This window comes from Peptoniphilus sp. KCTC 25270 (assembly GCF_021012875.1).
Lineage (GTDB): Bacteria > Bacillota > Clostridia > Tissierellales > Peptoniphilaceae > JAJMZJ01.
The window spans coordinates 634,386-692,056 of record NZ_JAJMZJ010000001.1; the positions used below are offsets into that span (position 1 = coordinate 634,386).

62 protein-coding genes and 1 pseudogene (3 of these 63 running past the window's edge) are annotated in these 57,671 nt (G+C 36.9%); 4 read left to right on the forward strand and 59 right to left on the reverse strand.

From position 1 onward, the window contains the following. Positions 1-9 carry the 5' portion of an ATPase gene (locus LQU94_RS03085; protein WP_230635163.1) on the reverse strand. The gene continues 435 nt to the left of window position 1, outside the view, so 9 of the gene's 444 nt are visible here — the first part of the coding sequence; its start codon is at positions 7-9; its stop codon lies off the left edge, out of view. Next, positions 1-490 carry the 5' portion of a pantetheine-phosphate adenylyltransferase gene (gene coaD / locus LQU94_RS03090; RefSeq protein ID WP_230635165.1) on the reverse strand. It extends 14 nt beyond the left edge of the window, so only the first 490 of its 504 coding nucleotides appear in the window; the start codon lies at positions 488-490; the stop codon falls past the left edge of the window. The genes LQU94_RS03085 and coaD overlap by 23 nt, the downstream gene beginning before the upstream one ends. Then, a complete protein-coding gene (gene rsmD / locus LQU94_RS03095; RefSeq protein ID WP_230635167.1) occupies positions 487-1,050 on the reverse strand; it encodes a 16S rRNA (guanine(966)-N(2))-methyltransferase RsmD in 564 nt (187 codons plus the stop codon). Before rsmD ends, coaD begins: the two co-directional genes overlap by 4 nt. 53 nt (positions 1,051-1,103) lie before the next feature. Further along, the gene (gene recG / locus LQU94_RS03100; protein WP_230635169.1) at positions 1,104-3,173 is read right to left on the reverse strand and encodes an ATP-dependent DNA helicase RecG; all 2,070 of its coding nucleotides are present in this window, start codon (positions 3,171-3,173) and stop codon (positions 1,104-1,106) included. 3 nt (positions 3,174-3,176) lie between these two features. Next, on the reverse strand, positions 3,177-4,823 hold the full coding sequence (locus tag LQU94_RS03105; RefSeq protein WP_230635170.1) for a DAK2 domain-containing protein: 1,647 nt from the start codon (positions 4,821-4,823) through the stop codon (positions 3,177-3,179). 13 nt (positions 4,824-4,836) lie between these two features. Then, positions 4,837-5,178 carry an Asp23/Gls24 family envelope stress response protein gene (locus LQU94_RS03110; protein WP_370631503.1) on the reverse strand — a complete coding sequence of 114 codons (342 nt, stop codon included), beginning with the start codon at positions 5,176-5,178 and terminating at the stop codon, positions 4,837-4,839. Between the two features lie 172 nt (positions 5,179-5,350). Here LQU94_RS03110 and rpmB point away from each other — a divergent pair, with 172 nt between their 5' ends. Together rpmB and LQU94_RS03120 are read left to right on the forward strand one after the other, a co-directional pair. After that, entirely contained in the window at positions 5,351-5,542 is a 192-nt protein-coding gene (rpmB, locus tag LQU94_RS03115) for a 50S ribosomal protein L28 (protein WP_230635174.1), read from the forward strand. 75 nt (positions 5,543-5,617) lie between these two features. Further along, complete coding sequence (locus tag LQU94_RS03120; RefSeq protein WP_230635176.1) at positions 5,618-6,568, forward strand: NAD(P)-dependent oxidoreductase; 951 nt, start codon at positions 5,618-5,620, stop codon at positions 6,566-6,568. Between the two features lie 38 nt (positions 6,569-6,606). On the opposite strand, the gene LQU94_RS03125 is transcribed toward LQU94_RS03120, so the two are convergent. From LQU94_RS03125 to LQU94_RS03195, 15 genes are read right to left on the reverse strand one after another with little or no spacing between them, the layout of a single operon-like run. Further along, positions 6,607-7,239, reverse strand: coding sequence for a thiamine diphosphokinase (locus LQU94_RS03125; RefSeq protein WP_230635178.1), 633 nt, complete (start codon positions 7,237-7,239; stop codon positions 6,607-6,609). Continuing rightward, positions 7,239-7,886, reverse strand: coding sequence for a ribulose-phosphate 3-epimerase (gene rpe, locus LQU94_RS03130; protein ID WP_230635180.1), 648 nt, complete (start codon positions 7,884-7,886; stop codon positions 7,239-7,241). The genes LQU94_RS03125 and rpe overlap by 1 nt, the downstream gene beginning before the upstream one ends. Next, positions 7,877-8,761, reverse strand: coding sequence for a ribosome small subunit-dependent GTPase A (gene rsgA / locus LQU94_RS03135; protein WP_230635182.1), 885 nt, complete (start codon positions 8,759-8,761; stop codon positions 7,877-7,879). Before rsgA ends, rpe begins: the two co-directional genes overlap by 10 nt. Next, a complete protein-coding gene (gene pknB / locus LQU94_RS03140; protein WP_230635184.1) occupies positions 8,761-10,701 on the reverse strand; it encodes a Stk1 family PASTA domain-containing Ser/Thr kinase in 1,941 nt (646 codons plus the stop codon). The genes rsgA and pknB overlap by 1 nt, the downstream gene beginning before the upstream one ends. Before the next feature lie 8 nt (positions 10,702-10,709). Then, entirely contained in the window at positions 10,710-11,423 is a 714-nt protein-coding gene (locus tag LQU94_RS03145) for a Stp1/IreP family PP2C-type Ser/Thr phosphatase (protein ID WP_230635186.1), read from the reverse strand. Then, a complete protein-coding gene (rlmN, locus tag LQU94_RS03150) occupies positions 11,420-12,454 on the reverse strand; it encodes a 23S rRNA (adenine(2503)-C(2))-methyltransferase RlmN (protein ID WP_230635188.1) in 1,035 nt (344 codons plus the stop codon). Before rlmN ends, LQU94_RS03145 begins: the two co-directional genes overlap by 4 nt. Position 12,455: 1 nt before the next feature. Then, entirely contained in the window at positions 12,456-13,727 is a 1,272-nt protein-coding gene (rsmB, locus tag LQU94_RS03155) for a 16S rRNA (cytosine(967)-C(5))-methyltransferase RsmB (RefSeq protein ID WP_230635190.1), read from the reverse strand. Next, the gene (locus LQU94_RS03160; RefSeq protein WP_370631501.1) at positions 13,727-14,428 is read right to left on the reverse strand and encodes a zinc metallopeptidase; all 702 of its coding nucleotides are present in this window, start codon (positions 14,426-14,428) and stop codon (positions 13,727-13,729) included. Before LQU94_RS03160 ends, rsmB begins: the two co-directional genes overlap by 1 nt. Positions 14,429-14,430: 2 nt before the next feature. Beyond that, complete coding sequence (gene fmt, locus LQU94_RS03165) at positions 14,431-15,360, reverse strand: methionyl-tRNA formyltransferase (protein ID WP_230635192.1); 930 nt, start codon at positions 15,358-15,360, stop codon at positions 14,431-14,433. Between the two features lie 5 nt (positions 15,361-15,365). Beyond that, on the reverse strand, positions 15,366-15,836 hold the full coding sequence (def, locus tag LQU94_RS03170) for a peptide deformylase (protein WP_230635194.1): 471 nt from the start codon (positions 15,834-15,836) through the stop codon (positions 15,366-15,368). A 9-nt stretch (positions 15,837-15,845) separates the two neighbouring features. Next, on the reverse strand, positions 15,846-18,185 hold the full coding sequence (gene priA / locus LQU94_RS03175) for a primosomal protein N' (protein WP_230635196.1): 2,340 nt from the start codon (positions 18,183-18,185) through the stop codon (positions 15,846-15,848). A gap of 36 nt (positions 18,186-18,221) precedes the next feature. Then, on the reverse strand, positions 18,222-19,418 hold the full coding sequence (gene coaBC / locus LQU94_RS03180; protein WP_230635198.1) for a bifunctional phosphopantothenoylcysteine decarboxylase/phosphopantothenate--cysteine ligase CoaBC: 1,197 nt from the start codon (positions 19,416-19,418) through the stop codon (positions 18,222-18,224). A 1-nt stretch (position 19,419) separates the two neighbouring features. Continuing rightward, on the reverse strand, positions 19,420-19,719 hold the full coding sequence (gene rpoZ / locus LQU94_RS03185) for a DNA-directed RNA polymerase subunit omega (RefSeq protein ID WP_230635200.1): 300 nt from the start codon (positions 19,717-19,719) through the stop codon (positions 19,420-19,422). After that, a complete protein-coding gene (gene gmk, locus LQU94_RS03190; protein WP_230696361.1) occupies positions 19,716-20,333 on the reverse strand; it encodes a guanylate kinase in 618 nt (205 codons plus the stop codon). Before gmk ends, rpoZ begins: the two co-directional genes overlap by 4 nt. Before the next feature lie 60 nt (positions 20,334-20,393). Beyond that, positions 20,394-21,263, reverse strand: coding sequence for a YicC/YloC family endoribonuclease (locus tag LQU94_RS03195; protein ID WP_230635202.1), 870 nt, complete (start codon positions 21,261-21,263; stop codon positions 20,394-20,396). Positions 21,264-21,340: 77 nt separating this feature from the next. On the opposite strand from LQU94_RS03195, the gene LQU94_RS03200 reads away from it, so the two are divergent. Further along, a complete protein-coding gene (locus LQU94_RS03200) occupies positions 21,341-23,119 on the forward strand; it encodes an NFACT family protein (protein WP_230635204.1) in 1,779 nt (592 codons plus the stop codon). 5 nt (positions 23,120-23,124) lie between these two features. Here LQU94_RS03200 and LQU94_RS03205 read toward each other — a convergent pair whose 3' ends face one another. Further along, positions 23,125-23,829: a hypothetical protein gene (locus LQU94_RS03205; protein WP_230635206.1), complete on the reverse strand. Its 705-nt coding sequence runs from the start codon at positions 23,827-23,829 to the stop codon at positions 23,125-23,127. Between the two features lie 13 nt (positions 23,830-23,842). Then, the gene (locus tag LQU94_RS03210; protein ID WP_230635208.1) at positions 23,843-24,355 is read right to left on the reverse strand and encodes a matrixin family metalloprotease; all 513 of its coding nucleotides are present in this window, start codon (positions 24,353-24,355) and stop codon (positions 23,843-23,845) included. A 212-nt stretch (positions 24,356-24,567) separates the two neighbouring features. Between LQU94_RS03210 and LQU94_RS03215 the strand changes: the two are divergent. Further along, a pseudogene (locus LQU94_RS03215) lies at positions 24,568-25,987 on the forward strand (IS3 family transposase). 112 nt (positions 25,988-26,099) lie between these two features. Here LQU94_RS03215 and LQU94_RS03220 read toward each other — a convergent pair. The 36 genes from LQU94_RS03220 to LQU94_RS03395 form a co-directional block, all read right to left on the reverse strand. Next, on the reverse strand, positions 26,100-26,405 hold the full coding sequence (locus tag LQU94_RS03220; protein WP_230635210.1) for a YerC/YecD family TrpR-related protein: 306 nt from the start codon (positions 26,403-26,405) through the stop codon (positions 26,100-26,102). Between the two features lie 11 nt (positions 26,406-26,416). After that, on the reverse strand, positions 26,417-28,084 hold the full coding sequence (locus LQU94_RS03225; RefSeq protein WP_230635212.1) for a formate--tetrahydrofolate ligase: 1,668 nt from the start codon (positions 28,082-28,084) through the stop codon (positions 26,417-26,419). After that, a complete protein-coding gene (gene purE, locus LQU94_RS03230) occupies positions 28,085-28,582 on the reverse strand; it encodes a 5-(carboxyamino)imidazole ribonucleotide mutase (protein ID WP_230635214.1) in 498 nt (165 codons plus the stop codon). It abuts the gene before it with no gap. Positions 28,583-28,698: 116 nt separating this feature from the next. Further along, a complete protein-coding gene (gene guaB, locus LQU94_RS03235) occupies positions 28,699-30,153 on the reverse strand; it encodes an IMP dehydrogenase (RefSeq protein WP_255702381.1) in 1,455 nt (484 codons plus the stop codon). 78 nt (positions 30,154-30,231) lie between these two features. Then, the gene (locus tag LQU94_RS03240) at positions 30,232-31,458 is read right to left on the reverse strand and encodes a YbbR-like domain-containing protein (protein ID WP_230635216.1); all 1,227 of its coding nucleotides are present in this window, start codon (positions 31,456-31,458) and stop codon (positions 30,232-30,234) included. After that, positions 31,455-32,282 carry a diadenylate cyclase CdaA gene (gene cdaA / locus LQU94_RS03245; protein ID WP_230635218.1) on the reverse strand — a complete coding sequence of 276 codons (828 nt, stop codon included), beginning with the start codon at positions 32,280-32,282 and terminating at the stop codon, positions 31,455-31,457. The genes LQU94_RS03240 and cdaA overlap by 4 nt, the downstream gene beginning before the upstream one ends. Then, a complete protein-coding gene (locus LQU94_RS03250) occupies positions 32,275-32,853 on the reverse strand; it encodes a DUF5317 family protein (protein ID WP_230635220.1) in 579 nt (192 codons plus the stop codon). Before LQU94_RS03250 ends, cdaA begins: the two co-directional genes overlap by 8 nt. Positions 32,854-32,901: 48 nt before the next feature. Next, positions 32,902-34,983: a bifunctional 4-hydroxy-3-methylbut-2-enyl diphosphate reductase/30S ribosomal protein S1 gene (locus LQU94_RS03255; RefSeq protein ID WP_230635222.1), complete on the reverse strand. Its 2,082-nt coding sequence runs from the start codon at positions 34,981-34,983 to the stop codon at positions 32,902-32,904. Beyond that, positions 34,967-35,548, reverse strand: coding sequence for a 1-acyl-sn-glycerol-3-phosphate acyltransferase (locus LQU94_RS03260; protein ID WP_230635224.1), 582 nt, complete (start codon positions 35,546-35,548; stop codon positions 34,967-34,969). Before LQU94_RS03260 ends, LQU94_RS03255 begins: the two co-directional genes overlap by 17 nt. Continuing rightward, positions 35,524-36,198: a (d)CMP kinase gene (cmk, locus tag LQU94_RS03265; protein WP_230635225.1), complete on the reverse strand. Its 675-nt coding sequence runs from the start codon at positions 36,196-36,198 to the stop codon at positions 35,524-35,526. Before cmk ends, LQU94_RS03260 begins: the two co-directional genes overlap by 25 nt. Next, positions 36,195-37,418, reverse strand: coding sequence for an NAD(P)/FAD-dependent oxidoreductase (locus tag LQU94_RS03270; RefSeq protein WP_230635226.1), 1,224 nt, complete (start codon positions 37,416-37,418; stop codon positions 36,195-36,197). Before LQU94_RS03270 ends, cmk begins: the two co-directional genes overlap by 4 nt. Further along, positions 37,415-37,975, reverse strand: a complete 561-nt coding sequence (locus tag LQU94_RS03275) for a class I SAM-dependent methyltransferase (RefSeq protein WP_230635227.1) — start codon at positions 37,973-37,975, stop codon at positions 37,415-37,417. Before LQU94_RS03275 ends, LQU94_RS03270 begins: the two co-directional genes overlap by 4 nt. Next, positions 37,972-38,682 (reverse strand): pseudouridine synthase, encoded by a 711-nt coding sequence (locus tag LQU94_RS03280; RefSeq protein ID WP_255702382.1) that lies wholly within the window; start codon positions 38,680-38,682, stop codon positions 37,972-37,974. The genes LQU94_RS03275 and LQU94_RS03280 overlap by 4 nt, the downstream gene beginning before the upstream one ends. Beyond that, entirely contained in the window at positions 38,682-39,215 is a 534-nt protein-coding gene (scpB, locus tag LQU94_RS03285) for an SMC-Scp complex subunit ScpB (protein ID WP_230635229.1), read from the reverse strand. The genes LQU94_RS03280 and scpB overlap by 1 nt, the downstream gene beginning before the upstream one ends. Next, positions 39,208-39,942 (reverse strand): ScpA family protein, encoded by a 735-nt coding sequence (locus LQU94_RS03290; protein ID WP_230635231.1) that lies wholly within the window; start codon positions 39,940-39,942, stop codon positions 39,208-39,210. Before LQU94_RS03290 ends, scpB begins: the two co-directional genes overlap by 8 nt. Next, positions 39,939-40,550, reverse strand: coding sequence for a site-2 protease family protein (locus tag LQU94_RS03295; protein WP_230635233.1), 612 nt, complete (start codon positions 40,548-40,550; stop codon positions 39,939-39,941). The genes LQU94_RS03290 and LQU94_RS03295 overlap by 4 nt, the downstream gene beginning before the upstream one ends. Continuing rightward, positions 40,543-41,853, reverse strand: a complete 1,311-nt coding sequence (locus LQU94_RS03300; protein WP_230635235.1) for a pyrimidine-nucleoside phosphorylase — start codon at positions 41,851-41,853, stop codon at positions 40,543-40,545. The genes LQU94_RS03295 and LQU94_RS03300 overlap by 8 nt, the downstream gene beginning before the upstream one ends. Then, the gene (locus LQU94_RS03305) at positions 41,840-42,655 is read right to left on the reverse strand and encodes a purine-nucleoside phosphorylase (RefSeq protein ID WP_230635237.1); all 816 of its coding nucleotides are present in this window, start codon (positions 42,653-42,655) and stop codon (positions 41,840-41,842) included. The genes LQU94_RS03300 and LQU94_RS03305 overlap by 14 nt, the downstream gene beginning before the upstream one ends. Before the next feature lies 1 nt (position 42,656). After that, the gene (locus LQU94_RS03310) at positions 42,657-43,190 is read right to left on the reverse strand and encodes an NUDIX hydrolase (protein WP_230635239.1); all 534 of its coding nucleotides are present in this window, start codon (positions 43,188-43,190) and stop codon (positions 42,657-42,659) included. Continuing rightward, the gene (recN, locus tag LQU94_RS03315) at positions 43,190-44,863 is read right to left on the reverse strand and encodes a DNA repair protein RecN (RefSeq protein ID WP_230635241.1); all 1,674 of its coding nucleotides are present in this window, start codon (positions 44,861-44,863) and stop codon (positions 43,190-43,192) included. Before recN ends, LQU94_RS03310 begins: the two co-directional genes overlap by 1 nt. A 1-nt stretch (position 44,864) precedes the next feature. Then, positions 44,865-45,659 (reverse strand): TlyA family RNA methyltransferase, encoded by a 795-nt coding sequence (locus LQU94_RS03320; RefSeq protein ID WP_230635243.1) that lies wholly within the window; start codon positions 45,657-45,659, stop codon positions 44,865-44,867. 3 nt (positions 45,660-45,662) lie between these two features. Next, entirely contained in the window at positions 45,663-46,481 is an 819-nt protein-coding gene (locus LQU94_RS03325; RefSeq protein WP_230635245.1) for a polyprenyl synthetase family protein, read from the reverse strand. Beyond that, positions 46,468-46,683: an exodeoxyribonuclease VII small subunit gene (gene xseB, locus LQU94_RS03330; protein WP_230635247.1), complete on the reverse strand. Its 216-nt coding sequence runs from the start codon at positions 46,681-46,683 to the stop codon at positions 46,468-46,470. The genes LQU94_RS03325 and xseB overlap by 14 nt, the downstream gene beginning before the upstream one ends. Continuing rightward, on the reverse strand, positions 46,680-48,011 hold the full coding sequence (gene xseA / locus LQU94_RS03335; protein WP_230635249.1) for an exodeoxyribonuclease VII large subunit: 1,332 nt from the start codon (positions 48,009-48,011) through the stop codon (positions 46,680-46,682). Before xseA ends, xseB begins: the two co-directional genes overlap by 4 nt. Further along, positions 47,998-48,498 carry a transcription antitermination factor NusB gene (gene nusB / locus LQU94_RS03340; protein WP_230635251.1) on the reverse strand — a complete coding sequence of 167 codons (501 nt, stop codon included), beginning with the start codon at positions 48,496-48,498 and terminating at the stop codon, positions 47,998-48,000. Before nusB ends, xseA begins: the two co-directional genes overlap by 14 nt. Positions 48,499-48,508: 10 nt before the next feature. Then, positions 48,509-48,895 carry an Asp23/Gls24 family envelope stress response protein gene (locus tag LQU94_RS03345; protein WP_230635253.1) on the reverse strand — a complete coding sequence of 129 codons (387 nt, stop codon included), beginning with the start codon at positions 48,893-48,895 and terminating at the stop codon, positions 48,509-48,511. Between the two features lie 93 nt (positions 48,896-48,988). After that, on the reverse strand, positions 48,989-49,354 hold the full coding sequence (locus LQU94_RS03350; RefSeq protein ID WP_230635255.1) for a CD1247 N-terminal domain-containing protein: 366 nt from the start codon (positions 49,352-49,354) through the stop codon (positions 48,989-48,991). A gap of 15 nt (positions 49,355-49,369) precedes the next feature. Next, the gene (efp, locus tag LQU94_RS03355) at positions 49,370-49,927 is read right to left on the reverse strand and encodes an elongation factor P (RefSeq protein WP_230635257.1); all 558 of its coding nucleotides are present in this window, start codon (positions 49,925-49,927) and stop codon (positions 49,370-49,372) included. Between the two features lie 67 nt (positions 49,928-49,994). Continuing rightward, complete coding sequence (locus LQU94_RS03360) at positions 49,995-50,930, reverse strand: polymer-forming cytoskeletal protein (RefSeq protein ID WP_230635259.1); 936 nt, start codon at positions 50,928-50,930, stop codon at positions 49,995-49,997. Further along, a complete protein-coding gene (locus LQU94_RS03365) occupies positions 50,927-51,448 on the reverse strand; it encodes a type II secretion system protein (RefSeq protein ID WP_230635261.1) in 522 nt (173 codons plus the stop codon). Before LQU94_RS03365 ends, LQU94_RS03360 begins: the two co-directional genes overlap by 4 nt. After that, the gene (locus LQU94_RS03370) at positions 51,387-51,707 is read right to left on the reverse strand and encodes a hypothetical protein (RefSeq protein WP_230635263.1); all 321 of its coding nucleotides are present in this window, start codon (positions 51,705-51,707) and stop codon (positions 51,387-51,389) included. The genes LQU94_RS03365 and LQU94_RS03370 overlap by 62 nt, the downstream gene beginning before the upstream one ends. Continuing rightward, positions 51,704-52,147, reverse strand: coding sequence for a Tfp pilus assembly protein FimT/FimU (locus LQU94_RS03375; RefSeq protein WP_230635265.1), 444 nt, complete (start codon positions 52,145-52,147; stop codon positions 51,704-51,706). The genes LQU94_RS03370 and LQU94_RS03375 overlap by 4 nt, the downstream gene beginning before the upstream one ends. Next, positions 52,137-53,597, reverse strand: coding sequence for a hypothetical protein (locus LQU94_RS03380; protein WP_230635267.1), 1,461 nt, complete (start codon positions 53,595-53,597; stop codon positions 52,137-52,139). Before LQU94_RS03380 ends, LQU94_RS03375 begins: the two co-directional genes overlap by 11 nt. Before the next feature lie 95 nt (positions 53,598-53,692). After that, positions 53,693-54,247: a GDSL-type esterase/lipase family protein gene (locus LQU94_RS03385; protein WP_230635268.1), complete on the reverse strand. Its 555-nt coding sequence runs from the start codon at positions 54,245-54,247 to the stop codon at positions 53,693-53,695. Beyond that, complete coding sequence (gene thrS, locus LQU94_RS03390; RefSeq protein WP_230635270.1) at positions 54,237-56,150, reverse strand: threonine--tRNA ligase; 1,914 nt, start codon at positions 56,148-56,150, stop codon at positions 54,237-54,239. Before thrS ends, LQU94_RS03385 begins: the two co-directional genes overlap by 11 nt. A gap of 258 nt (positions 56,151-56,408) precedes the next feature. Beyond that, positions 56,409-57,671, reverse strand: partial view of a catalase gene (locus tag LQU94_RS03395; protein ID WP_304622577.1) — the 3' portion only. It continues 426 nt past the right edge of the window; the window shows 1,263 of its 1,689 coding nt (coding positions 427-1,689); its start codon lies beyond the right edge, outside the window; its stop codon occupies positions 56,409-56,411.

Sequence of the window (57,671 nt, forward strand, 5' to 3'; positions counted from 1 at the left end):
TACATCCATCGTCATTTCCTCCCAATTTTTCTTTTAATGCTTCACCTACAATATCCGGAACAAACATCGTTGTATCTCCGTCAAATGTTGCTACCTCTTTTGCCAAAGTGGAACTTACAAAAAAATGTTGGCTTGAAGACAATAAGAATAAGGTTTCAAGTCCAGTTCCATATTCTCGATTTGCCATAGCTAACATATATTCACTTTCATAATCGGTGGCAGATCGCAATCCGCGAACAATCGTTTTGCAATTTCTCTTTTGAGCGTAGTCTACCAAAAGGCCTTCATAACTATCGATTTCAATGGATTCTTCCTCTTTTAGAACCTTTTCTAACAAGTCCATACGCTCTTCTACAGAAAACAAACCTTTTTTATTTTTATTTTTTAATACCACAACTATAACCTCGCCAAAGATTTCCTTGGCTCTATGTATGATATCCAAATGACCATGTGTTACTGGGTCAAAACTCCCAGCATAAATTACTTTCATGAACTCTCCTCGTTGTCTTGGTAAATCCAAATTCCTGTGGTTCCATAACTTTTTTCTTTCCATAAAGAATAGGCGGAACCAAAATCAAATTCATACTCCTTAGGGGCTTCTACAATAATTTTTCCCTCTTCTGCGAGTAAATTGTATTCTTGGATTTTTTCCATTGCTTTGTTATAAAATTCTATCTTTGCATAGGGTGGGTCCAAATAAATATAATCAAAGCGAATGTCTTTTCTTTTGGCTTCTTCTAAACATTTTTCAAAATCCATTTGAAGAATTTTGGTTTGTTCTTTTAATTTTACCATTTCTACATTCGCTCGGGTAGTTTCAATATTTTTCTTTGAAACATCATTGAACCATACCATTCCGGCTCCTCGGCTCAAAAATTCAATTCCTATTCCCCCTGAGCCTGAGAATAAATCGAGGACAAATACATCATAAAAAGGTCCATGCAATAAATTAAATACACTTTCTTTCACACGATCTTCTGTAGGTCTTATATCTTTATCCTTCGGAGAGATTAACTTTCTCCCTCTTGCTGATCCTGAAATAATTCGCACAACATCCTCCTAGAATAGAATTTTATCATAAAAAAAATAGATATACAATTGTTCTACTCACTTCCCTCTTGATTCCTTAGAGTTTTTTTATACTGCTCATACAATAAAGGAAGTTCTTTCTCGTTCAAATGGTTTCCTTCCACAACCGCTTTGGCCTCTAATAAAGCATATCTCATTATATTCTGATCCAATAGAGGATTCCCTACTCGAAAATTTGCCATCCCTGACTGTCTTGTTCCAAAAACATCTCCTCCGCCGCGAAGTTCTAAATCTTTTTGGGCGATATAGAATCCATCATTGGAACTTTGAATGACTCCCAAACGCTTCCATGCCATTTCATTTTCCGATTCACTATATAAAATACAATAGGATTTTACACTTCCTCTACCTACTCGTCCGCGCAACTGATGAAGGGTGGCCAAACCAAATCGATCGGCATTATACACAAATAGAACGTTGGCGTTTGGAACGTTAACTCCTACTTCAATTACCGTTGTAGAAACCAAAATTTGCGATTCATTTCTCTTAAATCGTCCCATAATCTCATCTTTGGCCCCGTTATCCATTCGTCCATGGAGAAGTTCCACATTCCAAGAGGAGAATCTTTCGGATAGTCGTTCATAGACTGAAACGGCTGAATCCAGTTCCAATTTGTCATTTTCATCAATTAAGGCACATACCACATAGGCTTGATGGCCTTTTTTTAATTGCTCTTCCATAAAATGAAAAGATTGTTCCAATCCTTCTTTATTAATGGCAAGGGTATCGATCGGTTGCCGTCCAGGTGGTAACCCTTCCACAGTGGATACATCCATATCTCCATAAATCGTTTGGCTTAGGGTTCGAGGAATCGGTGTGGCACTCATAACCAAATGATGGGAAATTTCATTTTTTTCTTGGAGTTTTTTTCGTTGATTGACGCCAAATCGATGCTGTTCGTCTGTTATAGTAATCCCTAATTGCGGAATCTCCACATTATCTTCAATCAAAGCGTGGGTCCCTACCAAAACATCTACCATTCCATTTTTTACATTTTCTAAAATTTCTCTTTTTCGCTTTTCTGTTGTTGATCCTGTTAGAAGTTCTCCACGGACACCGAGAGGTTCCAGGACTTCTATCACACTTTCCATATGTTGTCTCGCCAAAATTTCTGTAGGCGCCATAAGAACCCCTTGATATCCATTTTCTACCGCTCGTGCCAAAGCCAATAAAGATAGGATCGTCTTTCCACTTCCTACATCTCCCTGAATCAATCGGCCCATGGCTTTCCCACTTTGGAAATCTTTTTCGATTTCTGTCCAAACTTGTTTCTGTCCATTGGTTAATTCAAAGGATAAATTTTCTAAGATTTTTCCAATGAGTCCTTTATCGTTAAATATAGGAGCCTTTGACTTTCTCTCTTTTCGAATATTCCAAAGAGCCAGCTGAAAAACAAAAAATTCTTCAAACACCAAGCGATTCCTAGCCTCTATAACTTCTTCCATGGTTCTAGGGTGATGCATTTTTACGATGGCATCTTTCCGATTCATTAATCCATATCGTTCCTGTAAATATTTGGGCATGAATTCTATAAGCTCAATATCCTTGAGAGCTTGGTCCACTAAAGCAGCGATTTTTTGTTGTCGCAATCCTTCCACTGCTGGATAAATCGGTTCTATTTTTCCTGCATCTAAAGAAGAATGATAAAACTCTATTTTGGGAGAAGACATACTAAGCCTTCCGCGAAAATAATTGACTTTTCCATACAAACGAACTCGATTCCCTACTTTGTATTGTTTGGAAATGTAAGGTTGATTAAAAAAAGTTAGCTCTGCTTCTGCACTTTCATCTTCTACTAACAATTTTGACATCCAAAGATTTCCCTTTTTCCGGACAGGAGGACGAACCTCTATTACCGTTGCAATAAAGCTTCTTTTCTCATCCATAGGGGCTGATTTGAAGGTCTCAACTCTAGTTTCATCTTCGTAACGATGAGGAAAATGAAATAGCAAATCTTCTACAGTATGTATTTTTAATCGGTGGAGTTTCTCTGAAATTTTTGGACCTACCCCTTTTACTTTTGATATATTGTCAGAAAGTTTCATAGCCGCTCCTAAAAAAATAGATGGACGCGAAGCGTCCATCGTTTACTCTGCAGATAACAAATAGAAATAAATCGGCTGTTTCCCAACCACAATTTCTACATCAATATCGTCATAAAGTTCTTCTACTTCTTCCATCAGTTCTTCTACTTCTTCTTCTTTCGTATCCATTCCAGAATAGATGGTTAAAAGAGATGTGTCTTCATCGATTAATTTCTTAATGGTTTCTAAAGTTGTTTCTTTTAACTCTTTGCTCGAGAAAAGAATGTCTTTACCGGAAATTCCAATAAAATCATCTTTGTGGATTTTTACACCATTCATATCGGTATCTCGAACGGCATAGGTAACTTGAGCTGTTTTGATTTCTCCAATGGCTTCTACCATGGTTTCAAAATTTTCCTCTGGATCCAATTCTTCATTAAATACCAAACAAGCAGAAACTCCTTGTGGAATCGATTTGCTTTCAATTACCATTACATTGCACTCTGCAATGACTTTGGCTGCATTGGCTGCCATAATAATATTACTATTGTTTGGTAAAATAAATACATTTTCAGCATTGGTTTTGCGAACACCCTCTAATAAATCCTCTGTACTTGGATTCATCGTTTGGCCGCCTGTTACAACGTAATCCACCCCAAGGTTTTTGAATAGCTCTTCAATTCCTTCCCCAGAAGAAACCGCCACAAATCCATACTTTTTCATTGGATCTTCTGAAGAGATTTCTTCTTTTTGGGTAGATTCTACTTGTTCTTCTGTAAATAAAATTTCTTCATGCTGTAAACGCATATTATCAATTTTTATGTCTTTTAAGAATCCGTGCTCTAATCCAAATTGCAAAGCTTTACCGGGATCGTTGGTATGGACATGGACCTTAATCATTTTGTCATCTCCAACAACCAATAAACTATCTCCCAAAGGAGTTAGCTTCTCTTTGAGTGCCTCTACGCCATTTTTTTCCGTTGTAACAATAAATTCTGTACAATACCCAAAAGCAATAGTATCGGTAGAAATACTTTCTCTCTTTTGTACAAGATTTTTCTTTGCAGTCGGTTCTGAAGCATCTGCCTCTTCAAATTTCTTCCCTTCTAAGGCAAGAATCGCTCCTTCTAAAATTACACAGAGACCTTTTCCACCAGCATCCACCACGCCTGCTTCTTTTAATACAGGAAGTAAATTCGGCGTATTCTCTAAAGATTTATTGGCCGCTTCTAAAACTTCTTTTGCAAAAGGAATGATTTCCTTATGTTTTTTTGCAATCCGTAAGCCATAATCAGCCGCTTCTCTACCAACGGTTAAGATGGTTCCCTCTGTTGGTTTCATAACTGCAAGATAAGTCATTTCTGAAGCTTTTTTCAAGGCCAAAGCCAAAGCTTGAACATCGATGATTTCTAAATCCTTTACACTTTCAGAAAATCCTCTAAACAATTGGGATAAAATAACGCCACTATTTCCTCTCGCTCCCATTAAGGCACCGCGACTTGCAAGCATAGCCACATCTCCAGCGGTTTTAGGATTTCCTTCTTTCATCTGTTTAATGGCACTTTTAACCGTCATACTCATGTTGGTACCTGTGTCTCCATCAGGAACAGGGAACACGTTCAATTCATTGACTTCTTCTTTTTTATGCACAAGAAAATTGGCGGCGCTTTCAAAAGCGTCGATCAAGGTTTCCTTATTGATTTCTTTCATTCCATTTCCTCCGCTAGTCCATACGAATTCCTTCAACAAGAACTTCAATCGTATCGACTTCCAAACCTGTTAAAGACTCTACATTAAAACGTACTCGATCCATTACATTTTGAGCAACGGTTGAAATACGAATGCCATATTCAATAATTACATGCAATTGAATATTGATTCTTTCGTGTTCTGTATCAACATAAATACCTTTTGTTAGATTTTCAAATTTAAGCAATTCAAAAAAACCGTCAGCGGCATTTTTTGACGCCATTCCAACAATTCCATAGCTTTCCATCGCAGAAATTCCAGCAATGGTTGCAATTACATTATTATCTATAGTAATATTTCCTTTGTCTGATGACATATTTACTGGCAAGTTCGTCGCCTCCTTTGTTCCATAGGTGTTTCTATTATACCATATTTTTTCTATACAATAAAAGAAAAGCCATGAATTATATACAGGAATCTATTTGCAATCTGCTTCAATTTATGGTAAAATACCTTGTATTGTAAATCGGCGGCAAGGAGGTGCTAAGATGTCGAAGAAATGTGAAATTTGCGGTAAAGAAAAGAAATTTGGAAACACAATATCTTTCTCTCATAAAAGAGGTAACAGAAGTTGGTCTCCAAACATCCAAAGAGTTCGTGCTGTCGTGAATGGCTCAAATAAGAGAATTAATGTATGCACTCGCTGCTTGCGCTCTGGCAAAGTTCAGCGTGCAAACTAATGGTGAATGGCCGATTGTTTCAATCGGCTTTTTGTATACCTTTTTTAGAAGATCGTCTTTTTAGGAGGTAATGTAATGAAATTATTTATTAGTAGCCGTATTCCTGAATCCATTTTGAAAAAATTAGAAGGGTTTACGATTCAATACCATGATAGCAATGTCCCTTTGACAAAAGAAGAGCTTATGGAAGGAGTAAAAGATTGCGAAATTTTACTTTGTCCCTTATCGGATAAAATTGACAAAGAAATTTTGAACTCTTCCTCCACCTTAAAAATGGTAGCCAATTATGGCGCAGGCTACGACAATATTGATATTGAAGAAGCCAAACGTTTGGGTATTGTCGTTACAAACGCACCGGCCCCTTCTTCTGCCGTTTCTACTGCAGAACTCGCCTTTGGTATTATGCTGGCTCAAGCTCGCCAAATTGTTCAAGGAGAAAAAGATTTGCGAAAAGGAAATTTTCACGGTTGGAGACCTACTTATTTCTTAGGGAACCAATTAAAGGGAAAAACCCTTGGCATTATTGGTTTGGGAAATATTGGAAAAAATTTAGCCAAACGGGCAGAAGCTTTTGAAATGAACGTTGTTTATTTTTCTAGAACTCGAAAAGAGGATTTTGAGACCGAACACATTCGTTATGCGGACTTTGATACAGTCATCCAAAAGGCAGATTTCTTATCTCTTCATACGGCCTTCCATCCAGATCTTCATCATATGATCAACAAAGATGTTTTCGCTGCTATGAAAAATTCTGCCATATTGATTAATGCAGCTCGTGGACCTTTGGTCAAAGAAGATGATTTGGTAGAGGCCCTAAAATCTGGTGAAATTGCTGGAGCGGCATTAGACGTTTACGAATTTGAACCAAAAGTAACCAAAGAATTATTTGATTTGGAACAAGTTACTCTCGTTCCTCACTTAGGAAATGCAACGTACGAAGCTCGCTTAGAAATGGGTGAAGCTTGTGTTGATAATATTATGGATTTTGGCCATAGTAAAAAACCAAGAAATCAAGTGAATGGATAAATTATACAAAAAAGACTACTCGTACGAGTAGTCTTTTTTTAATCTATCGATTGAATGCAAAAACTCATTCCTTCATGAACGATTATTGTGCCTATATCCTTTTTTAGTTCATTGCTAATTCCCCGTGGCGTGCCTCGCTTTAATTTCAACTTTTCTACCTCGTATTGAAATCCTTCTGTACTATAAGAAAAACACTCCGAAACAGGCAATATGGAAACATAGTGGAATCCTCTTTTTTCGATTGAATGCTTCCCTTCTTTCAGAAAAATCACACGATTTCGATCGTCAAGCAAAACGATTTGACAAGGGGAATCTTTGTATTTTTCTAATAGGAAAAAATTTCCCAAAACGTGATCTTTTCTCGTTCCAAATCCACCAACAATATGGATTTCCTTTGGATTTTTTCCCAACCCAAAATCTAAGGCAACCTCTGTATCCGTCTCATCTTTTTCTGAAGGCAATTTTAGAATTTCAAATTCCTCTTTCATTCCTTCCAAATTTTTTCCCGAAACACTGTCTAGGTCCCCTATTAATATATTGGGAAGAATTTTCATTTCTCTACATAAATCAAATCCATGATCAGCACAAATAATATAGTCTGCCCAATCCAATTCTTCTTCCATTGTTTTTTTTGAGGGGAAATCTCCCCCGGAAATTATAAGTACGTTCATTATAAATTTCGCAAGGATTCAATGGCTTCAGAACGGTTCTCTGCATTAAAAATATAAGATCCCGCCACCAAAGCATCCGCTCCTGCTTCCACCAATTCTTTTCCTGTATTCTGATTCACGCCTCCATCAACAATAATTTCTGCTGAAGAATTGTGTTTTTGTAGCAATTCCTTTAATTCTTTTACTTTATCCAATGTAGAGGGAATAAAACTTTGGCCTCCAAATCCTGGATTCACACTCATCAATAGAACCAAATCCAAATCTTTCAATACGTATTCAATTTCTTTTGGAGATTGATGGGGATTTAGACTTACCCCCGCTTTGACTCCTGCTTCTTTGATTTTATGAATCAAGCGATGCAAATGAATGGTTGCATCGTTATGAATTGTAATTCGATCAGAACCTGCATCGATGTATTGATCTATGGAATTTTCAGGATTTTCAATCATCAAATGGACATCAAAAGGAATTTCCGTATAAGGGCGAATCGCCTTAATAATAGGAGGGCCGAAGGTTAAGTTGGGAACATAATGTCCGTCCATTACGTCTACATGAATATAATCCACTTTTTGTTCGTCCAAAAATTCAATTTCTTCTTTCATTCGGCCAAAATCACAGGACAAAATAGAAGCTGCCACTAACGCCATCTTTCTCTCTCCTTTTCCACCAGTTCTTCATATATTTTTACATAGTTTTCGTAACGACTTTCGGTAATTTCCCCTTCTTTCAAAGCTTCGCGTACCCCGCACTTTGGCTCATTTATATGGTGACAATCCATAAATTTGCACTGCTTCTTAAAGGGCAAAAATTCTCGAAATAATTCATCCAATTCCGTAGATTCTACTTCTTCTAAATCCATACTTGAAAACCCAGGAGTATCAAACAGAAGGATTCCTTCTTCTCCCATCATTAATTCCGTATGGCGAGTTGTATGTTTTCCTCGGTTTAATTTTTTGCTTACGGATTGTGTTTCCAATTCCAAATCCAATATAGAGTTAACAAAAGTGGATTTCCCCGCTCCTGAAACACCAGCGAGTGCCGTTGTTTTATGGGAGAGGATCTTCTTTATTTCCTCTATCATCTCTTGGTTATTTTCAGATAAAAGATAGGCGGAAAACCCTGCCTTTTTATAAATATTTCTTAAAGATTCTGCTGCTTCTAAATCCAAATCTGCCTTAGAAATTACCACTATCACTTCGATTTCCAAAGATTCATAATGGGCAATCATCTTGTCTACCAAATATAAATTATAATTGGGAAAGCGAATGGGAACAAACAAAAGCAACTGATCAATGTTGGCCACAGGAGGGCGGAGAAGAGAATTTTTTCTTGGTAAAATTTCTTCTACATAACTTAATTCTTCCCCTTCTCCTCTAGAAAATCGAACGCAATCTCCCACAAGAGGTTTTTGCTTTTGATGGCGAAAAACTCCTCTTGCACGAGATTCTTCCACTTTTCCCTCTTGGTCTTGAATATAATAAAATCCTCCCAAAAGTTTTATAATTTTCCCTTGCTCTGTCATTATCTCACCGTTTCTGAACGAAGACGTTGCCCGTCCACTAGGATTTCAAATTGATCCCCTACGGCGCCACGAACAGGAATAATTACAGATTCTCCACCATCTAATGTCATGGTTTCCACTACTTCTCTTCCCTCTTTTGAAACTTTTACAATCTCTACAGAATGACTTTGTCCATCATCTGATAGTTCAACATTCAAGTTCAAACTTTTTTCTTCTACAATCGGATCTGGTTCAGGAAGTCCTGAGCTAATAATAATATTAACACTGGTCCCCTCTTTAATTTGATTTCCGCTTTCGTATTGTTGCCATACAACTTCTCCCTTGGCAACCGATTTATCTTCTCTTTCAGAAACATTACCAAGTTTTAACCCTTGTTGTTCCAATAGGGCCTCCGCTTTTTCTACATCCACGCCCCTTAAATTTGGAACCAAGGTCAATTTATTTTCTTGTCCCTTACTTACAACGATTTGAACAATTCCACCTCGTTCAATACGAGCTCCTGATTCTGGAGATTGACGAATGATTCGATCGTTTGGAACTCGATCCGAAAATTCTGTGTCTACAATTTCCAAATCCAATTCAAATTCATTCAATCTGGATTGAGCTTCCGTTACACTCATATTTTCAATATCTGGTACGGGAACCGTATCAATGCTTTGGGATATAACAACAGAAAAGCGATCCCCTCGATTTAATTCCACCGACTCATCAATGGATTGACTGAGAACTGTATTTTCAGCCACATCTTCCCTTGGCTCTCGTCCAGAAACTTCTAAAATCAATTCGTTAGTATCGGCAAATTCTTGTGCTTCTTCTAAAGATTTTCCTACAAAATTTTCCATTACCACTGGATCGCCTTCTCCAGACATGATTTCTTTGATTTTTGGAACTCCAAATATCAATCCCAAAATCAAAAGAATCGCCACGACAACTCCTGCAAAACCAGCAATTTTATTTCCTTCTTTTTTCTTATTTTCGTTTATCGGTTTTTCCCGTTTTCTTTGAACGGGACGTTTTTTCTGAGGCTCTCCATAATTGGGTCGAGTTCCCGCAATAACAGTACTCGTTTCTCCCGTAGGCATTGTATTATAGCTGCCTCCCATACCAACTTTATTTAATAAAATGGCCTTTCCATCTTCAATAATCTGGGACACATTATCGTATCGATCCTGTGGTTTTTTCTGAGTCATTTTACGGAATAGTTGATCTACAGAAGAACTTACCCGCGGATTCAATTCCGATGGCAATGGAATTTCATTTTGAACATGCATAAGAGCCACTGTAATTGGATTTTCTGAGTCAAAAGGAACTTCCCCAGTTAACATTTCATAAAGAACAATCCCCATAGAGTAAATATCACTACGTGCATCGACTTTTTGTCCTCTTGCTTGTTCGGGAGAAAAATAATGAACACTTCCCATAACCGCATTGGTCACTGTTACGGTAGAATTTCCTGCCATACGGGCAATCCCAAAGTCTGTAACTTTTACACGATTATCCTTTGTAATCATAATATTTTGGCTCTTAATATCTCTATGAACAATATTTTTGCTATGGGCTACTTTTAGGGCTTCTGAAATTTGAATCAAGTAATTCAAGGCCAAATTTTGAGATAAAAGACCCTCTTCTCGAATCAATTGTTTCAAAGTTTTCCCATCAATGTACTCCATAACAATGTAATACAATTTCACATCGTCAATTTCATCCATCCCTACGTCATAAATACTTACGATATTTGGATGAGAGATGCTGGCTGCTGCCAAAGATTCTCTACGGAATTTTCGAATAAAGTTATCGTCTTCATTGTATTCGCTTTTTAGAATTTTTATGGCAACAATTCTATCCAATCTGCGGTCGTGAGCTTGATACACATCGCCCATGCCACCTGTTCCTATTTTTTTCAAACATTCGTAACGTTCTGCTAATACCATGTGCTTCATAAACTCACCTACCTTCTGTCTATTAAGATTACGGTAATGTTATCTTGTCCACCTAGAATCAAGGCTTGATCTACAAGTGTATTTACCTTGGTTTCGCTGTCATATTTTTCGTTCAATACCAATTCGATTTGTTCATTGGTTAGAATATCGCTAAGTCCATCAGAACAAAGCAAAGCACAATCTATTTCATTGCATTTTAAGGAATGTACGTCAAATTCTATGGTTTCGTTGGTGCCCAAAGCTTTTGTTAGGACGTTTCTCTTGTTATGAACTCTTGCTTCCTCTGGAGTAATATCGCCAATTTCTAGCAGATAATTTACAAAACTATCGTCTTTGGACAATTGTTCCAATTCTCCTTCTATCAAAGCATAAATTCGAGAATCTCCAATATTTACAAAATAGAATTTTCCCTTAAAAATGTAGAGCAAACTAAGGGTTGTACCCATTCCTCTATATTTAATATTCTTTAAGGATTCTTCATAAATGATTTTATTGGCTTCTACAACGGCATCTTCCATAAGACGAACCAAACCGTCCTCATTTTTTACCTTATTTTTTAATTTTTCTTTGACAATGCTAACAGCTAATTCACTCGCTTTTTCTCCGGCGGCATGGCCTCCCATACCGTCTGCAAGAATAAAATATCGATTGTTTTTGTCTAGGAAATAATTGTCTTCGTTATTTTCCCTATGACCAATATCTGTTTTTATATATGATTTCATTCTCGAACACCTTTTATTCCATTTTCATACCCAGCTTTTAACTGACCACAACTTGCATTAATATCCGAACCCAGCTCTCTTCGAACCGTTGCGTTTCTATGATTTTTTTCCAAACGATGTTGAAATTGATAAATTCGATTGCGATCCGGTCTCTTTCCATTATAATGCTCATTTGGGTTTAATGGTATCAAATTTATTAACACATTTAAGTTTTCCGTCCATCGAATCAACTCTTTTAGATTTTCTTCCTGGTCGTTTTCCCCTTCAATCATTGTATACTCCAAAGTAACTCTCTGTTTGGTTTTCTCTTGGTATTCCCTTAGAGCCTTAAACAATTGAGATAGAGAATGTTTATGAGCCACAGGCATCAGTTTTTCTCTTCGTTTTTGATCCGTTTCATGTAAACTAATGGCCAATTGCACTGGCATTTGTTCCTCTGCCAAACGCAAAATTTCTGGGACCAACCCACAGGTAGAAATCGTCATACTTCGATAGCTTAAATTTTTCCCTTTTGGATCGTGTAGAACCCTTAAAAATTGTATTACATTTTCATAATTATCTAAGGGTTCGCCACTTCCCATTAAAATAATATTGGAAATATTTACTCCCAATTCTCTTTCCACTACGTATATCTGCTCCAACATTTCAAAAGGTCGCAGATCTCGAATTTTTCCATTTTGTGTAGAAGCACAAAAGCGACAACCCATCTTACAACCTACCTGAGTCGAAACACAAAGACTATGCCCATGTTTGTACTTCATCAAAACCCCTTCAATGAGCTCCCCATCTTCCAAACGATATAGCATTTTTTTTGTATCATCTTTTTTAGAAGGAAAAACTTTTTCTATTTGAACAGAAGACAAAGCCCCAGGCAAAATTTCTTTTATTTTTTTTGGCACATTTTGAATTTCTTCTAGGGTTTTTCTTTGACCATGAATTCCTTCAAAAACTTGCGTACCACGAAAAGAAGGGAGATTTTGTGCCTTAAAATATTCACAAAGTTCTTTTTCTGTCATCTCTAACCAATGCATATTATCCCTTTCTCTTTAACAATATCATAGAAAATCCATCTGTACCATGAATATGTGGCCAATACCTCTTCCATGATGAGGCCTTTTCAAAGTCTGGATTTTTCTTTAGAAAAGCATCCACAACTTCTTCGTTCTCAACTTTTGTTATGGTACAAGTACTATATACAAGTTCTCCATCCATTGAAAGATATTGAGCAGAATTTTCAAGAATCTTTAACTGAATTTTTGAAAGTTCTTTGCAATCCTTCCATGTGACACGATTTTTAATTTCTGGTTTTCTTCGAATTAAACCAATACCAGAACAAGGTGCATCTACAATAATCCGATCAAAGGATTGAACCCACGCCTTATGTAATTGAGTTCCATCTTGCACCTGTATATCTAAATTTTTTGTAAGGCCGAGTCGTTGGGCGTTTTCTTTTAATTGTAATAACCGATTTTCATTGCTATCAGCAGCAACCACCTGGTCGCATTTTCTTAAAAGTTGAAATGTTTTTCCCCCAGGAGCCGCACAAACATCCAATCCCTTTTTTCCTTTTTCAGACAACATTTTTGCCACCATTTGAGAAGCAATGTCTTGAACATAGAAATCACCTTTTTTATAAAATTCTGTTTCAAACAATCCGTTGGGATTTTCTATAATTAACCCCTCATTGGAAATTTCCGAAAGCTTTGATGCAAACCCGTGTTTTTTTAGCTCTTCTGCCAATTTTTCTCGATTCATTTGGACGCTTCGAATGCTAAAAGGAGCTTGTTGATTCATGGATTCTAGCAACAACGGAACCTCCTCTTTGGATAAAACACTCTGAAAATACTTTATCCATTCTTTTGAAAAAGAATATTCCAAAGAAAGTTTTTCTAAATGGTCTTTCGTTTCGATTTGAAAAGCTTGAGGATTTCGCAAAACATTTCGTAAAACTCCATTTACAAAACCGCTTGCTTTTTTGTTTCCATAGGTTTTTGTTAACTCAACGGCTTCATTTACAATGGCATGATTGGGTATGCGGTCTAAGAAATGAATCTGATATAGAGCCAATCGCAAAATGATTCGAATGTTTTTTTGTATTTTTTGATTCCTCTTTACAAACTTAGAAAGAACGGCATCCAAAAATATTTCGTTGGAAACCGTCCCATAAGTTATTTCTTGTAAAAATCTTCGATCCCTTTCATCTGAAATTTTATTCCCGATAAGAGAAAGGCTATCTTTTAAGTAAATTCCTTCCTCATAATCTCGCAAAATTTCAAATGCGTATTCTCGAACTTTTTTCGTCATTAATCTCTACCCCTTGAATTTCCTGCAATTGATAATAAACGCAAAAGAGTTCCTAAAGCTGTTAACAATGAGGCTACATAGGTAAGAGCCGCCGCAGATAATACTTTGCGTACCCCAACCGTTCCCTCTTCAGAATAAATGATGGTTTGTAGTTCCTCTTTTGCTCGATTGGATGCGTCGTATTCAACGGGCAACGTAATCAATTGGAATAAAACAGCTATGGCAAAAAGAGCTACTCCTAATTCTACCAAAAAGTTTTGGAAGAAAATTCCTAGAGCTACTAAAATAAAGGCAAATTGAGAGCCAAAATTTGCTGCTGGTACCAATACGTTTCTAAGTTTCAAAAATCCATAATTTTCAGCGTCTTGAACCGCATGGCCTACTTCATGGGCTGCGATTCCTAAAGCGGCAACAGAGGTTGAATCATATACCCCTTGACTTAATCGCAAAACTTTGCTTCTTGGATCGTAATGATCGGTTAAGTTTCCACTAATTCTTTCAATTTGAACGGTATATAGCCCGTTTCGATCCAAAATTTCTCGGGCTACTTCACGACCCGTCTTTCCGGTTCCGCTGTTTACTCTGGAATATTTTGCATAATTGGATGAAATTTTGCTTTGGGCATACATGGCCAAAATCAATCCCGGTAAAATATAAATCAAATATTCCAAATTGTACATCATAAATGGCATATAAGGCATAATTATCCCTCGATTCTATCTACAAATCCTTTCTCTCCCAATGGATTCCCTGCTAAGAAGGCAGCAATATCCATTCGTTTTTTTCCTTCCCTTTGAATGGAAAGAAGAGAAAGGGCTCCTTTTTTTGTCCCTATATATAATTTTTTCCCTTCCACTTGGAAAGCCCCAGGATTCAATGTTTTTTCCACAATCTCTGAAGCAAATACTTTGAAAGTGGACCCCTCTACGGAAAATTTTGCTCCTGGTTTAGGAGAAAATCCCTGAATTTTTCTTTTTAATACAGGAGCCTCTTCATTGTAAAAATCCAACACTCCCATAGAAGGATGAATTTTATCTGCGTAGGTGCTCTCCTCATGGTTTTGTTCTTGGAAGTGAACCTTTCCTTCTTCTACCAAAGAAACAAATTCCACAATTCCCTCTGCTCCTAAATGGGATACCGCTTCAAAAAGTTCTCCCGTGTCCATATCTCCAATTTCTAAATGTTTTTCTAAGGCAACTGGACCGCTATCTAACCCTAACTCCATTTTCATAATGCTAATTCCCGTCGTTTCTTCTCCTTCTAAAATGGCATGTTGAATAGGAGCGGCTCCACGATATTTGGGAAGGATAGACCCATGAATGTTAATTGGATAAAGTTTCGGAATATCCAACACATCTTGTTTCAAAATTTGTCCATAAGCAACTACAACAAAAAGATCTGCTTCTTGTTTTTTCAAATACTCAATAGATTCTGGATCGTTTATATTTTTGGGTTGGAACACTTCTATTCCCAATTCTTCCGCCACCATTTTCACAGGAGTTGGCTGTAATTTCTTCCCTCTGCCTTTTTGTTTATCTTCTTGTGTAACAACCAAAGTAACATCTACTTTCTCAGCCAAAGCTTTTAATGGAGCAATGGCAAAATCAGGCGTTCCAAAAAAAACACATTTCACCAGACTCACTCTCCTTGTTTCTCTACATCATACATTTCTGTGGCTTTGTCTGTGTATAAAATTCCATCCAAATGATCCATTTCGTGTTGAATAATGCGAGCCAAAAAACCTTCTGCTTCTAAATTTTTCTTTTTCCCTTGAAGATCTTGGTATTGGATGGTCACTTTTTCTGCTCTACAAATTTTTCCCATCTTTTCTGGCACAGAAAGACAACCTTCCATTCCATCCACCTCTCCTTCGCGAGATTTAAAAATAGGGTTTATTAATTCCAATTTTGTTCCTTCATAATCGTCAATTACAATGGCCTTTTTCAAAATTCCCACTTGTACGGCGGCCAATCCCACTCCTTGGGCCTCATACATTGTTTCTTTCATATCTTCAATCAAATTTTTCAAATTCTCATCAAATTTTTCTACTTCACGAGATTTTTTCCGCAAAATAGGATCTTCATCTGTTCTTATGGTACGTATTGCCATATTCTCCTCCTAATCCATATCTATTTGTAGTTTTATTTCGTTTTTTTGATTTTTTCGGTAATAATTATATAATACCCGTTTCATATCTTCCAATAACAAATCATAGCCCTTCAAATCGCATTTTACCACAATTTCAAACTGATATTCCCCTCGTATTTTCGGTTGCTCAGAAGGGCCTAAAATTTCCATGGTCAATTTTTTCTGTTCCTTCATCTTTTCCATGGTTCGAATCCATTTTCCCGACTCTTCATAAGCCAATGACCGATTTTCAGATAACAATCGAAGGAAAAATAATTTTACAAAAGGTGGATAGTTGTTTGCTTTTCGCAAGTCCAATTCTTTTTTATAAAACGCCAAATAATTTTCCTCTTTTGAAAGTTCAATACTATAATTATCCGGCGTGTACGTTTGAATTACAGCTTCTCCGATCCCATCAAAACGACCGGCTCGACCAGAAACCTGGGTTAAAAGCTGATAGGTTCGTTCTTGAGCTTTGTAATCGGACACATATAGAGATGTATCGGCTGCAATTACTCCAACAAAAGATACTTTAGGGAAATCCATCCCCTTTGCCAACATTTGTGTTCCTATAAGAATATCAATCTTTCCCTCTCTCATATCTTGGTAAAGATTTTCGTAGCTTCCTTTTTCCGTCATTGTATCTCGATCCATCCGACGAATTCGTGCCTTAGGAAACATTTTTCTTGTAAATTCCTCTACTTGTTCCGTTCCAATTCCAAATTGTTTCAAATATTTACTTCCACAAACGGGACAAGTTTTTGGCATCTCTTCCGTCTTTCCACAATAATGGCAACGGAGTCGACCAATATTTTGATGATAGGTCATGGAAATATCGCAATTTTCACATTTCATAACATGCCCACAACTTCTACAACTTACAAAATGACTATATCCTCTTCGATTGAGAAAAAGAATCCCTTGTTTTTTTTGTTCCATTGCCTTCTGAATACCATGGAACAACTTTTCAGAAAAAATACTTACATTTCCTCTCTCTAGCTCTTCCCTCATATCGACAATTTCCACTTTAGGCGGTTTTGCCTTCTCGTGTCCTCTTTTGCTCAAGGTTAGAATCTCAAATTCTTTTTTTTCTGTGCCTCGATAAAAAGCATTCACCGATGGAGTGGCTGAGCCAAATACACATCTCGCTCCCTCAATTTCACTTAACATTTCTGCCACTTCTCTAGTGTCATAACGAAGAGCATTATGATATCCATAGCTTTCCTCGTGTTCCTCGTCGACTACAATAAGGCCTAAGTTTTGAATCGGTGCAAAAATAGCAGATCGCGCCCCAATTATAATGCGACTCTCTTGTTGTAGAATTTTAATCCAAGCCTCTGCTTTTTCTCCATAGGATAGGCGAGAATGAATCACTGAAAGAATATTTCCAAACCGCTCTTGGAAACGATGGGTAATTTGAGGCGTTAGTCCTATTTCTGGAAGCAAAATCAAAACCGACTGATTTTTTTCTAATACCTTCTTCGCCAACTCCATATAAACTTCTGTCTTTCCGCTCCCCGTCACTCCATGAAGATAGAATTTCTTTTTCTCGCTATTTTCTATGCGTTCTACTACTTGTTTTTGTTCCTGATTTAGTTGTACAGGTGACTTCTTTTTCCCTAAAACTTCTGGCTTTTTTTCTTTTTTTAGAATCCATTCCTTCTTTTCCAGGGTCTGAATCGGACTGGGACTTATTTGTAAATCCATCATGATTTCCTTCTGTGAAAGAGGCCCTTTTTCTTCTAAATACTCTAAGACCCGCCTTTGTTTTTCGTTCATTTTTTCGGTTTTTTTTCGGTCCGGGTTGATCCAATAAACGAAATCTTTTTTCTTTTTTACGCCCTGTTTCAATTGGAAAGAACGCTGAACTTCTCCTGATTCTAAAGCTATTTTTATTTTGGGAATATCTTTTACTTCCTCATAAGTAAGATATTCTTTGTTTCCAAACTTTTCTTTTAACCCTTCTATAGAGGAATTTTCCTGTAAATAATAGCGTTCTTCCATCTCTCCTATAATGGATTTTGGCAAAAACCAAGAAAAAGCTTGATGATAGGTTAAGAGATATTTTTCTCGCATTTTCATCCCTAGAGCAATTCTTTCTGGAGACAAAACCGGTTCTTTATCTAAAATCGAGAGAATGTCCTTTGTTTCCGTTTCCGCCGAGTCAGAAATTCGAATCACCACAGCCATCTCTTCTCGATTTCCCTTACCAAAAGGAACAATGATTCGCTTTCCGATTTCTATTTCTTTTTCAAAAGATTCTGGTACGCAGTAAGTGAAAAGCTGATCGATTTGTCGTATGGATTTGTCTATAAATACTTCAACATACATATTTTCTCCTCCTACGTAGAAAAAGCTAGAGAATCTCTAGCTTTTCAATCCTTCTTCTACTAAATCCAAAATAACTTTTGCCAATTCTGTTTTGGCCATCATAGGATAGTCTTTTTGCCATCCTTCTTTATGGAAAATTTTTACGATATTTGTATCGCCTTTAAATCCGGCTCCTTCTTGCGTAATATTATTGGCCACAATAAAATCAAAGCCTTTTTCTTTTAATTTTCTTTGGGCGTGTTCCTCTAGCATATGGCTTTCTGCTGCAAAGCCAACAATGAATTGATTTTTCTTTAATTTTCCAAAATGTTTCGCAATATCTGGATTTGGTGTCAATTCAATGGTTAGAGAATCTTTTTCTTTTTTCTTTATTTTCTCATCGGTATAATGAGCAGGTCGGAAATCAGAAGGTGCTGCCGATTTTACAAGAATATCCGCTGAGTCAAATTCTTTTTCTACCGTCGCAAACATTTCCAATGTCGATTCCACCGGAATAACTTTCATCCCCCAAGGGGCTTCTAATTTCGTTGGTCCACTGATTAATGTTACGTCCGCTCCTCGATTTCTTGCCAATTCGGCAATAGAATATCCCATTTTCCCAGAACTATGATTGGAGACAAAACGAACAGGATCAATTCGCTCCAAAGTTGGACCTGCTGTAATCACAACTTTTTTCCCTGCTAAAGTTTTTTCTGTAAATACGTAGCGAATTCTTTCTACCATATCTACAGGTTCCATCATTTTTCCGGCTCCTACATCCCCACAAGCCAATAGCCCATCACATGGATCAAAGAAATGGACGCCTTCTTCTTTCAAGGCTTTCATATTTTCTTGGGTTTGTTTGCTTTCATACATAGCTGTATTCATAGCAGGAGCAATGGCCAAAGGACATCTTCTTGCTTGCAATACCGTCGTTAACATATTGTCCGCAATACCATAACGGATTTTTGCAATGGTATTGGCGGTTGCTGGAGCCACTACAATTAAATCGGCCCATTTTGCCAAAGAAATATGTTCCACATCCATATTAAACAATTGATCAAACATCTTTGTATGAACCACGTTACCTGAAAGAGTTTGAAAAGTAATAGGGGAAACAAATTCGCAAGCAGCATCTGTCATAACTACTTTGACTTCTGCTCCTTGCTTCTTCAATCGACTTACTAAATCTACTGATTTATAACAGGCAATTCCGCCCGTTACGCCGAGAAGGATACGCTTACCTGTAAGCATATTAACCCTCCTGACTCATTTCCTCTTCGGAAAATTCTTTTTCAGACTCCAATCGTTCTGCTTCTTTTAATTCCATTTCTTTCCACAAAGCTCTTTGTGCTTCTTCTTCCTCTTTGCTACAAAAAGAGATCGCTCCTTGGCTTGCTTCATCCAAAGCAATGGAAACCGGACGTTCATGAGTTGTTTCTACTAATGGTTCATCGCCATCTACAATTTCTCTAGCTCTTTTTGAAACCAACATTACCAAACTATATCTACTATTTGAAATTTTTGAAATTTCGCCAAAAGATAATATATTCAACGAATTTCCCCCTCTTCTATTAAGTTCTTTTTAATATCATCATGTCTCTTTACACGAAGACGTTCCGCAGCAATAATATTTTCAATGTCTTTTACCGCTTGTTCTACTCGATCATTTACTACGAAATAATCATACTCCCCTACAAAATCCAACTCCTTAAAGGCATTGGAAAAACGAGTATTGATATCGGCTTCTGTTTCTGTACCACGGTTTACAATTCGTTTTTTCAATTCTTCCATTGTTGGTGGCAGCAAGAAAATAAACACTGCTTTTTTGTATTTCTTCTTTATTTGAAGGGCCCCTTGAACATCGATTTCTAAAAGGACGATTTCCCCCTTCTCAATTTCATTAAATACAAATTCTTTTGGAGTTCCATAATAATTTGTATGAACGTAAGCATATTCTAGTAACTCATCATTTTCAACCATTTTTTCAAACTCTTCTTTTGTTTTGAAAAAATAATTTTCCCCATCCACTTCATTTGGGCGAGGTTGTCTTGTTGTGATGGAAGTCGAAAAGATAATATCATTTCTTCTTTCCATTAACGCTTGGCTTACGGTACCTTTCCCACTTCCTGATGGCCCAGATAGGACCAATAAAAAACCTTTCGACAAATCTATCCACCAATCTTTCTTTCTGAAATTTGAATGTAATTTTTGCATGGAATCTCCATACTATTCAAGGTTTTGAACTTGCTCACGCAAGTTTTCGATATATGTTTTCATCTCTACTACATCATGTAATATTTCAATATCCCTTGCCTTTGAACCCATCGTATTTGCTTCTCGATTCATTTCTTGTAATAAGAAATCCAGTTTTCTCCCTTTGGGTTCTATAGAGTTCATTATACCATTAAATTGGTCAATATGAGAACTCAATCGCACAATTTCTTCCTCAATCGAAATTTTATCCATTAACAAAGCCACTTCTGTCGCAAAACGACTTTCGTCCATGGAATATTCTCCTAATAATTCCTCAATTCGTTCTCTTAAAATCGCCTTTGACTCCTCTTGTGTCCATTGGGTTTTCTTTTCTGTACGAAGAACAATTTCTTGAAGAATTTTTAATTTTTCTTCCAAATCTTTTTGCAAGCTTTCCCCTTCTACTCGGCGCATTTCTTTTAACCCATTTACCGCATCAGATAAAGCCTCTTCAAAATCCTTCTTAAAATCCTCTTCTTCTACGCTTTGATCCTTCTTAATCATAACGCCCTTTTGATTCAATAGCCATGGCAAAGAAATGGTCTCTTCTTTTCCCACTAACTTTCCCGCTCTCTCATATATCTCTTGTACAGTGGCCAAATATTCTTCGTCCAATTCAAGGCTCTCTTGCAATATATATTCTATATCCACATATACATCAATGTGACCCCGCGAAAATTCTTTATTCAATCGATCTTTAATCAAAGACTCCAAAGCCATTTGATCCCCTGTTCCGCGAATTTTTATATCCAAAAATTTATGATTTACGGATTTCATTTGGATTTTAATGGAATATTCTTCCTTTTGTCTTTCTCCAATTCCAAAACCTGTCATGCTAAACATACAATCACCCCTCGTTATATGGTATTATACAATAAAACCACCTACGGCTTAAAGGTGGAATTAAAAGGAGTGATACGATGAGTTTTGATGGCACCGTCACCAAAGCCTTAATATATGAATTAAACGAACAGTTTACAGGAGGAAAAGTAGACCGAATTTTCCAGACGGAAAAAGATGAGCTTCTTCTCCAATTGCGTAGTGGGAAAAACAGAGGAAATCTTATTTTGTCTGCTTCCGCTAACAATCCAAGGGCCTATATTACCCAAGAGAAAAAGAAAAATCCCTCAACACCACCCGCTTTTTGTATGTTACTGCGAAAACATTTGGAATCGGCCACTATTTTGGGATTTGAACAAATTGAAATGGACCGAATGATTCATATTCATTTGGAAGGAACCAATGAATTGTTTGACCGCGTGCAAAAAATTCTGGCCATTGAAATTATGGGGCGTCATTCGAATATTATTTTAATTGATAAAGAAAGTCATACCGTTATTGATAGTATCAAACGTGTAAATTCTATGGTTTCTCGAGTTCGTCAAGTTTTGCCGGGGCTTCCCTATTCTTATGAAGAAATTCTATCCAAGGAAAATCCTCTAAAGGAAACACCAGAAAGGTTTCGGGAAAAATTTGAAAATTCTTCCGATGTTAGCGTGAAAAATTTCTTACTTCAAAATTATATGGGCTTTAGTCCTTTAATTGCCCGGGAAATTTCCTATCGCGCCACCATTGAAGATGCCCTCCCCCTTTCTCATATGAAAGAGGAACTTCCAAAATTGGAGGAAGCTTTCTTTTCTACTATGAAGATTCTAAAGGAAAATCGTTACGAGCCCAATGGAATTTTTGAGGGAGACCGAGTTGTTGCCTTTTCCTGTCTTCCTTTGACTCAATATCCCGACTCGTCCCGAAAATCTTACGATTCGATTAGCGAGATGCTAGACAATATTTTTACCTCTAAAGATTTAGGAGATCGCATTCGCCAAAAAAGCCAAAATCTCCATAAAATGATAAAAAATCAATTGGATCGTGCCTTGAAAAAACAAGAAAAGATGGAATTGGAACTTCGTGATGCTAAGGAACGGGAAAAGTATAAAATCTATGGAGATGTTCTCTCTGCCAATTCTTGGGCTGTGGAACGAGGGGATCAAGAAGTTACCTTAGAGAATTTTTACGACAATATGAACCCTGTTACGATTCCTTTGGATATAAAAAAAGACGCCGTTCAAAATGCGGCCCACTATTACAAAAAATATTCAAAATTAAAACACGCAGAATCTACCATTCAAGAACAATTAAAACACACGCGAGGAGATATTCGTTATTTAGACGAACTCCTATTTACCTTAGAGGAAGCCGAATCTGTGGAAGATATTGATTTAATTAAAGAGGAATTCCGGGAAGAGTTCTTAAAAAAATCTCCTTCTTCTCAAAAAAAGAAAAAGAAAGAAAAACAAAGAGATTTTCTTTCTTTTGAAACAGAAACGGGAGAGAAAATTTACGTTGGACGAAACAACCGAGAAAATGGGGAGTTGACCTTGAAATTTGCTCGAAAAGACGATTTATGGTTCCATGTAAAATCTGGCCCAGGCTCCCATGTTATTCTCCGTTCTCCGGAAGAGCCAACAAAAGAAGCCATTGAAATGGCTGCTTCTTTGGCGGCCTACTACAGTCGACAAAAACTGTCTGCCAATGTAGAAATTGATTATACCGAAAGAAAATATATTAAACGACATCCTCTAAATCAACCGGGGCTTGTTATCTATACTGATTTTCAGACCATTTTTGTAACTCCAGATAAGAAGATTTTTTCGAAACTAAAAAAATATGAAAAAGCTACGGGAACAATACTCCCGTAGCTTTTTCATTCTAATTTTTCTCCATACTGGTCCATAAGGTCTATTGCATCTTGATATTCTTCTTCACTAATTTGACCAGATTGATAAGACTGATTTAAATTTTCTTTATAATCCTCTAAAAAAGTTCCTCCTTTTTCCATCTTCCTTAGATCATCTACATTGGTAAATTCATTCTCTGTCTCATAGGAAATAGCCCTACCATCTATTGACTTCAATATACTACTAGGTCCATTTGTTGGAGCATAGTAATCTTCTCTTGTGTTGTAATCGGATCCAAGAGGATAGTATAAGAATAAAATAAAATGGTTTTTCCCAGTAAATTTTATTTTATCATAGTCTCCTATGGTAACTTCATTCACCCCATCTTCAAGTTCAATCTCTCCTCCAAGAGTTCTTACTTGGATTGAATCTCCAACAGACTTATTCCCCTTAAAAACTTCTACAATCTCAAATTTGGTATCTTTGAAAGTCATGGGATCTCCTCCTGTAGCAGATTTTACTCGGAAAGGAGGGGTTGTACCTTTATACTTAACCTCTACCACAAGGTCTGATTTCATCATCATCTCTTGAGGAGTTAATTCCTCATAAACAGCAGACACATCTACATACAATTTTTCTTTAGACTGTGCTTCCTCTTTCCCACAAGAGGATATCGTCAATGCAAAAACACTTAGCAAGAATGCTATCATCCATTTGTTTGTTTTTTTCATCGTTCTCCTCCTTTTAATAAATGGCTTTTAATCCATTTCGATCATCTGAATGCAAAAATCTCTTTGTGGAATTTTTCGAAACTGTATGCCACATGACTGCAGACGAATTGGAGGAATGATCCAAACCCGCTGTATGCCCTGCTTCATGTAACATTACGGTCCAAACATCAAAAGCATTATCTTGCGCACTATTAGCAAAATTTTTATTCATATTAAAATTAATATCAGACTCTAATATAACTCCTCTACTATTAAAATAGGATTTGTTAAGAGCTACATAGGAATCTGAAACACTCTTTCTATAAATACAATTCTGAGAATCGCGAGAGGGAAAATTCATTTTAGTATGCGTATTTTGACTTACTTGCATTAAATTTCTTCCTGACCCGGAATTCCATTCATACAAAGCATTGTTAAAATGAGATTTTGTCAGACTGCCAAATAAATTATGGGGGACGTAGGTCACTGTTGTGGATATCTTTCTTCCGTTTAATGAATAGGCATATCCAAGCGACCCTAGTAGCATCACAAAAACCAAAGAAACCGCTAAAAATCTTATCTTGATTTTTACATTAACCTCCTTTTTTCAACAAGAATAACGTTTGCATCTTCAGCTTATCAAAAAAAAAATACCTCTGTCAATGCATAAAGCATGTATTAATAAAAAAGAACGATATAAATGTACCAACCCCCAAAAGTTAGACCAAAAAATCTAACGATTGGGAGGTCGGTATTTTTATGGCAAAATATAATTTTGAATTCAAGAAGAAAGTTGTTTTAGAATATTTGGATGGTAAAGGAGGAACGCCATATCTTTCTAAAAAATATAGATTAGGTTCTGACTCTCAGCTGCGCAAATGGATTAATGCATACAAAGCGTTCGGTGATGAAGGATTAATGCGTTCTCGTAAGCAAACAAAATACTCTTTCGAAAAGAAGATTTCTGTTGTAGAATCATATCTATCAAGTGAGATTTCATATCAAGACTTGGCGATTCAAGAAGGTATAACAAATCCAAGTATGATTGCTAACTGGGTTAATCGCTTTCGTGTTGCAGGTCCTGATGCTTTGAGACCTCGTAGGAAAGGTAGAAAGAAAACATTGGATAAACCTAAGATAGATAACGAACCAATAACTCAAGAAAACAGCGTTGTCGACACCAGTGCCAAACACGTAAAAGAATTAGAGGATGAACTGCTTAAGCTAAGAATTGAGAATGCCTTTTTAAAAGAACTGAGGAGGCTGCGCTTAGAGGACGAGGTAAAAATGAGAGAACGGCGCTCGTCATCAACAGCCTCCGAGGAGAATTCAAACTAAAAGACCTTCTCTCTTATACAGGCATGCCTAAGGCAACATATATGTACTGGCAGAAAAGATTTGATAGAGAAAACCCTGACAAAGAAATCGAGGAGAAGATTCTTGAAATCAGAGTGACTCACAAGAATTATGGTTATCGTCGAATGGTTGGAGAATTAAGAAATCAAGGCTACTGTGTAAACAAAAAGAAAGTACAACGTATAATGCAGAAACTAGGTTTACAGGTAACATCATTCACTCGTAAAAATCGTAAATACAGCTCATACAAGGGAAAAGTCGGAACGGTTGCTCCTAATCGTATAAAGAGACGATTTAACACGCATATTCCTCATCAGAAGATTACTACGGATACTACTGAGTTTAAATATTATGAGATTGATGTGAAAGGTCATATGACCATGCACAAGCTGTATCTAGATCCATTTATGGATATGTGTAATGGTGAAATTATCAGCTTTGGAATAGCAAGGCAACCATCAGCTAAAATGTTATGGATGCATTAGAACAGGCAATTGCAATAACCTCTGATTGTCCATATCGAAGAACATTCCACTCAGATCAAGGTTGGGCATATCAGATGAAGGCATACTCGCATCGTCTTAATGAAGAAAGAATTTTCCAAAGTATGTCACGCAAAGGAAACTGCCATGACAACTCTGTGATGGAGAACTTTTTTGGTCTCCTTAAACAAGAAATCTATTATGGTGTTGTTTACTATAGTTATGAGGAATTAAAGTCAGAAATCGAACGATATATAAAATATTATAATGAACAACGAATTAAAGAAAAACTAGGATGGATGAGTCCTGTGCAATACAGACTTAGTCTCTTAGCTGCATAAAAATTGCGTAACAGATTCTAATATCTGTTACGCAATAAAAGTCTAACTTTTTGGGGTCACATCAAAACTCAAAACTTTATATCGTTCTATCTTGTGGCTTCATTGAATTTTTTTACTCTTCATCCATATATCCCAGTTTTTTTAATACAGTTTTGTATCCATCCGCTCCATAATTTAACGCTCGATTGATTCGACTAATGGTAGCGGTTGATGCACTGGTTTCTTTCTCTATCTCATTGTACGTTTTGTTTTGTACCAATAATTTCACTACTTCCAATCGTTGAGAAATAGCTTGAACCTCTTTTACTGTACAAATGTCTTCAAAGAATCGATAGCATTCTTCTTTGTTTTCCAAAGCCAAAATGGCGTCAAAAAGCCCTTCTGTACTTTTGTTTTTTAATTTTGAGTCGTAAGTCATAGTTCAACTCCTTAGAATAGTCCCGTTATCGTTCCATCCTCTTTAATTTCCATTTTTTCTGCAGCAGGTACTTTTGGCAATCCTGGCATTGTCATAATATCTCCCGTTTTTACTACGACAAATCCCGCTCCATTGGACAATTTAATTTCACGAACATAAATAGAGAAGTTTTCTGGCGCTCCCAATTTTGTAGGATCGTCTGAGAAGGACATCTGTGTTTTTGCAATACAAACAGGCAAATTCCCTGCCCCCAATGTCTCAATGTTTTGAATTTCATCAAGAGCTTCTTTACTATATTCTACATCGGATGCATGATAAATATTTTTTGCTACTTTTTCAATTTTTTCTGTTATGGAATCACTGTAATCATATAAAGGTTTATAGGTATTCTCTTTTTCACAAAGATCCACTACAGCTTTTGCTAAATCCAATCCACCTTCTGAACCTTTTGCCCATACTTCAGATAATACAACATCCACTCCTAGGGCTTTGCATAATTCTCGAAGGGTTTCGATTTCTTTTTCTGTATCTGTTGGGAAGCGGTTGATTGCTACTACAACTGGCAAGCCATAACCTTGTATATTTCCAACATGTCTTTCTAAATTTTTATACCCTTTCTTCAAAGATTCAATATCTTCTGCGGATAAATCGCTTACTTGCTGTCCTCCATTGTATTTTAATGCACGGATAGTGGCTACGATTACAACGGCACTTGGTTTTAAATCTCCCACTGGACAAGCAATATCTAAGAATTTCTCTGCTCCTAAATCGGCTCCAAATCCTGCTTCTGTAACGGTATAATCGCACAATCCCAAAGAGGTTTGCGTTGCAATGATTGAGTTACATCCATGAGCAATATTGGCGAATGGCCCACCGTGAATAATGGCTGGTGTTTGTTCTGTTGTTTGTACTAAATTTGGTAAAATAGCGTCTTTCATCAGAAGAGTTACCGCGCCTTCTGCTTTTAAGTCGCTTACATATACTGGTTCATTGTCATAAGTTCTAGCGACAATCATACGAGAAACTCGATCGTTAAAATCAGAAAGATTTCTAGACAGACACAAAATGGCCATAATTTCTGAAGCTACGGTAATATCAAATCCATCTTCGCGCATAACCCCATTTTTTGAAGGGCCGTGGGCTACAGTAATTTGTCTAAGAACGCGGTCGTTCATATCCAAAACACGTTTTAATGTAATGGTTTTTGGATTGATCTTCAATTCATTTCCTTGATGGATATGGTTATCCAACATAGCACAGATTAAATTGTTTGCAGAAGTAATCGCATGAAAATCTCCTGTAAAATGAAGATTGATATCTTCCATTGGAAGAACTTGGCTATATCCTCCTCCAGCGGCTCCTCCCTTTACTCCAAAAACAGGTCCTAAGCTTGGTTGGCGTAAAGTTGAAATAGAAGAATAGCCCAATTTATTTAAGGCCATAGACAAACCAATATTGGTTGTTGTCTTTCCTTCTCCAGCTGGTGTTGGATTGATTGCTGTTACTAAAATCAAATGGCCTTTTTTATTTTCTTTCGCTTGATTTACAGCTTCTTGAGAAATTTTTGCCATTTTTTTACCGTAATGATTGATATCATCAGGAGTTAAATGAATTTTTTCCGCCACCTCATTCATTGGGGCAAGTTTTGAACTAAGTGCAATTTCAACATCTGACTTCATTTACAACACCTCTTTCATTTTTTCGTTTAACTTCTCGTTCATTTCGTAAACGTCTTCTACCATAACCTTCTTATAATTTTTTAATTTTCCTTTTAATTCATCATTGCCAATAGATAGCATCTGAACGGCCAATAAAGCAGCATTTTTCCCACCATTTACAGCCACTGTAGCAACGGGAACGCCAGAAGGCATTTGCACAGTAGACAATAAGGAATCCATTCCTCCAGAAAAAGAAGATTTCATTGGAATTCCAATTACCGGGCGTGTTGTTTTTCCTGCAATTACCCCGGCTAAGTGGGCCGCTTTCCCTGCCATAGCAATGAAAATTTCTGCCCCTTCTTCTTCCATTTTTTGAATGTGCTCTACTACATCCACTGGTGTTCGATGGGCACTATATACGCTCATATCAAAAGAAATCCCAAATTCTTTTAACGTTTTTGCCACTTCCAAACCAACTTCATGGTCGCTATAACTTCCCATAATGATTGATACTTTCATAAATTAGACCCCCGTTCTAAGAATCACTTTATTTAACTATTATACTATAGTTTTATGTATAGTATATAGAATTTTGCGTAATAAAAGCTAGCCAAGTTTCCTCGGCCAGCTTCTTTTTAATAGTTTCCAATATAATTTGGACTCTCTCTTGTAATTGTAATATTGTGTGGGTGATTTTCTTGTAATGTTGCTGGAGTAATTTTCATAAATTCTGTATTGGTTTTCAATTCATAAATATTTTTTGCTCCCACATAGCCCATACCAGATTTTAGACCGCCAAGCAATTGATATACTACATCCCCTACTTTTCCTTTGTAAGGCACACGACCTTCAACCCCTTCTGGAACATATTTTTTTGTTTCAGATTGGAAATAACGGTCGCTAGAACCAGAACTCATAGCTCCTAAAGATCCCATGCCGCGGTAGCTTTTGAATCTTCTACCTTCTACGAAAATTTCTTCTCCTGGACTTTCATCCGTTCCAGCAAACATAGAACCTAACATAACTACATCGGCTCCAGCTGCAATGGCTTTGGTTACATCGCCAGAGTATTTAATTCCACCATCACCAATAATTGGAATATTTTTTTCTTGTCCTGCTTTTGCGCAGTTCATAATGGCAGAAATTTGAGGCACGCCAATCCCTGTAACTACACGTGTCGTACAGATGGATCCTGGCCCGATACCCACTTTTACACAGTCTGCTCCCGCTTCAATCAAATCCAAAGTTCCGCGATAAGTTGCTACATTTCCTGCAACCAATTGAATATCTGGGAATGTTTTTTTGATTTCTCTAATCGTCTCCAATACACCACGGGATTGACCGTGTGCTGTATCAATAACAAATAAGTCCGTTCCTGCAGCCTTTAATGCCTCTACACGAGTCATAACGTCTTTTGTTACACCAATCGCCGCTCCTGCTAATAATCGTCCACGATTATCTCTTGCAGAATTTGGATATTGAATGGCTTTTTCAATGTCTTTGATTGTAATTAAACCCTTCAAAATGTGTTTGTCGTCAATCAAAGGCAATTTTTCAATTTTATATTGTCGCATAACATCTAGGGCTTCATCCATAGATATTCCTTCAGGGCCTGTAATTAAGTTTTCTTTTGTCATTACTTCATCAATGGCTTTATTTAAGTCTTGTTCAAAACGAATGTCTCGATTGGTAATGATTCCTTCAAGAGTTCCATTGGCAGAAATAATTGGTACACCGCTAATTCGATAATGGCGCATCAACTCTGTTGCTTCTAATATTGGACGCTCTTTGGACAATGAAAATGGATCTGTAATAACACCATGTTCAGAACGTTTTACACGGTCTACTTCTTTCGCTTGCTCTTCTAAGCTCATATTTTTGTGGATAATTCCAATTCCACCTTCTCTTGCCATCGCAATGGCCATTTGAGATTCTGTAACCGTATCCATCCCTGCACTCATTAAAGGAATATTTAAGGTAATTTTTTCCGTAATCTTTGTTGATAAATCTGTTTCGTTAGGAAGTACCTCCGAATAGGCAGGCATCAATAAAACATCATCAAACGTTAATCCATCTCCAATAAAATTCAAACAAACCCCTCCTTTTACACTCACAAAACAACTGCATTACATTATTCTAACAAGATTTTTTTGCTCTTTCAATACAATTTACCATTTTAACTGAATCTCTGATGGATCCATAGACAGAATCTCTACCCCATTGGGTCTTTGCAATTCAAGCTTGACCGTTTCTTCTCCCGTTCTTTTCTCAGGATTGATTACCAATTTTAGATCCGATTGATTCAAAGCTTCTATTAAATTCTTTTCACCAGATACAACTATTTTTACTTGATCTACATCCCTATCTACATCGGAGGACAATACTTCCTCAGAATTTTTATAATATAAATCTTTTGTTGATAGAACAAATTCTTTTGTTATTTTTGCGTCCCTATTGTATCGCAATAAATACGTCGCGTTGGACTCAGCCAAACGAACCCCTTCTGGCACTTCCAAACCAACGGTAAGAGTTTGAGATTCCATTAAATTCGCCTTAGATACCATTTGTGTTTGAATGGTTTGGATTTTACTCAAAACCTCATTATTTCCTACAACGTTTACCGTATTTGGTGTTATTTCTACTCGATCTCGAATAAATCCTTCTACTTCTTCTTCATCAAATTCTTCTTCATCAAAAACAATCTCTATAGGAATATTCTTAGATTTTAATATCGTTAATTGCACTTCTCCATAATTTGGTTCCAAGGTTACAGATGGAATTTCTTCCCCATTTTCATCATAGGCTACAATTTTTGCATTTACCAAAGTGGTTTCTGTCCGGCTATTCAAATTCACCTTTGCCACCACTTTATAAATGGAGTCAAGTGCCCTCTTAGGCCCGCGAATGGATACAGAATCTTGATTTAATTTTGCACTTTCTAAAATGTATCCATCGGATAATTCTCCGACCGTTTCTACATCCACCTTAAACTCTTCTGAAATTACTTTATCTACTTCCAAAGTAATTCGCAAAGGGTCTTGTTGCTGCAAGGAAACACTTGTATCCGATAATTGTACTTGAACGGGAATAGAATGAGATCCTTCGACTAGGTTTCCCACATTTACATAGGCTACAATGTCGTTGGATTTCATGGCATTTACTGTTTTTCTCTGTCCTCGAACCACCACATCTACATAGGCCTCTTTGGGACTGGTAATGTGATAATTATTTTCTCTTAAAGTCGATAGATTTCGATATTCTACCGGTATATTTTGAAAGGAACGATTTATGGTAGGGTCTACCTCGCTCATTACATAGGACCAAAGAATAATGGCAACAATAACGGAGAGGATTTTCATTATGGTTTCTCTATGACCTCTTAATTTTGATTTCATAGTCTACCACCTCTTCCCCATCGTCCGGCCCTGTCTGTATCAACTAGATTTTCTGGTAAATAAATGCTTTCTAACATGGTTTCTAAGGAAGGCAAATCAATGTGTCTGCTTAATTTCCCGTACTCTGCCACAGAAATCGATCCTGTTTCCTCGCTGACAACAATGGCCATACAGTCGCTTCGTTCACTGATTCCTAAAGCCGCACGGTGTCTTGTCCCCAATTCTTTAGAAATATTTCTTTCATCAGACAAAGGCAAAAAACTTGCCGCAGATAGTATGGTTTCATCTTTTATTACCACTGCCCCATCATGAAGAGGGGTATTGGGAATGAAAATGTTAATCAGCAAAGCAGAGGATATTCTAGCGTTTAATTTGGTTCCTGTATCCACAATTTCACTTAGCCCTGTTTGTCTCTCTATTACAATTAGAGCTCCTATTTTTTGGCGAGACAAAGAGCCAATGGCGTCAATGAGCTCTCGAATAGCTGAATGGCGTTTTTTCTGATCCCCTAGCAAAGAAGTCCGCAAAGAACTACTTCTTCCTATAAACTCCAACCCTCTACGCAATTCTGGTTGAAAAACAATAAGAAGCGCCAAGAATCCCAATGTCATTAAGTTACTTAGTAAATAATGCACCGTAAATAATTCAAACCATTCGCTGGCCTTTGTTAAAACCAGCAGAATAATAATCCCTTTGCTCAATTGTTCCGCTCGTGTACCGCGAAGGAGTTTATAAAGCCAATAGACAACCACCGCTACAATTGCAATATCAATAATATCTTGAATTCGTAACGTTGATAAGGACCGATTTATAAAATCAATCATTGGTTTCCCTCCTTTTTATAATCGTAATATAAGAAAATACAACAATTCCAACTCCTAACGCCAACAATACATCCCCCAGGCTCATAACCTTACTCCCAGAAAGAGGAGATTGAAAAGGGATGATATCGCACAGAAATTGCATGTTCGTATTTTCGTCCAAAATCTCATGAGTCATTGCCTGGTTTTGAAGTAAAATTTGTATGGTTTTGCTATCTTGTATTTTTAGCAAAGCATTCATTGACACAGGCATTTTCCCATTTGAAAATACAGCCAATCCATTCATCAAAAATCCTATTCCTACTAGAATTTTTCCTGGATGAAATTTTGGCAGCAAAAATCCTAGAGCCATCCCAAATAGGCCCAACCAATGAAATATGGAAAAGTTTTCATAGATAAAGCTTCCCAAAGAATTTGGAAGATATTTTGGGCCATAAAGAGCCATTAGAAATAAACCCGCTCCTAGAACAGAAATCCATAGTTTGGACAGCTCTAAATGGGGAAAATAAGCTCTTTTCTTTTTAGAAATAAAGAACCCAAAAATCAGGCCTACAAGAATACACTCTAAAATCATATACGCTCCTACAAAAAATGCGCTCTCTTATGAAAGCGCATTCTAGTTTTATTCTTCGTTTGAGTCAAAGTCTTTTAAGTTAATCAAATCACCAATCGTCATAGAGAATCCGTCATCTTCTGCCTCAACTGGTTCTACTGGACGTTTTTCTTTCTTTGGTTTTGGTTCTCTTTTTGGTTTTGCTTCCGCAACTACTTCTTTTTCTTCTTTAGCAGCTGGTTCGTCATCTTCTAAAAGAGCTTTCATAGAAAGACTGATTTTTTTGTCTTCGTTATTGATGTCTGTAACTTTTACTTCGATTTCTTGACCCATTTCCAATTTGTCTGCAGGTTTTTCTACATGCTCTTTAGAAATTTGAGAAACGTGAAGCAATCCGTCAACTCCAGATTCTAGACGCACAAAGGCACCAAAATCTAACAAGTTTACAACTTTACCTTTTACAACATCACCAACTTTAATAGAGTCAGTGAATACTTCCCATGGTTTTTGTGTTGTTTGTTTTAATCCCAAAGCAATACGATTGTTTTCTTCGTCTACTTTTAGAACTTGAACTTTTACTTCTTGTCCTGGACTAACAACATCGCTTGGATGTTTTACACGATTCCAAGATAATTCAGAAATATGGATTAAACCATCAACGCCTCCGATATCAACAAAAGCACCAAAGTTTGTTAAGCGTTGTACTGTGCCATCAATTAAGTCGCCTTCATTGATATTTCCGTATACTTCGCTACGTTTTTCTTCGATTTCTTTTGCTTCTACGTTTTTGCGAGAAAGTACAAATTTTCTTCTTGATTTGTCAAAGTCAATGATTTCGCAAAGCATTTCTTCGCCAACAAAACGACTTAAGTCACGTTGGAAACGTACAGATGCATGAGAAGCAGGAATGAATCCGTTTAATCCTTCTACTTCACAAGTTAAACCACCTTTAACAACGCTTTTTACGTTTGCAGTTACCAACTCTTTGTTGTTGAACTTTTCTTCCATTTCATCCCATACTTTCATATTTTCTACGCGTTTGTATGAAAGTACTACGTTTCCGTCACCATCGTCCATTTTCATGATAAATACTTGAATTTGATCTCCTTGTTCAAAAAGATCAGATGGTTTTACAGCAGGATCATTGGACAATTCTTCTTTGGAAATAATTCCGTCAGCGCGATAATTAATGTTAACCATAACTTCGTTATCTGTTACATATAATACTTCGCCCTCAACGATTTCTCCGCGACGAACTCTTGTAAAAGAATTCTCAATCGCTTCCATCATTTCATTGTTCATTTCGTCCCTGTTTAAATTTTCCATTCTACTAACAGCCTCCTTGATTACCGAATCTGGTGTAGATGCCCCAGCGGTAATACCTATTTTATTAAATTTTTTTAATGGACGTAGATCGAGTTCATTTATGGTTTGAATATGAAAGACATGCTCACAATACTCTGAAGCGATCTCCACCAACTTCTTTGTATTGGCACTATTCTTACCACCAATAACAAGCATACAATCCACCGTCTTAGCCAACACACGACAGGCTTCCTGGCGGTCTTTTGTGGCTTTACATATAGTATTATACAACAAAATTTCGCCTGTGAAAACCTCTTTTAAGCGAACTTCTACCCGATTTAACAAGTTTATTGGATTTGTTGTCTGAGAAACGACCACAATTTTAGAAAATTGATCGAAATTCAATGAATTTATCTCATCTTCATGGGAAACCACAAAAACATTCTCTTTCCCATAACTTTTTATGGCTAAAATTTCTGGATGATCTTTTTTCCCTACGAGAATAACAGGGACATTTTCCTCTGTCGCTTCCTCTACAATTTTTTGAATTTTTATAACATGAGGACAAGTTGTATCCACAACGGTATTGCCAGTTGCAATTAATTTTTCCTTCTCTTGCTTCTCAATTCCGTGGCTTCTTGTAATCACAACACTGTTTTCAATTGCATCTCTTGGAGAAATTTGTTCCACTCCTAAAGAGGAAAGTTCCTCCACTACAGAAGCATTATGAACGAGTTCCCCAATAATTTTTACCTGCGTTTCTTTTTCGGCTGTATCAAAAGCCAATTGTACGGCTCGTTTTACTCCACCACAAAATCCATAGCATTCACTAAGGAGTATTTCCATCGTATTGCACCCCTTCATAAATATTTTTCATAATTCCTACCATATCTTTTTCGTATTCCTCTTCGGTCCTCTTGCCTGAGGGGAGAGCTAAATCTGGTCGTCTATGAACTGTGATTTTTGAAAAAGGCTTTATTTTCCCTTCAATATAAATGGGAACAACTTTTGCCCCCATTCTAGAAGCAATCAAAGCCGCTCCAGACTTGGCTTGGGTGTAATCTATTGTTTTTACTCGAGTTCCCTCAGGAAAAATTCCCAGGACCTTTCCTTCTTTCAATATAGACATGGCTTTTCGCATACTGCGAATGTCATTGTTCTTCCGATCTACAGGAAAAGCCCCTACTTTTTCCAAAATATAGGCCAATATTTTATTGGAAAATAGTTCTTTTTTCGCCATCCAGTGGATTTGTCGATCAAATAAAATCGATACAATAAACGGATCAAAATCGCTCGTATGATTTCCTATAACAACAACGGGCCCTTCGGGCAATTGCCTATCCCCTTGTATTTTTATGCGAAATAAAATTTTCAAAAAAGGACGTATTATCGTAACGAGTGCTCTATACATTGTTTCTTCTCCAAAACTTTTTCATACATAAATTCCAAAACTTCCTCTTCTGTCATATGGGAAGAATCTACTAAAATAGCGTCTTCTGCTTGGACCAAAGGAGCAATCTCCCGTTCTTGATCTCTTTTATCTCGCTCAATGGTCTCTTGTAAAATCTTATCCAAATCGGCGGTTTCTCCCTTTTCTCTCAATTGATCATAACGTCTTTTGCTACGAATTTCTGGGGAGGCCGTTAAATAAAATTTAACTTCTGCTTTGGGAATAACAACAGACCCTATATCTCTTCCTTCCATTACAACAGAAGATTCTCTCGCCATTTCCTTTTGAATTCCCAATAAATATTCTCTGATTTCTTTTTCCTTAGAAAGCTTTGAGCTGAGTAAAGAAATTTCTTGATTGCGAATTTGATCTTCTACAATTTTTCCATTAATGGCAATCTTTCCTTCTATATAAGAAAATTTTGAAGACTCTAATGTTTTTAATAATTCTCCTAAATTTTCTTCCATTTTATTTTCTTTGGCCACTAAAGCCACACCGCGATACAAAGCTCCCGTATCCACATATACGATATCTAGTTTTTTTGCCAAACCTTTTGCAATGGAACTTTTCCCTGCTCCTGAAGGCCCATCAATGGCGATTCGAACATTCATTTTCTTTCCTCACTTCCTACCGATACTCCTGCCAAATGTCCTGTAGAAAAGGCGATTTGCAAATTAAATCCACCTGTTAAAGCATCTACATCCATCATTTCTCCGACAAAATATAAACCCTCCACTTTTTTTGATTCCATGGTAGAGGGATCAATCTCTTTTACAGAAACGCCTCCACTGGTGATAATTCCCGTATCTTGCTGGAACAATCCTTTGTAAGGAAGAGGATATTTTTTTAATCCTTCTATAATCTGGCTTCGTTCTTCCTTTGTAATTTGATTTGCTTTTTTCTCATGGTCCAAATTCCATTGAGAGAGAAAATTTCCCACCAAAGATTTTGGCAACAAAGTTTCCATAATCTTTTGCAAAGAACGGTTGGATTGTTTTTGAATCTCTCTTTGCATTCGCTGATCCAATTGTTCTTTTGTTAAGGCAGGTTTCAAATCTACCCATATTTCTGGGTTCTTTTCTCGGTTAATATAAGAAGACATACTTAAAGCAATGGGCCCAGAAATTCCATAATGGGTTAGCAATAAATCCCCAAAAAAACGATAGGTTTTTCTCTTTGTTTTTCCATAAAGCTCTACGTTTTTCAAGGTCAATCCCATAAGATTTTCTTTCTTTTCTTGGTTTGTTTTTATCCCAACCAATCCAGCTCTCGTCTCTATCAATTTATGGCCAAAGTGTTTTGCCCAGACGTAACCATCTCCCGTAGAACCAGTAGAGGAATAAGTGATTCCTCCTGTAGCCAAAATGACTTTATCCAATTCATATTGATTTCGATTGGTGCCCAAAACAAAATTCTTTTTCTTTTCTAAAGATTTTACTTCTTCCTTAAGATGAATTTGAACGCCTTGCTTTTCCAATTCTTTTTGTAAAGCTTTAATTACATCGGAGGAATGATCACTTTTTGGAAATACTCGATTCCCTCTTTCTACTTTTAGGTGTAGTCCCAAAGATTCAAAAAATTCCATCGTTTGGTAAGGAGGAAATGTGTAATAGGAAGAATAGAGGAAGGAAGAGTTGTTGACTACTTGTTCAAAAAAATAAGAATCCTCACAATCATTACAAAGATTGCATCGTCCTTTGCCCGTAATAAACAATTTTTTTCCTAATTTTTCATTTTTTTCAAACAAATGAATTTCGTGATTCCCCGAGCGAGCAGCCCATATAGCTGCCATCATACCTCCTGGTCCACCACCAACAACGCCTATTTTCATCCTTTTATCCTTTCAATTCCGTACAATTCCGGAGGTGTATTTCTTTGGTTACAACAAGATATTTTATGTACCGTAAACTCTTTTTGGTCCAATTGTTGCAAATAGTTCTCTAACCCTTGGGATTCCTCTTCGGAGCCAGGGTGTCCCTTATAGAGGACCACTAGAAAAAATCCTCCTACATTTAGTTTTTCCAGTCCATTTTCTAAAGCTTTCTTTGTAGAATCCCATTTTGTAATAATGGATTTATCTCCGCTAGGTAAATAACCTAGATTCATAATCAATGCATCTATCTTTTCTTCCACATATTCATTTAGATTTTCATGGCCGTCCAAAATCATATAATATTCTTTTTCTACATTTTTATCTTTCAATCTATCGGCGGTTTTTTCCAAAGCCACTTTTTGAATATCAAAGCCATAGACTTTTTGAAACCGTTCCAATAAAAATAAAAAATCATGACCATTGCCCAAGGTCAAATCCACGGCAACGTCATAATTTTTTACAAAGGATTCGATAAAAAAATGGGACCATTCTACTGCATTTTTAGGTGTTTTCATAAAGAATTTCTCAACGCCTCAACTTCTTTTTCTGTCAATTCTCTATAGCTTCCTTTACCAAGCCCACCTAATTTTAATGTTCCAAATTGTGTACGCTCTAAAGAAACTACAGGATGTCCAATCGCCTCAAACATTCTGCGGATTTGGCGATTTCTTCCTTCTCTAATTTTACATTCAATGCGAGTTTTCGCACTTCTTTTCCCTACAATACGAAATTTCCCAGGTGCTGTTATTCCATCTTCCAATTCAATCCCCTCAATCAATGGACGAAGCTCTTCCTTACGAACATTTCCTTCCACTGTTGCATAATAGGTCTTCTCCAATTCAAATTTTGGGTGGAGCATTTTTTGTGTAAATTCTCCGTCGTTTGTCAAGAGAATCAATCCAGAAGTATCCCGATCCAAACGGCCTACGGGATACAAACGCAAATCCTTAAATTCATCAATGCAATCCAATACGGTTTTTCGATTTTTTTCATCGGATGCTGTAGACAAAACGCCTCTTGGCTTATTTAACATCACATACACCATTTGGCTTTCTGGCTCAATTTTTTTGCCATTTACTTCTACTACATCGCCTCTTTCAACAATATATCCTTGTTCACGAATAATCTTCCCATTTACTTTTACTTTTCCTTGGGCAATCATCTCTTCGCTTTTTCTTCGACTGGCAACGCCCGAATGGGCCATGTATTTTTGTAATCGCATTATTCCTCCAAAAAGTTTAGGGGTTCATTCGCTATCTCTTGACTTGGTAAATCTTCAATGGATTTCAAACCAAATTTTTTCAAAAAGAACTCCGTGGTTCCGTACACATTGGGGCGACCTGGAACCTCTAACCGATCAACCACTTCTACCAATTCTGCATCCATTAAATTTTTCAAAACTTGATCGCAACGAACGCCACGAATTTCTTCAATATCTGTTTTTAATATGGGTTGCTGATAGGCCACAATGGACAATGTTTCCATGGCCGCATTGGACAAAGATTTTTTTTGTTTCCCTTTCGCGTATTCCTGTACCTTCGCGAACAATTCTGGTTTCGTAGACAACTGATAACTATCTTCTACTTGAACCAAACGCAACCCCCGCTCTTCCTGTTTTAATTTTTCCTCATATTCTAAAAGGAGTTCCTTGCATAGAGGCTTTGAAACTTCTAAAACCTGAGCAATTTCCGATAATTTTAATAAATCTCCCCATGCAAACAATAGACACTCCAAAGTGGCCAATTGATTATTCAATCCATTCTCCTCGTTTCTTCAGAATAATATCTGTCTTATCCTCGGTTTCTATTCCGTAGATTCTTTGTGCTTTCATCAATTCTAGAATCGTTAAAAAATAAGTGATTCTCTCCATTTGAGAAGTAGAATTTTTCATTAATTTAGAAAAAGAAATTTCTTTTTTCTCCCCAAAATAGGAAACAATTTTGCTTTCTGCCTCTTCAAAAGTGAAATCTTGGGCTGGGATTTTTTCCAATTCCTCTACGGCACTTTCATACCGAAGATGAGCCTGCATAATATTTTCAAAAGCTTGTCTTAGATCCCTTATTTCCACATTTTTTAATAGCTCTTTTGGAGAAAAAGTAGAAAAATCCTCTTGTTTTTTATAAATTGCCTGATTTTCATAAGATTCCAATTCTTTCAAATAAATGGCCAATTCTTTCATTTGTTCGTATTGTTGAATTCGTTGTACCAATTTTTCTCTAGGATCTTCTTCCTCCTCTTCCCCTTCAGCCACAAATTTTGGCAATAGAGTTTGGCTCTTAATTTTTAATAACCAAGCAGCCATGGCAATAAAATCAGAGGTAATATCGAGTTCCAATTTTTCCCATTTTTCAATTTCTTCCACAAAATCATCTACCAAAACGTGAATCTCTATATCATAGATATTCATTTTTCGTTTTCGTATTAAATCAATTAAAAGCTCCATTGGTCCTTCAAAGGAAGCTTGAGAAATCATATAACTCATAGAACAACCTTATAAGCAATAGACAAAAAGAAATTCAAAAGACCGGATACAACAGGTCCAATCACTCCACTAATAACTCCTGTCACAACCAAAACAAATAGCAATAAATAAAAATAACGTTCGTATTGATAAAACATGTATTCCCATTTTCTAGGCAATAAGGAAGCCAAAACCTTTGATCCATCCAATGGAGGTAGAGGCACCAAATTAAAGACGCCAAGCATGGTATTGTACCACAATAATTCTACGAAAAAAGGCGCTATGGCCCATTGGTTTCTTGAAGCCAAAAGCAATAAAAAGGCCGATACAATAGCAAATAAAAAGTTTACCGTTACCCCCGCTAAGCTAACCAAAATCATTCCCAATTTTCGATTTTTATAATACATAGGGTTAATAGGAACGGCTTTTGCCCATCCAAAGCGAAATACAACCATAAACAGCAATCCCATTGGATCAATATGATTCAATGGATTGATGCTTAATCGTCCATCTCTTTTCGCGGTTTCGTCTCCCAACCAATAAGAAACCAATCCATGACCAATTTCATGCCCTACAATGGCAATGATTAAAGCAGGAATAGAGAAAAGGAGACCTTGAATATTAAACATTGTGATTAACCTCACTTAAAATCAGTTGGGGTTTTTCTACTTTTTCCTCTTGTATTTCGATGAAAGATAAAAAGACTTTCTCTTGTTCTTGGACTACTTTTTCATCGTTTCCAAATAAAGTAGCCAAAACATCACCTTTTTCTACCTTATCACCGATTTTTTTATTTAATAAAACGCCTGCTCCCATATCTAGAACATCGTCCATTTTCTTTCTTCCCGCTCCTAAATCTCTTGCTAGAATTCCTATTTCTCGAGCAGGCAAGGCAGAAAAATAACCTGCTTTTTCTGCTTTAATTTCCTTTTTATATTGAGATTGAGGGAATAAATTGTAATCTTCTATTACGGCAGAATCTCCACCTTGGTTCTCTACCAAAATGGCAAATTTCTTCAAGGCTTCCCCCGATTCAATAACAGAATAGGCTTTCTTTTCCATTTCTTCAAAAGTACCTTCTCCGGCCATCTCTAAAATTTTTGCCGCCAAATATACAGAAAGATATTCCAAATCTTCAGGGCCATTTCCCTTTAAGGTTTCAATGGCTTCAATTACTTCTAAGGCATTTCCTACAGCAAGCCCTAAAGGTTGCTCCATAGATGTTAACATCGCCATAGTACGGCGACCAAAGGATTCTCCTATGCGAACCAATTCTTCTGCCAATTCCTTCGCAGAAGCTTCGTCTTTCATAAAGGCCCCTTCCCCAACTTTTACATCCAAAAGCAAAATATCACTGGCAATGGCCAATTTTTTACTCATAATACTTGCTGCAATTAGAGGAATCGAATCGACAGTCCCTGTTGTATCTCTAAGAGCGTATAATTTTTTATCTGCTGGTGTAATATTGGCACTTTGGCCAGCAATTACAATCCCATTATCGTTGGCTTTCTTAATAATTTCTTCTACAGAAAGTTCTACGCTAAATCCTGGAATGCTTTCCAATTTGTCCAACGTTCCTCCTGTATGACCCAAACCACGACCACTCATTTTTGCAATCGGCAAGCCACAAGCAGATAAAATAGGGCCTAAAGTTAAGGTGGTTGTGTCTCCTACGCCTCCAGTAGAATGCTTGTCGGCAATTTTTCCTTCAATGGCAGATAAATCAATGGTCTCTCCTGAATCAATTACGGCTTGTGTCAAGAAATCCGTTTCTTCATGGCTCATTCCTTGAAAATAGATCGCCATTAACAAAGCACTCATTTGATAATCTGGTAAATTGCCATCTACATATTCCTTAACAAAACTTCGGATTTCTTCTTCCGTAAATGTTCCACCATATTTTTTCTTTTCAATTAACTCAATTGCGTTCATTTCCTAGCTCCTTAATGCAATTTGTTACAAAAGCAATAAAGGATTCTCGTACCATTTTTGAAACTTCTGTAACTTCACTATGATCCAATGGGGTTTCTAAGATTCCTGCTGCCATATTTGTAATGCAAGAAATTCCCAAAACTTTTACCCCGCGGTGATTGGCAATGATGGCCTCTGGAACCGTACTCATACCAACGGCATCTGCACCTAAAATTCTTGCCATTTTTATTTCAGCCGGCGTCTCGTAACTTGGACCGGTAAAATACATATAAACACCTTCTTGCAATCCCAAACCAGAGGTATCGGCTACTCTTTTTGCCATTTCCAAATGATCTTTATCGTAGGTGTAAGTCATATCTGGGAATCTTGGTCCATCTTTTTCATCATTTGGCCCAATTAACGGATTGATTCCTGCAAAATTAATGTGGTCACGAATTAACATTAAATCTCCTGGCTTGAATTCCTCATTTACACCGCCGGCCGCATTGGTAACTATTAGGGTTTCTATTCCCAAAGCGCACAAAACTTTCGTAGGAAATACCACTTGATCCATGGAAATTCCTTCGTAATAGTGAATTCGCCCTTTCATACATACCATTGGTACGCCTTCTTTGTAACCGAATACCAATTCTCCACTGTGCCCTACCACGGTAGATTGGTGGAAACCGGGAATTTCACTATAAAGAATGGATACAGCTTCTTCCAAAGTGTCGGCAAAATCACCCAATCCACTTCCTAAAATAATCCCCACTTTTGGCTCCATATTTATCTTACTTTTTATAAAATCCATTGTCTTATGCATATTATTTCCTTTCTAAACTAGCGTGTAAAATTCCCATAATGGTTTTGGCATCGGTTATTTGTCCCAATTTTACCATTTTCAAAGCTTCTTCTACTGTATATTCTACGATTTCTATATTCTCCTCTTCATCTAAATCCCTTTTTCCTAGCAGAATATCCTTTGTTTCAAACAGATGAATTTTTTCTGTTGTAAACCCAGGACTCGAGAAGAATTCAAATAAAAATTGAATGGAATTTGCCTTAAATCCAGTTTCTTCTTCTAATTCACGAAGAGCTGCATCCCTTGGAGTTTCTCCATGATCGATCAAACCAGCTGGCAATTCCAGTAAATTTTTTCCCACAGCCACACGATATTGTTTCACAAAGACGATTTTGTCTTCCTTCGTAAAGGCCAAAACAACAACAGATCCTCCATGTTCTACAATTTCTCTTTTCGCATATTTTTGATTTTCTAACTCAACGGTACTTCTTGATAACGTTAAGATTCGTCCTTCATAAATTTTTTCTGTACGAATGACTCTCTCTTTTTGTTCCATTATTCACCTCTATTATTGCTATAAGAATCCTTTAGCATATTCCTTGCCGTTTCACGAGTTTCTTTGTTGCTCTCTCCACTAATCATAGTCGCTATAGACTCAATTCTTTCTTCCTCAGAAAGCTTTATAATGTGGGAAGTCGTCCTTCCGCCCTCTAACTGTTTTTTTATTTGATATTGTTCCTTTGCTCTTGATACCACTTGAGGCAAGTGACTAATGACCAAAAGTTGATGGGTCCTGGACAATTTTTTCATCTTTTCTCCGACTATTTTCGCCGTTTTTCCACTCATCCCAATATCAATTTCATCAAAAATTAAAGTTTCCGTTCGGTCTACATCCGCCATTATACTTTTGAAAGCTAACAAAATACGACTCATCTCTCCACCAGAAGCAATTTCTGTTAAAGGATATAGCTTTTCTCCTTTGTTGGTGGAAATATAATACACGACCTTATCAATCCCCTGTTCATTCATTGGAATCTCATCCAAATGAATGGAAAATTTTCCATGGGGAATGTTTAATTCTTGTAATTCTCTCACCATTTTTTCTTCCAATTGACCAGAGGCTTTTTCTCTCGTTTCATGGATGATTTTTGCCATTTCCATGGCTTCTTTATATCTAAGTTGCGCCTCTCTTTTTTGTTCCTCCATTTTTTCTTCAAAACTTTCAAGAAAAGCAAAACGTTCTGAAACTTCTTGGTAATAATCGGTTATTTTATCATACCCATTTCCATATTTTCGCATGGCCGTATAAATCGAATTCAATCGATTTTCTACTTGGTACAATCGTTCTTCATTAAAATCCATAGACTCCAAGAAATATCTTCCTTCAGAAAAGATTTCCATTAATTCATAACCTATGGATTCCACCCGTTTAGACAGGGCTTCGTATCCTTCATCTAAGCTTTCTATTGATGCAATTTCTGAAGAATAACGGTCCCACAACTCTCGGATCCCTCTCTCTTGATTAACCAAAGAATCCATAGAAAACAAAGACTCTTGAACTTTTGTAGAATTTTTTAGGCGTTTGCCTTCTTTTTCTAACTCTTCTAGTTCTCCTTCTTGCAGGGCCAACTCCTCTATTTCATCCATCTGATATCGCAAAAGCTCCATTTCTCGAACTCGAGACGCTTCATCCGAATTTTCTTCTTGAATAAATTTTTCAATTTGCCGGTAATTCGCAACTTTTTCTTTCAGATTTTTCAAATTTTCCAAATGTTCGGTTCCAATATATTGGTCTAAAAACTCCATTTGAGCTTTCCCATTTAGCAAAGATTGATTTTGTTGCTGGTAGGTTGAATCGGCCAACGCATTTCCAACTTCTGTTAAGACACTGTTGGGAACCGTTCTTCCATTGATTCTACAAATGGAAGGGCGATCCAAAGAAATGCTTCGATTTAATATTAAAACTTCGTCCTCTTGGATTCCATTTTCTTCCAAAAGTTGTTTTACATAAGAATTGTTCGTTTGAAATACTGCTTCCACATGGGCTGAATCAGAACCATCACGAATCATGGCTTTTTGTGCTCGTGCTCCCAATATCAAACCTATGGCGTCCATAATTATGGACTTTCCTGCCCCGGTCTCACCGGTTAAAACATTGAAACCGGAAGAAAATTCCACGTTGGTGCGGTCAATTATAGCAAAGTTTTCAATGTTAAGGCTTAACAGCATTTTACAACTCCTTTCTGGCCCGATCTACCACTTCTTCTACATTTATATTTTCTAAACTTCCTTCCTCTCTTTTACCCAATAAGAGAAGAAATTCTATATTTCCTGTTGTTCCTTTAATGGGAGAATACGTCAATCGTTGAACAAAAAGTCCCTCTTCTTTTACCAAATCCAAAGTATTTTCCAACACTTCAATATGGGTACTACGTTCTCTAATAACTCCCCCTTTGCCCACTTTTTCTTTCCCGGCTTCAAATTGAGGTTTTACTAGAGCACAAATCATCCCGTCTTCCCCTAAAAATTCCGTTGCTTTTGGCAAAACAAGGGAAAGACCAATAAAAGAAACATCTATAGAAATAAAATCAATGGTATCTGGAATATCTTCTTTTTCCAAATTTCTTATATTGGTCCTCTCCATTACTACAACTCTTGGATCTTTTCGCAATTTATAATCCAATTGATTGTATCCTACGTCGATGGCATAAACTTTTTCTGCCCCTGCTTGTAACATGCAGTCCGTAAATCCGCCTGTGGAAGACCCTATGTCCATACAAATTTTTTGTCCTAGATCGATAGCATTTTCTTGAATGATTTTTTCTAATTTGAATCCACCGCGACTTACATATTTTAAGGATCGACCTTTTATAACAATCTCTGAATCGACATCTAGCATTTCTCCTGGCTTCGATACACGATTGTTCTCAACAAAGACCTCGCCCGCCATAATCAATACTTTGGCTTTTTCTCGGGAAGGAGCCAATCCTTTTTCATAAATTAACTTGTCGGCTCTTTCTTTCATCTTTTACTCCTGACGTCCCAATATTTTATCCATTAATGCCTTCAGTTGAGAAAAATCTCCCTGAATTTTCTCAACCTCGTCTTTGCACTTTTCTGTATATTTCTCTGCATTCTCTTCCAAATGCTTTAACAAATTTTCGTCATACTCTTGGAAATCTTCTTTAATATCAAAAAGATCATCTTGCATTTGGTAACTTACCCCTAATAACAACCCTGCTTGATAAAATGCTTCTGCTTTTTCTTCGATTCCTTCCACCAAAGCACTTGCCATGGCTAAAGCCGCTCCAAGAAGAGCCCCTGTTTTTTTCTCATACAACAAAATATCTTGAGAAGAAGCCCCAGCAGTAATGTCCATAGCCTGTCCATCAATCATTCCTGTTGTCCCGGCTGCACGGAATAAATATTTTGCAGCAAGAATTCCACCATTTCTTTTCTCCGGATTCATCTGAGAAATTCCTATCATCGCTAGCTCCATGGCCTCATTTAGCAATCCATCTCCTACTAAAATCGCCATATCTTCGCCAAATTGTTTATGTACTGTTGGTTTTCCTCTACGAAAATCATCGTCGTCCATAGCTGGTAAATCATCATGAACCAAGCTATATGTGTGGATGCATTCCAAGGCGGCTGCAAAATATACACTACAAGAGCATTCCCATTGGTAATCTTCCAATAATGTGTAGAAAAGGGTTGGACGAATTCGCTTCCCCCCTGACTCTAAAGCGTATAAAATCCCTTCCTTTAACGTTGGATGACATATATCTTTTTCTATAATCCATTGACGCAAAAAATCATTTAATTCTTCAATTTTACTGTTTTTCATATGTCACTACCTCGTCACTATTCTCTTCTCTCTGAGCAAAAACTTCCACCCTTTGTTCAAAATCCGTAAGCATTTGGCTCAATTCCTTATAAATTTTCATTCCCTCTTCGTATTTTTCCACCATTTCTTCTATGGACAATTCCCCGCCATTCATTTCTTCCACTATTTTTTGTAATTTTTCTTGTCCCTCTTTGTATTTCATTCCGCACCTCTTTCTCGGATTTCTTTTACAACGCCTTCAATCCAACCATCATAAAATTCAATCGTAAAAACATCCTCTTTTTCAAAATCAGAAACAGAGCAGACCAAATCCTTGTCCGCCTTAAAAATTTTATGATATTGCAAATGGAGAGCAGATTCTTCTAACGATTGGAAAAGATTTTCTAAATCCATGCGTTTTTTCTCTAAATCCTTTTGAAGAATTCTTTCTACTTTTTGTTTCCATTCTCTAGCTTCCCATTTATCTTTTGTAATCTTGTGAAGAATATTTCTTGGATTCAAACGATGAAAGTCCACCGTTAAATTTTCTCTTTTTTTATAGATTTGAGATTCGATTCCTAAATCCAAATCTTTTTTTATATTCTCAATTTCCCAACGATTTAGAGCAAAGGAATCCTTTGACACCAGTCGATCCATTTGAACAAAAAATCTTTCCAAATCTTGAACTTTAGAATCCATGGCTCGGTTCAACTCCAAGTCCATTTGATTCAACAGAGAGTCCAGTTTTTGAATCCATTGCAGTTTATCTGGTATAACAATTTCTGCCGCCGCAGAAGGAGTGGAAGCCCGTAAATCGGCTACAAAATCTGTCAAAGTAAAATCCACCTCATGACCTACAGCCGATACAACCGGATGGGACAAAGTGGAAATGGCGCGCACAAGTTCTTCTTCGTTAAAAGCCCACAAATCTTCTAAGGATCCGCCGCCGCGGGTAATAACAATCAAGTCAATATCTTCTCGAACATCTAATTTTTTTAAGGCCTGAATTAAATGAATGTGAGCCGTTTCTCCTTGAACCAAGGAAGGAGAAATCAATAGGTCTACCATAGGGTTTCTTCGATTTGCAATACGCAAAAAATCTGCCAAAGCTGCCGCTTCTAAAGAAGTTACTACCCCTATTTTCTGGGGATATTTAGGAATCTCCTTCTTTTTTTCTAAATCAAAAAGACCTTCTTTTTCTAGTTTTTTCTTCAATTCCAAAAAACGTAAATGTAAGATTCCTTCTCCCGCTACTGTCATTTCTGAAATTACTAGCTGAAGCTTTCCACCTTGGGTATAACATTGAATTTGCCCTTTAATAAGAACGGACATCCCTTGTTTCGGCTCAAAATCCAAAGATTCACAATTCCATTTATACATAATTCCTGAAATCTGTGATTCTTCGTCTTTTAAGGTCAAATAAAGATGCCCCGATGGATATTTTTTTGCTTGCGAAATTTCTCCTTCTACAATTACTGCTTGAAGGAGATAATCCATTTTTAATATTTTGTTAATGTATTGATTTAATTCCGATACTTTAAGAGGGTTCATCGTTCTCTTTGTACTTTCTCGCAATGGTTCCTAAGATACCATTAATAAATTTCGAGCTGTCTAATGTACTATAATTTTTTGCCATATCGATGGCTTCGTTAATAGATACCGCTAAAGGAATATCATCGCAATACAAAAATTCATAGACAGCAACGCGTAAAATAGCCAAATCTACTTGAGCCAAACGCTCTAAAGTCCATTTTTTTAAGTTCGTAGAAATTTCATTGTCAATTTCGTCCAAATGTTCCACAATTCTTGGAACATGATCTCGAATGTATTGTTTTTCTTTTTCTATAAACTTATGAGATACCAAATCTCTTACGATAATCCCCTTATCCTCTTTATACATTTCGTGAATGGATAATGCTTCTTCTTCATCACTAGGAGCCTCTAAAAAATAATTTAGCATCTCTAAAGAATAATCTCCTTTGTGATTCATGGCGAATAAGGTTTGCATCATGCCAATTCTTGCAATTTTTCGACTCAAAGAAACCTCCTTAAATGGACAAGTTCACTTTATCGCCTTCATTTAGTCGAACGCCATTTACGTGAACATTTACAGCAACAATATCTAAGTCGGTCATATTATCTATGCTTTCTTTGACTTTTTCTTGTACTTCTTCTGCCACCTCTAGAATATTTTTTCCATATTCTACAGTGATGGACATATCAATTACAGATTGTAATTCATCAGAAGTGATTTTTGCCATCTTGTTTGGGTTTCCAACTTTCAATATATCTCTAACACCTTCACGTTTCACATGAATATTATTCACCACTCCATCTACGCGAATAGCAGCTTCTTGAGCGATTTTGGTAATTACATCGTCTGCGATTTTTACGCTATTGTTTCCTACTTGGTCTACAAAATATTTATCTGCCATAGTGACCTCCAATCTTATCCTCCATTATACCATAAAATGCCTATTTATCTAAATATTTCCCATTAGAAAAGGCGGCCTCTTGGCCGCCCTATTTTATTCTTCTGTTTCCAAATCTTCTTCTTCAAAGTCGTCCAAACTCATATAAAAAGATTCGTCATTATCGTCATCAAGATCTTCGTATCCTTCATAGAAATCAAATTCATCGAAATCGAAATCGTCAAAATCATCATAATCTTCGTCGTCTTCGTCGTAAACATATTCTTCTAGTTCACTTAGATCTTCTTCAATTGCATCAACGTATTCTTCTACCTCAATGAATTGTTCTTCAACTGTCTCTGCTAGTTCACCAACAATATCGATTAGTTCTAATAAAATTTGGCCTTCTTTTGAATTTTCTTCAAAACCCAAACCTTCTGCTAATCCTTCCAAATATGCTATTCGTTGTAAAAGATTTCTCATAGTATCCTCCAAATCTTAAACTCTAGACATGTACTCCCCACTACGTGTGTCGATACGGATTACATCGCCGCGATCAACAAACAATGGTACGAGAAGAGTGAATCCAGTCTCTACAGTTGCCGGCTTCGTTGCACCAGAAGAAGTGTCCCCTTTTAATCCAGGCTCTGTTTCTGTTACTTCTAATTCCACAAAGTTATTAGGAGAAACGCTAAATGGTTTACCTTGATAGATACTTACTGTTACATTGTCATTTTCACGAATAAAATTCAAAGCTTCTTCTACATAACTTCTTTCCACAGGAATTTGCTCATAAGTAGAATTATCCATGAAATAATACAACTCGCCATCACTATAAAGGTATTGCATCTCTGTCGTTTCAATAACAGCATTTTCAAACTTTTCAGATGGATTAAATGTTGTATCCTTGATTCCACCATTCAAAACCGAACGAATCTTTGCTCGAACGAACGCCGCTCCTTTCCCTGGTTTTACGTGTTGGAAATCTACAACTTGATACACGTCACCATCCATAACAAAAGTTATGCCTTTTCTAAAATCACCTGCTGATATCATTGTTTTCCTCCTTCTTAGTACTGCCCTTATTATACCAAATCTAATTTTATTGGACAAGCATCCCCTTTTATTCAATCGATTTCTTTAGACGTAAAATTTTTACTTCTTCAAAAAAATCGGTATTCCCCAACATTTCTTCTACATTTCCTGGAACAAATTTCGTAGAAATCCAAGGAGAAAAACTTTCCTCTCCTATAACCAAACCTTTACATTCTACATTTCCTTGAATTTGAGCCCCTTTTTCCAAAATAAGAATCCCATTTATAGTAAGATTTCCCTTTATAATTCCTTCAGATGAAATTTTTACAATCCCTGACCAGTTCCCAGGAGATGGAATTTCCAACTCTTCGTTGACCAATAAAACCCCTCGATGATAGGCAGGCAGACGAAATAAAAAAGACCTCTCTATTGCCCCGTCTACTCCTTGAATTTCCTCGGCAACTTCTATATAAGTTTTTTCTTGGGTTAGAATACTTTTCTGAGAAATCGTATAAATTTTTTCTCCAATATATCGATTTTTTTCATAAAAATTTCCTCCTAGTTTTTCTTTCATAAAAGTCCCACCAGGAGCAGATTCCAACTCTTCCCATGACAAAAATCCATCTTCTTGCTGAAAGATCTCTTTATATAATTTCCCCTGTATTTCCACGTTGGTTTCTATTCCCTTATATTTTGAATTTACAGCTAAGCTGAAATTAGAAAATTCTTCTGGCAACTCCTTCTTTCTAAGTATCGCACTTCCCTCCGCTTCTTTCCATTTTGGGTTGGGAAGCGGATTTTCATCTCTAATATATAATTCTTGAAACAATCCGTCTTTTCTTGCTTGAAAATAGGCTAAATATCCTAAACTCTCCGCATAATAACTGCTTTGTATTCCTATACTTTGCGAATCTTGGCGGATGGTTTTTTTATTCGTTAAAGTCAAAATCCACAAAAAAACCAAAGAGACTATTAAAAACACAAAGAGTACGGCAATGGCTACCCCACCATTTATTTTTCTCATTGGGCCCCCCTTAAAGCAACTTTTTGCTCCTGAAGAGAATTTTTATACTCCCACGAAATATGTAAAATATCCTTCTCTTTCTCTACTCTCCAACCGTCCAAAGACGATAAAATTACATTTTTCCCTATATCTTCTGAACTCCAATGAATCCCTTCCTCCGAATTGCTTCGGTACGCTTGGCGCATAAGGGATTTTTGTTCAAAATAATATTGAATATGCAAATAAGGAGTTTCTCCCTTTTCTTTTTCCTTTATGGTCAGTTGTATTTTATTATTGGTTAGGATCTGAATTTTATCTGCCTTCAAAATTTCATCCGATACTGTTGTTGTAGCAAAATAGAGGCGATTTTCCTTTATCCATTGGCGGCTAAATCCCTCGCTATACTCTAAAGAATTTTTCAGCAAAGAACCGATGAGAAGAAATAAAATGGATGCAATTCCAATAGCAAAAACAATCTCAAGGAGCGTAAAAGCCTTGACTGGGTCGTAAAGCTTCCAATACTTTTTCTTCCGTTCCAATCTTGTATACCTCCACAATTTCTAACCCCTCTTTATATGGAGTAACTCTACATTCTACGTATTCATTTTCTGAAATTTCCTCGTGACCTATGGCAAGTTCCATAACATTTTGTGCCTCATAAAGAATCCTTTCTTTTTCATTCATAATACGATTGGATTTTTCTATGCTGCCAAAAGATGGAAGGAGCAAAATTATTAGCACAGAGAGAATTAACAGACAGAAAACGATTTCAATCATCGTAAAGGCCTTTGTTTTCATTCCTCTACCTCCCGAATTGATACATGTCCATTTACTGGAGAAAGTACCAATGCTTTTGTTGTTTTTTTGATTCGAAAATACATGGTGCCGGCATTGGAAGGGCGACCCGATGAACTAAAGGCCAGTTGATCTCCAAAATTTCCACCATATTTTCCATGCAAAAATTCCAGATCCTTTTCCAACGGAATCGATTCTTGCTTTTCATGATTTACATATAGACAATAACATCCCTTTTCAATGGATAAAGAAGTGGGAACTCTTTCTTTTAATGCAGTTGTGCGCAACCATTCCAACTCATGTTCCATGGTAGTCAATTGGCGCTCCGCCTTAAAGGTCGAAACGCCAAAAAAACTATGAATAGAAATAGCCAGAAGAATTCCTAGAATTCCTATAGCAATGACCATTTCTATTAAAGTAAAAGCTTTAATTTTATACTTCATGAGATAAAATTTGGAAATTTTTCAAGACAATTTCCTCTTGTACCTCTTGAGAATCTACAAATAGATAGCGGAACTGTGTTGCGCGTTTGGTTCCGTCCATTCCTTTTAGAGAAAAGAAGATTCGATCATACCCTTCTCCCCCGCCAGTACGACGGCTTTCTTCTACTATTGTTGTATTTCCTAATTGATCGGCAATCAACAATTGGAATTTTCCTTGAGTTACTGAATGATTGGATACATCAATGGACAATTCATATCCATTTTTAGGTAAATAAATTCCACCTGTATTCAATTGAATTTCACGATTGACTGTTTCTCTATTTCCTGGCACCATTTCTCCTGGCACTTCTATATATCCTGCATTCTCATCCTCTGGATTGATAATGACTTGTTTTGGACCTTGTACCATAGGGGTTGGAGGAGTAGAAAAATTCAATTGAACCCACTTTTCTGCCACACCCAATCCAGCGATCCCATTAGAGTTAGTCATTTTCACAGCCAATCCATCTAGAGAGTTTACGCCAGAAATAGAATCTGGCATCCCATAAGTCAAAATCGGTTGTGCATTGTATTGAGTGTCTGGCTTTCTCTCTGGAGTTGTAGAAGCTGGTTTTACCAAAGGTCCTTTTGGTTCCTCTGGCTTCTGAGGTTTTGGTGCTGGAGTTGGTTTTGTGGGCGTCACTGGCACCTTTGGCTTAGTTACATTCGTGCTACTAGATGACTTCGGTGTGATGGTTTTTACAACGGTTTTTGGAGCCTTTATAATTTTACTAGCTGGCGTTGCCGTTGTTGGTGGCGCCGTAATTGGTGCTGGAGCAGCTGGTGCTGCTGCTACATCAGCTGCCACAAAACTACCACTTGCCAAAGTATGGTCTACAAATGTGTAGGGGATTTGAACAGATAAAGTGGTTAACTCCTTACCATCTAAATCTTTCTGATAGTTCATATCGCTAATGGCCATCGTTTTTTCAGAATTTTGGATGCCTTGTAAAAATTGAGACAATTCCCCTGGCGCTCCAGAATATTCTACCGTTAAAGTAACTCCGCCTTCTGCTCCTTGGGAATTTTGAAATTGTTCCCCTACAATGAGTGCATAAGGATCGTTTGAAATCAAATTCATTACAGCATTTTGAACTTCCGATTCTAAGAACAATGGTTTGTCTGATTTTACCTCAGTAAATCCATCTTCTTCCTTGGCTTGAGCCACGTGAGAATCTGCGGAAAGAGCTAATAAAATAGACTCCTTTTGTTCCATTGGTCCATTAATAAATCCATAATATCCCAATAAACCACAGCTTACCAACACAAGAGCCCCTGCCAAAATTTCATCTGATTTTTTTTGTCGTTTGTTTTTGAATCGTTCAATAATATTTTCATCGATTTCCGTTTCGGAAAGGGATGGTTTTTCTTTTTTTAATTTATTTTTGAATGTATCGAAAGATATTTTCATAATTCACCTCTTTCCAACTATTCTATCAAATGCTTAGAGCTCTGTCATTACTAAACTTCAGAATAAAAAAAGAAAAAGCATTTCTGCTTTTTCTTTTATTTATTCTGCTCTTTTTCTAGGTATTCCAAAAATAATTTGGCTATATTTTTATGGCCTTCTTCTGTTGGATGGATTCCATCAATATATAAATTGAAGTCCCCTAAAAATCCTTTTTCAAGAAGAATCCCTCTATCTTTTTCTATCTCCATTAATTTTTTTGTGTATTCAATTAAGGATTTATAATAAGAAATCGAAACAAAAGGATACTCTGTGTCAAAGGAAGGTACGGGAGGAATCAACAAGATTCCCTTCCCGCCTTTTTCTTCTATAGAATCCAAAATTTGATTGTAAATAGACGATACGTATTCTGGAGAATATCCTTCGATAAAATCGTTGGCTCCGCAAAGTACGGCTACACAATCATACGTTTCGTATTCCAATTCTTTCTGGATTTTTTCTAAAACTTGCTCCGATAGGAGCCCATTTCTTCCTATATTTACAATTTCTACATTTGGCAAGGCTTTTTGCACCAAAGAAACCCAATTGTCTTCCTCCATGACGCCAAAACCTTGGACTAGGCTATCCCCCGCAAATAAAATTTTATTGGGCAATGACTTTGTCCTCCACTTCTTTTGTTAATTTTTCAATGAATTCTTCCACTTTCATTGGTGGCAATTCTTCTCCCGCGCGAGTACGAACAGAAACAACTTGTCCTTGTTCTTCTTTTTCGCCAATTACTACCATGTAGTTTACTTTTTGCAATTGTGCTTCGCGAATCTTATAACCAATTTTTTCCGATCTTGCATCCAAATGGGCTCTTAACCCAGCTTTATCTAAAGCTTTTGTTACTTCTTCTGCATAGCCTAAGAATTTATCAGAAATTGGCATAACTTCTACTTGAACAGGGGCCAACCACAATGGGAATTTTCCTGCATAGTTTTCAATTAAGATTCCCATAAAGCGTTCCATAGATCCCATTAACGCTCTGTGAGTCATTACAGGTTGTTTCTTTTCTCCGTCTTCTGCTACATAAGTTAACTCAAAACGTTCTGGCAATTGGAAATCCAACTGAATGGTACCACATTGCCAAGTACGTCCAATGGAATCACGCAATTGGAAATCGATCTTTGGTCCATAGAAAGCGCCGTCGCCTTCATTTACTTTGTAATCAATTCCTTTGTATTCCAAGGCCTTTTCTAAGGCTTCAATAGCACGGTCCCATTGCTCATCGCTTCCCATGCTATCTTCAGGACGAGTAGACAATTCTACTGTGTAGTCAAATCCGAAAGTTTTGTATAATTCATCAGACAAATCGATGATTTTAATAATTTCTTCTTGAATTTGATCTGGCAACATAAATACATGGGCATCATCTTGTGTAAAAGTACGAACGCGGAACAATCCGTGTAATGCACCAGATAATTCGTGGCGATGCACTTGACCAAATTCCATTAATTTAATTGGGAAATCTCTATAAGAATGAGGTTGTGCTTGGTATACCAAAATAGAACCAGGACAGTTCATTGGTTTAATCGCATAGTCTTCCCCATCAATTTGAGTGAAATACATATTTTCTTTGTAGTGATCCCAGTGACCAGAACGATGCCATAAGTCTTCGTTCAAAATCATAGGGGTTTTGATTTCTCCATATCCACGTTTCAATTGAAGATCTCTCCAGAATTTTTCCAATTCGTTACGAATAATCATTCCCTTAGGATGGAAGAATGGGAATCCTGGTCCTTCTTCACGTAAAGCAAATAGATTTAACTCTTTACCAATTTTTCTATGGTCACGACGTTTCGCCTCTTCCATTCTTTCCAAGTATTCATCCAAATCTTTTTTCTTTTCAAAAGAAATACCGTAGATTCTTTGTAGCATCTTGTTCTTCTCATCGCCTCTCCAATAGGCACCAGCAATGGATGTTAATTCAACGGCTTTGATATTTTTTACATTTTCCAAATGAGGTCCTCTACATAAATCTGTATATTCTCCCAATTCATAAATAGAGATTACTTCTCCCTCATCCATTTCTTCAATCAATTCTACTTTATAAATATCGTTGCGTTCTTGGAACAATTTCAAAGCTTCATCGCGAGAAAGAACTTTTCTTTCAAAGGAAGGATTTTCTTTCACAATTTTTTTCATTTCGGCTTTGATTTTTTCCAAATCTTCATGGTTTAATTTTTGGTCTAAATCAATATCATAGTAAAATCCATTTTCAATGGCAGGTCCAATGGCAAATTTTGCCTCTGGATACAATCTTTGAATGGCATAAGCCATTAAATGAGCAGTAGAATGCCAGAAAATTTGTTTTCCTTCTTCGTCTTCAAATTTTACCACGCGGAATTCTCCGTCTTCTTCTACTTCTTCTGCTTTCCCCATAATGCGACTGTTAAATACCGCACCAACGCTGGCTCTTTCTAAGCCTTCACTAATGTCTAAGATCAAAGATTTAATGGACTGTTTTTCACTATATTCACGAACAGACCCATCAGGTAAAGTAATTTTGAACATAATTTCCTCCTAAAATACAAAAAAGTACCATTCGCCAAAGGACGAATGGTACCGTGGTTCCACCTTTTTTTATACTCAAATGAATGTAACGCATATCTTACGCTATCGATTAAGATAGAGCTCCGGGGTGGTTTTTCCACAAAGTTAAGAGCTTTCACCATCCTCTTATCGCTAATGGTTTGTGTACTTTTTCCCATCTGCTATTATTGTACTTAGTTTACCAAATTCATTCTCAATATTCAAGGGGATTTTTTCATATTATAACAAATATGGATCCTCTTCTGGATCGATGAAAGATTTTGGATCGTAATCGGTTTTGATTTCGTCCCAATCAGCCATAGAGCGATCTTCGCTCTCTACATCCAACTCAGGATGAGCGTTATTGGCCGCATAATTTCCTTCTTTTGAGTCTCGTTTTGGTAAATCCAAATCCACATCTTCTATATTGATATTCAAAGCTTTGGCTACGCCTTTTCCATATTCTTCATCGGCTAAATAACAAGATTGAATATAACGATGTTTGATTTGTAACGTAGAATCTGCCATATTGCGAGCGGTATTTTCGCACAATACTTGTTGCTGCTCTTTGGTCATAGCGCGATACAATTGTCCTGGTTGTGTGTAATAATCATGATCATCTTCACGATAATCGTAGTTATATACATCTCCTCCAGGAACTCCTGGTACGCCATGGCGAGAAGACTCTGTCCAGTTTCCATAAGAGTTTGGTTCGTAATGATTTTCTGAACCTAAATTTCCATCCACACGCATAGCGCCGTCTCTATGGAATCCATGAGGACATCCTACCCCTTTTGGACTATTTACTGGGATTTGATGATGATTTACGCCTAAGCGATAACGGTGTGCATCCCCATAAGAGAACAGACGACCTTGCAACATTTTATCAGGAGAAAAGCTAATTCCAGGAATTACATTGGCTGGTGTAAAAGCCGCTTGTTCTACATCTTGGAAATAATTTTCTGGATTTCGATTTAACTCAAATTCTCCCACTGGAATCAATGGATAATCTTTCTTTGGCCACATTTTTGTTAAGTCAAAGGGATTGTTTTCCATTGCATTTGCTTGTTCTTCTGTCATCAATTGTACATACATCTTCCATTTTGGGAATTCTCCCTTTTCAATGGCCTCATACAAATCTCTTTGATGGCTTTCTCGATCCTTAGAAACCACTTTTTCCGCTTCTTGGTCTGTCAAGTTCTGGATTCCTTGTTGACTGCGGAAATGGAATTTTACCCAAGTACGTTCGTTGTTCTCATTGATGAAAGAATAGGCATGGGAAGAGAATCCATGCATAAAGCGAAAAGAGGATGGAATTCCGCGATCGCTCATTACAATGGTTGTTTGCAAAAGAGCCTCTGGCAAAGAACTCCAGAAATCCCAGTTTGTATTTGGGCTTCTCATATTGGTTCTTGGATCTCTTTTAATAGCATGGTTCAAATCAATAAATTTCAACGGGTCGCGGAAGAAAAATACAGGCGTGTTGTTTCCAACCATGTCCCA

Excerpts from the sequence above, each read along its gene's own strand:
- LQU94_RS03120 (WP_230635176.1), top strand. The coding sequence starts at position 5,618 with ATGAAATTATTTATTAGTAGCCGTATTCCTGAATCCATTTTGAAAAAA.
- LQU94_RS03205 (WP_230635206.1), bottom strand. The coding sequence starts at position 23,829 with ATGAAAAAAACAAACAAATGGATGATAGCATTCTTGCTAAGTGTTTTT.
- LQU94_RS03260 (WP_230635224.1), bottom strand. The coding sequence starts at position 35,548 with ATGTATAGAGCACTCGTTACGATAATACGTCCTTTTTTGAAAATTTTA.
- xseA (WP_230635249.1), bottom strand. The coding sequence starts at position 48,011 with ATGAACCCTCTTAAAGTATCGGAATTAAATCAATACATTAACAAAATA.
- recN (WP_230635241.1), bottom strand. The coding sequence starts at position 44,863 with ATGCTGTTAAGCCTTAACATTGAAAACTTTGCTATAATTGACCGCACC.
- thrS (WP_230635270.1), bottom strand. The coding sequence starts at position 56,150 with ATGTTCAAAATTACTTTACCTGATGGGTCTGTTCGTGAATATAGTGAA.
- LQU94_RS03320 (WP_230635243.1), bottom strand. The coding sequence starts at position 45,659 with ATGAAAGAAAGAGCCGACAAGTTAATTTATGAAAAAGGATTGGCTCCT.
- LQU94_RS03350 (WP_230635255.1), bottom strand. The coding sequence starts at position 49,354 with ATGAGAAATCTTTTACAACGAATAGCATATTTGGAAGGATTAGCAGAA.
- LQU94_RS03360 (WP_230635259.1), bottom strand. The coding sequence starts at position 50,930 with ATGAGAAAAATAAATGGTGGGGTAGCCATTGCCGTACTCTTTGTGTTT.
- LQU94_RS03220 (WP_230635210.1), bottom strand. The coding sequence starts at position 26,405 with ATGACTTACGACTCAAAATTAAAAAACAAAAGTACAGAAGGGCTTTTT.
- LQU94_RS03145 (WP_230635186.1), bottom strand. The coding sequence starts at position 11,423 with ATGAAATCATATATAAAAACAGATATTGGTCATAGGGAAAATAACGAA.
- cmk (WP_230635225.1), bottom strand. The coding sequence starts at position 36,198 with ATGAATGTTCGAATCGCCATTGATGGGCCTTCAGGAGCAGGGAAAAGT.
- LQU94_RS03375 (WP_230635265.1), bottom strand. The coding sequence starts at position 52,147 with ATGAAGTATAAAATTAAAGCTTTTACTTTAATAGAAATGGTCATTGCT.
- purE (WP_230635214.1), bottom strand. The coding sequence starts at position 28,582 with ATGAAAGTATCAATCATTATGGGAAGTTATAGCGACCATGAAGTTGGT.
- LQU94_RS03345 (WP_230635253.1), bottom strand. The coding sequence starts at position 48,895 with ATGGCAGATAAATATTTTGTAGACCAAGTAGGAAACAATAGCGTAAAA.
- LQU94_RS03295 (WP_230635233.1), bottom strand. The coding sequence starts at position 40,550 with ATGTTTAATATTCAAGGTCTCCTTTTCTCTATTCCTGCTTTAATCATT.
- rpmB (WP_230635174.1), top strand. The coding sequence starts at position 5,351 with ATGTCGAAGAAATGTGAAATTTGCGGTAAAGAAAAGAAATTTGGAAAC.
- LQU94_RS03110 (WP_370631503.1), bottom strand. The coding sequence starts at position 5,178 with ATGTCATCAGACAAAGGAAATATTACTATAGATAATAATGTAATTGCA.
- LQU94_RS03255 (WP_230635222.1), bottom strand. The coding sequence starts at position 34,983 with ATGGAAATACTCCTTAGTGAATGCTATGGATTTTGTGGTGGAGTAAAA.
- LQU94_RS03195 (WP_230635202.1), bottom strand. The coding sequence starts at position 21,263 with ATGTTTAGCATGACAGGTTTTGGAATTGGAGAAAGACAAAAGGAAGAA.
- LQU94_RS03125 (WP_230635178.1), bottom strand. The coding sequence starts at position 7,239 with ATGAACGTACTTATAATTTCCGGGGGAGATTTCCCCTCAAAAAAAACA.
- LQU94_RS03305 (WP_230635237.1), bottom strand. The coding sequence starts at position 42,655 with ATGCATAAGACAATGGATTTTATAAAAAGTAAGATAAATATGGAGCCA.
- rpe (WP_230635180.1), bottom strand. The coding sequence starts at position 7,886 with ATGGCGTTAGTGGCAGCTTCTATTTTGTCCTGTGATTTTGGCCGAATG.
- LQU94_RS03300 (WP_230635235.1), bottom strand. The coding sequence starts at position 41,853 with ATGAACGCAATTGAGTTAATTGAAAAGAAAAAATATGGTGGAACATTT.
- LQU94_RS03225 (WP_230635212.1), bottom strand. The coding sequence starts at position 28,084 with ATGAAGTCAGATGTTGAAATTGCACTTAGTTCAAAACTTGCCCCAATG.
- recG (WP_230635169.1), bottom strand. The coding sequence starts at position 3,173 with ATGGACGCTTCGCGTCCATCTATTTTTTTAGGAGCGGCTATGAAACTT.
- LQU94_RS03200 (WP_230635204.1), top strand. The coding sequence starts at position 21,341 with ATGAGTTTTGATGGCACCGTCACCAAAGCCTTAATATATGAATTAAAC.
- LQU94_RS03240 (WP_230635216.1), bottom strand. The coding sequence starts at position 31,458 with ATGAAATCAAAATTAAGAGGTCATAGAGAAACCATAATGAAAATCCTC.
- cdaA (WP_230635218.1), bottom strand. The coding sequence starts at position 32,282 with ATGATTGATTTTATAAATCGGTCCTTATCAACGTTACGAATTCAAGAT.
- LQU94_RS03210 (WP_230635208.1), bottom strand. The coding sequence starts at position 24,355 with ATGCTACTAGGGTCGCTTGGATATGCCTATTCATTAAACGGAAGAAAG.
- LQU94_RS03290 (WP_230635231.1), bottom strand. The coding sequence starts at position 39,942 with ATGAGTTATATGATTTCTCAAGCTTCCTTTGAAGGACCAATGGAGCTT.
- rsmB (WP_230635190.1), bottom strand. The coding sequence starts at position 13,727 with ATGACGAAAAAAGTTCGAGAATACGCATTTGAAATTTTGCGAGATTAT.
- rlmN (WP_230635188.1), bottom strand. The coding sequence starts at position 12,454 with ATGCATTGGTTAGAGATGACAGAAAAAGAACTTTGTGAATATTTTAAG.
- LQU94_RS03370 (WP_230635263.1), bottom strand. The coding sequence starts at position 51,707 with ATGAAAACAAAGGCCTTTACGATGATTGAAATCGTTTTCTGTCTGTTA.
- pknB (WP_230635184.1), bottom strand. The coding sequence starts at position 10,701 with ATGAAGCACATGGTATTAGCAGAACGTTACGAATGTTTGAAAAAAATA.
- LQU94_RS03275 (WP_230635227.1), bottom strand. The coding sequence starts at position 37,975 with ATGAAAACACCTAAAAATGCAGTAGAATGGTCCCATTTTTTTATCGAA.
- LQU94_RS03310 (WP_230635239.1), bottom strand. The coding sequence starts at position 43,190 with ATGGAACAAAAAGAGAGAGTCATTCGTACAGAAAAAATTTATGAAGGA.
- efp (WP_230635257.1), bottom strand. The coding sequence starts at position 49,927 with ATGATATCAGCAGGTGATTTTAGAAAAGGCATAACTTTTGTTATGGAT.
- coaBC (WP_230635198.1), bottom strand. The coding sequence starts at position 19,418 with ATGCTTACAGGTAAGCGTATCCTTCTCGGCGTAACGGGCGGAATTGCC.
- xseB (WP_230635247.1), bottom strand. The coding sequence starts at position 46,683 with ATGAAATACAAAGAGGGACAAGAAAAATTACAAAAAATAGTGGAAGAA.
- LQU94_RS03380 (WP_230635267.1), bottom strand. The coding sequence starts at position 53,597 with ATGAAAATATCTTTCGATACATTCAAAAATAAATTAAAAAAAGAAAAA.
- priA (WP_230635196.1), bottom strand. The coding sequence starts at position 18,185 with ATGTATGTTGAAGTATTTATAGACAAATCCATACGACAAATCGATCAG.
- LQU94_RS03270 (WP_230635226.1), bottom strand. The coding sequence starts at position 37,418 with ATGAAAATAGGCGTTGTTGGTGGTGGACCAGGAGGTATGATGGCAGCT.
- LQU94_RS03160 (WP_370631501.1), bottom strand. The coding sequence starts at position 14,428 with ATGCCTTATATGCCATTTATGATGTACAATTTGGAATATTTGATTTAT.
- LQU94_RS03250 (WP_230635220.1), bottom strand. The coding sequence starts at position 32,853 with ATGATTTTAGAGTGTATTCTTGTAGGCCTGATTTTTGGGTTCTTTATT.
- LQU94_RS03280 (WP_255702382.1), bottom strand. The coding sequence starts at position 38,682 with ATGCGATTACAAAAATACATGGCCCATTCGGGCGTTGCCAGTCGAAGA.
- def (WP_230635194.1), bottom strand. The coding sequence starts at position 15,836 with ATGGCAATACGTACCATAAGAACAGATGAAGATCCTATTTTGCGGAAA.
- LQU94_RS03325 (WP_230635245.1), bottom strand. The coding sequence starts at position 46,481 with ATGAAAAACAGTAAAATTGAAGAATTAAATGATTTTTTGCGTCAATGG.
- rsgA (WP_230635182.1), bottom strand. The coding sequence starts at position 8,761 with ATGACAGAGCAAGGGAAAATTATAAAACTTTTGGGAGGATTTTATTAT.
- LQU94_RS03105 (WP_230635170.1), bottom strand. The coding sequence starts at position 4,823 with ATGAAAGAAATCAATAAGGAAACCTTGATCGACGCTTTTGAAAGCGCC.